We start from the raw sequence: 57,671 nt of genomic DNA, 5'->3' as shown, positions 1-57,671 counted from the left end.
TTTGGCTTAAGGCTTTCTGGCAAATCCAAGAACGAAATCAAAGATCATGTTATGCACTATATTAAGATGGTTGGACTTGAAGGCTTTGAGAATAAATATCCGCATCAACTGTCAGGTGGGATGAAGCAACGCGTTGGGATTGCTAGAGCGTTTGCCGTTGAACCAAAGATCCTGTTGATGGATGAACCGTTTTCCGCAATAGATGAACAGACCCGCGAAATTATGCAGGAAGAAGTTCTGAAAATCATGTTGAACGAAAAAAAGACCGTTATTTTTATTACTCATTCTATTGATGAAGCCGTATTTTTGTCCAGTCGAGTATTTCTTATGACTGTCCGTCCTGGAAGAATTATCACTGACTTGAAAATAGATATTCCATACCCAAGAACACTTGAGACGAAGTCTTTACCCGAATTTCAAGAATATAAATCCATTATTTGGAATCACCTGAAGGCTGAGGTCACTAGACAATATAAAAAAGGAGAGGTGTAAATGGCAAATATAGTTTCTGTCAGTAACAAGTCGATGAATGTAAAACGTAAAAGTTTTGCAATTCCGCCGGCAGTTTCATATCCCGTTTATTTAATTGGAGCTATTTTAATTATTTGGGAAATCATTGGTCAAGCTGGAGTTATTGATCCGTTCATGTTCAGTTGGCCAAGCAAAATTTTAATTCAAGTATGGGCGTTTTTGATGAATGGCACACTATTTCAACATTTATATGTAAGCGCTATCGAAGTAGGATTAGGTTTTGCAATGGCTTTAATTGGAATACCTCTTGGACTCATATTAGGATATTGGAAAAAATTGGAATATGCATGCGATCCGATTATTACGGCATTATACACGACCCCTACCGTAGCTTTGACACCGCTGTTTGTATTATGGTTTGGTCTTGATACTTTATCCAAAGTCATGATGGTATTCATGATGTCGATTTTCCCTATTCTAATCAATACGATGGCAGGTGTTAAAACGACGGATAGCTCCCTGATTAAGGCCGCTCGTTCTTACGGAGCTACAGAGTTTCAACTGTTCAAAGAGGTCATATTCCCGTCGACGCTTTCTTACATCATTACCGGTATACGTTTGGCGATCGGAAGGGCATTAATTGCCGTTGTCGTCGCAGAAATGCTTGCCGCTAATAAGGGGATAGGTTACGCCATTCGCCATGCGTCCGAACTTTTCCGTACATCCGAATATTTGGGCTATGTCGGTGTTCTCATGGTTTGTTCAATTGTGCTTACCATACTGCTTAAAATGATGGAACGTAAGATAGCACCATGGCGTCAGCATTAAGCAGCATTACAGGAAAATTGGATCGGGTTGTTCTTTAAGTTGTACAAGTGGGGGGAAGAAATATTGCATAATCGACGGATTATTAATAGGAGTAAGCTTCCATTAGTAATGCTGCTAGTCTGCTTATTAGCAGTCGGTTGCAGCAGCACGAAAACGACAAAATCAAACGAGTCTGCCGGTCAAACGAAACAAAAGCCGGATACCTTAACGACGGTGAAAGTATCAACCGTTTCCAATACGTTTGATTTTATACCTTGGTATGTTGCGCAATCTAAAGGTATATTCGAAAAATATAATCTCAAGGTTGAGTTTGTATCCGTCGATGGCGGTGTTGTTGCGCTGCGAGGCTTGCAAACGGGGGATTTCCAGTTTATTGCGAGCCTTCCTGAGTCCATTGTTACCGCTGTGTCCGGGGGGGCAAATATCAAAATCATTGGCTCTCTAAGCAGCAAAACGTTATTCTCCGTATTTGTATCACCGGAAATCAATAAGCCGGAAGATCTAAAAGGCAAGGCTGCGGGCATCTTGCAGCCAGGGAATGGCGTTGATATTCTTATGCGCTGGTGGTTGAAAAAACATGGTCTAGAGCCGGATAAGGATGTAAGAATCGTTTCATCCGGCGCAACCCCGGCACGATTAGCTGCTTTGAAAAACGGACAGGTTCAGGTTACATTGCTCCAGCCTCCCAACGATTTGAATGGGGAGAAGGCCGGTATGAAACGTTTAGCAAATCTTAGTGATGAGTTAAAAGACTATAATCAAGATGTCATTGCTACAAACGGAAATCTACTGAAAAAACCTGAGGTGGCACGGGCATTTATGGCAGCAACAGCTGAAGCGATTCAATTTGTTAAGGATCCAGCTAACTATAAAGAAGTGGTAGAGATTGGGATGAAATCAATCGGAACCGATGAGGAGATAACGACGAAATCTTTTATTTATACCGCTAAAGCTATTCCGGATAAAGGGAAGCTTAATATCGAAGGGATCAAATGGGCCATCGATGCGGTAAAAGAAGTCGGCGGCATTAAAGAGGATTTGCCGCTTAACAAGCTTGTTGATGAAAGTTTTTATGCAAAGTAATCAATAAATCCCCAACCAAAGAAGCCGGTTCTACACAGACCGTGCTTCTTTTTGGTATGGGCATTAATGGAATGACCTGTTCCGCATGGAGGCATAGCCCCGTATTATTGCTGCGATCCTATTTGTAGAATAAGTATTAAAGACATGATGACAAGGGTGAATTCGAATGAGCGTCCCGCCGATAGAAATCGATTTGTTGATAACGTTTCAACGGGTTGTCACATTAGGGAGCATCAGCAAAACTGCTGATGACATGTATTTGTCGGTATCTGCCGTCACCGGAAGAATCAGAACCTTGGAGCAAGAGATCGGCGCCCGATTGTTTGTCCGAACGGGCCGGCGGATTGAGCTCACGGCTGCGGGAGCCGCTTTCGTCAAACATGTGGAGCGGTTTATGGAACTGATTGAAGAAGGCCGAAGCCGAATTCATACCAAGGACAGAACGGATTCGGGGCAGCTGCACATCGCGGCGACGCCGTTCTTCACCAGTTACCTTCTGCCTGACATGATCAAGCGGTTCCGCGAGAAATACCCGATGGTGAGGTTGAAGTTGTCCGCTTGCTCTAATTCTCAGGTATTGAATTTAGTCTCGCAAGGGAAGGCAGACATTGGCATGGTTCAGGAGGAGCCGAAGGAGGAAGGCCTAATTGGTTATCCTTTGTATCACGACTTGTTATTTTCTGTGGTGTCGAAGGGACATCCGTTAACACGGCTTGAGGCTCTCAGCTCGGAAGACGCCCGGGCGTACCCCGTACTTGGTTTCCAAACGAGCTCGGAGCCATGGGCTTTTCTGGAGCAATGGTTCTCCCGACAGAAGCTTTTCCCTAGGGTACTTATGAATTTTGACCATCCGGAAACGTTGAAACGATATCTGGAGCCGTTTGACGCTATCGCGTTTCTACCGGGGCTTACCATTGCCGATGAACTGAAGGAGGGAGAGCTTGTCAGCTTGCGAATGACACCTGAACCCAATATCGGATTCCCTTTGTTTATGGTTTTCCAGAGCGGGATTTCTAATAGCCCGAATGCGCATGCCTCTCAAGCCTTTAGTGAGTTTGCTTCTCAGGCCATGGCCGGGGGTGCAGTATGAATGTATTCCACTTGGATATGCTCGCATGCTTGATGGAACATGGCAGCTTAAGCCGGGCGGCCAAAGAGCTTGGCGTATCGCAGCCCGCTTTAACGATGCGTATGAAGACGCTGGAGAACGAGCTTGGCGTACCTTTGGTTAGCCGATCGGGTAATCAGCTGACCGTAACCGCCGCCGGTATAGCGTTTAACGAGCGTGCTCAACGATCGCTGCGAGTGCTTAAGGAAGGGCTTGACCTGCTCTTGGAGACTCAGGGCTGCACGAAAGTACGACTGTCCGTGGCAGGAACGCCGACCCTAATGACCTACTTTTTGCCACCGCTGATAGGTGGATTTATCCGCAATCGGCCGAATTGGGATATGCCGTTGCATACCGTAAGCACGCGCGAAGTGCTGGAAATGCTTTTTGACGAGGTGGCTCAGGTCGGATTTATCAGCGGACATCTAGAACACCCGGACATGATTTGCCTCCCGATCTGCACATATCCGTTTTGGCTCGTTGCGCCGCCGGAACATCCGCTGGCCAAGTGTACAAGGATCCATATTTTTGACCTGACACATGAACCTCTGCTTATCAACGTTAACGAATCCTACTCGTCTTATATGATCCGTTATTTGTTTCGGGAACACGGCGTGCTTATGAACGTTGTCATGGAATTAAATCATTCTGATGCGGTGAAGCGGATGGTGATGGCCGGTAACGGGATTGCTTTTCTTCCATCCAGTGTCGTGGAGAAAGAGATTGAGGCCGCTAAGCTCATGGCACTGCCGCTTCAGCTAAATCGGCCTCTAACAAGGGTAATTCATCTAATCTTCCGGAAAGCGATGATGGGACATCCGTCACTCGACGAACTATTGAAGCATTTAGAGTTAACTAGCCTAAATACGCCATGGTCTCAATTTCGAGAAGGGCATCGGGATGAGCCAAGCGGCTGATTTCCAGAAGCGTGCTGGCCGGTGTGTCATGGCCAAAATATTTTTGCCTGACAGGTGAAATAACGGGACGGTCTTCTATATTCGTTAAATAGATGTTCAGTTTCACAATGTCGGAGAAGGAACCTCCCGCTTCAAGCAGGACCGCTTCGATATTTTTGAATACTTGCTCCGCTTGAGCTGCGGCATCGCCCAGACCGACAATTTGCCCATCGCTGTCAGTGGGCAGCATGCCTGAGATCAACAGCACATTTTCGAATAGAACCCCATCGCTGTAAAGGACAGCTTGTTTTTTCGGCAGTTGGATACGTGTAATTGTTTTCATCTTCGTTCACTCTCCTTTATTCATGCATCCATGACCTTGATGATCATGGGTCATCTCTGATCATAAATCATTTTGCTGTAATATGTTAAGCTGTCGTTCCCGTATGTGAAACGTTCGGCTTGTAGGGTGAACAAATTTGGGGATACGATAAAAGTGCCGTCAAATTCTTACAGCTCCACTCAAAGATCCCAAAGCGGAGAGACTTTGAGCTCCACTCAAAGATCCCTATATTAGGAGGTAACTCATGCTAACTCAGGAACAAAATGAAACGCTTATTCGCGTAGGAAAAGGAACCCCTGTAGGGTCTTTGTTACGCAGGTATTGGTTCCCTATTGCAGCTGGCTCCGAGTTAACGAAAGCGGGAACAAAAAAAGTTAAAATATTAGGCGAGGACTTGGTGCTTTACCGTGACAAATCGGGGAAGCTGGGGCTAGTTCAGGAGCGCTGCCCTCACCGTGGGGTATCCCTGGTATACGGAATTCCAGAGGAGGATGGCATCCGCTGTCAATATCACGGATGGTGTTTTAATCATCAAGGAGCTTGTACCGAGCAGCCGAACGAACCTGAACACAGCACGTTCAAGGATCGAATTAATATTTCAGCTTATCATACGGAGGAATTAGGCGGCTTAATATTTGCTTACATGGGACCTGAGCCCGTACCGGTACTGCCCAAGTATGATCTTTTTGTTAAAGAAAACGTCATTCGTACCATTGGTTACGCAGAAATTCCCTGCAACTGGCTGCAAATTATGGAGAATTCCTTAGACCCGATTCACTTGGAATGGCTGCATGGGCGCTATTTCGAGCATGTGTTTGAACAGCAAGGCCGTCCTGTGGAAGAATGGCCGATCAGCAAGCACCATGTCAAAATAGGCTTTGATAAGTTTGATTACGGCATCATCAAGAAAAGGGTATTAGAAGGTCAGACCGAGGAGTGTGAGGATTGGGCGATCGGTCATCCCGTTGTATTCCCTAACATGCTGCGGGTCGGAGATTTGGGGGCGCATACATTCCAAATTCGTGTACCCATGGATGATACACATACCTATCATTTCTGGTACACCTGCTTTATTCCTGTCTCCGGGATTGAAGTTCCCAAGGATTATCCGATCAGCCTGTATGAAGCTCCGTTGAAAGATGAGAACGGCCAATACATTACAGACTATATTGACGGTCAAGATATGATGGCATGGGTGACGCAGGGGGAAATCGCCAACCGGACCATTGAGCGCCTTGGGACTTCAGACAAAGGTATCATTATGTTCCGGCAAATGGTATTGGAAGAACTGGCGAAATTAGAAAAAGGGCTGGATCCGATATGTGTTTTCCGGGATCCTCAAGCAGCCGAACATATCAAGCTTCCTCAGGAAGAAGACAAATTTAGCGTTGGTGACCTGCTGTCTGGTGTAGCGAAGGATTGGAATACCCGCTATGCTCCTAACTTAGATGAGATCATTTCGCTCTGTAAGCATGGCAAACCGCTAACTGGTTCAAGCAGTCACAACACATAATGGAGGCGTCACATGAGGTACTTCAACCAAGCTTCCATCGATACGAATGAAATTCGCAATCCAATCAAGTTCTGTCCATGCTGCGGAGAATCACTGCGTGATCCTAAAAGTTTGCTAAACGTTTTTACAGAAGGCGAAGAGTTGGTTTACTTTTGCTGGTGCAGACATTGTACTTGGCGCGGCGAGATTAAGGCTATTACACGTGTTCTAGCTCCTGAACTCGCATCCGAAAGGGAGGCGTAGAGTCATGAACGAGCATGTACAAGAATGGAGAAGCAAGGTCGCGCAGTCATGCCGCATTTTGGCAATGGAAGGTCTTGTCGAGGGTATTTTAGGTCACGTCAGCGTTAGAATGAATGATCAGGAAATGCTGATCCGATGCAGAGGGGAACAGGAAACCGGAGTTCGTTATACGATGAGCGATGCCATCCGTTTGGTCGATTTCGACGGGAAAGGAAATGACCTGATAGGACGGTATGAAGTCCCTAAAGAGCTTCCGATTCATGGCGAAATTTATAAAAGCCGTCCGGAAGTCGGCTGTGTTATTCATGCACACCCGCCGTCAGCATTGATTTGCGGAATTTCCGAATTGGCGTTTAAGCCGATTTTCGGAGCTTTTAACATCCCTGCGATGCGTATGGCTCTGCGAGGAATTCCGGTCTACCCGCGTTCAGTTCTAGTCACCCGCCCAGATCTGGCTGCACCGATGATCGAAATCATGGGAGATGAGCATATTTGTCTCATGAAGGGGCACGGCATAACCGTAACGGGGAAAACACTGGAAGAGGCAACCATTCGCGCTCTTAACTTTAACATCCTAGCGGAAGTAACGTTAGAAACGGCCAAACTGGGCAAAGGCGCCTCAAGCATTCCGCCTGAGGACATCGAAGAATTACCTGATTTGGGCTCTACTTTTAACGATATTTGGGCTTGGAGGCACTATATAAAGAAATTGGAAAAGGACGATCGGCTTTTGGCCATATCTGATTATTAATGGAGATGAGATCTTATGTATATCAATCCGCATCATTTGCAGCAGCAGGTCCGCCAGTGGCTAGAGGAAGATGTCGGTCCGGGGGATGTGACGTGTGAGGCTACGGTTCCGGCGGAGCTTCAGGGGAAAGCGATTTTGCATTCAAAAGCGGAGGGGATTTTTGCTGGGATTCCAGTATTAACCGCTGTTTTTCACGAAGTGGATCCGACTTTGATGGTGAATTCGTTCATTCAGGATGGGAGCCGGATCAGCAATGGAACGATCATCGCGGAAGTTTTCGGGAACGTACATGCCATTTTAAAAGCGGAAAGGGTTGCGCTTAATATTGTTCAGCGGCTTTCCGGCATCGCATCCAAAACGAACCGTTTAGCAGAAAAAGCGAAGTCTAGGAACCCTCAGGTTAGGTTGGTGGACACACGGAAAACGACGCCGGGTCTACGTATGCTAGAGAAGTATGCGGTTCGTGTGGGAGGTGGCAGCAACCACCGCTACGGTTTGTTCGATGCGGTTTTGATCAAGGATAATCACATTAAGGCTGCCGGAGGACTGTGCGAAGCGGTATGGATGGCGCGGAAGACGGTTCCTCATACGATGATGATCGAGGTAGAGGTAGAGAACCTGGAACAAGTGTCTGAAGCACTGGAATCGAAAGCAGACATCATCATGTTTGACAATATGCCTATTGAAATGATGAGGCAAGCCGTTGCGATGATTGGAAAGGCCGCCGTAACCGAGGCCTCCGGAGGAATAAGTATCGCTAACATCGCCGAGGTTGCGGCGATCGGCGTAGACGTCATCTCCATGGGAAGTCTAACCTACTCTGTGGAAGCGTTGGACATCAGTTTGGACTTATATGCTAAAAAACCAGTATACTCATAACGAGAAGGGCCCCTTGTGGGCTTTTCTTGTTATTGAGGAAAAATTCGAGAAAAAAGGTGACATATGGGTGAGCTATTAGCTTTATTGTCCATGATGCTGTTTGCCATCAACATGATCGTTACAAAGATGGCAACGTCCCGATTGAGTTTAACAATCGGATTTTTTATTTCCGCATCGGTCAATATTATTTTTTCTACATGCTTGTTTGCAGTTGATTACATGCTTAAAGGTGAAGTTCAGCCATTTCATCTGACGGCTTTTATGTTATTTTTAGTGTCCGGAGTATTCACGACTTTCTTGGGGCGATGGTTCTTCTTTGAGACGATTGAAAGGTTAGGGCCGGCTAAAGCGAGCACCTTTCAGACAAGCAATCCCCTATTTACGGTTTTGATTTCGTGGGCTGTATTGGGGGAGTCTTTAAGTGTCAGTAAGTGGTTTGCGGTGATCATTGTTTTATCGGGATTGTTTCTAGTTAATTACGTGAAACCAAGACAGGAGTTGACCGAAGTCACGAACGCTGCTGATTCAGAGATTGCAGTCTCCAGGCAAAAAGGCTGGAATGTGCCCCGGACGTTGTTTCACCCTTATATCGTTTTGGCGCTTCTAAGCTCGTTAAGTTATGCAATCGGAAATATTTTGAGGGGAACAGCCATTCAGCAGTGGAATGAACCCATACTAGGGGCCTTGATCGGAGCCGTTGTTGGACTTCTTCTTCATATGACGTTCAGCATGAAGATAAGTACCATCGCGAATCAAATTCGAAAGGCTGATCGTCGAGGTTTTTGGCTCTATGTGATTAGCGGAACCATCACAATAACTGCGCAAATCTTATATATTGCGTCTATGAAATTGCTGCCCGTATCAATCGCAACGGTGATCAATATGTCTACGCCGATTCTTGTTTTGCCGATTAGCTATTTTATTCTAAAGAATCAAGAAGGGATTACTTGGCGGACTTTACTTGGTGTTCTCATGGTGCTGGCTGGGATCAACGTGATTATTTTAATGTAAAATAATCATTCGGAATCTTTAATAGCAGTATTAATAATTCCGAAAAATACAATTCGTTTCAGCGATTATAATGGAAGCATACCACATTACGAAATGAGTTCCGCATCGTGGAATGATGACTATGAGGGGGAGGCTCATGAACGCTGAGCGTGAGAAAGTCCAATCGTTGGAAAGGGCTTTACGTATTTTGGATTGTTTTACGATGGAAAAACCGGCGTTGTTTCTTGGCGAGATTGCCGAGAAGAGCAATCTCTCCAAAAGCACCGTTCATCGGCTTCTCGCGACGATGGCCCTGTGCGGATACGTCAAACAAGATGAAAACAATCAGAAGTACAGCTTAAGTTTACAAGTGTTCAAATTAGGGTCTATCGTAGGCGCGAATATGTCCCTAAGAAGCGTTGCTTTATCCTTTATGAAGCAACTATGCAGTGAGATTTCCGAAACGATCGTTTTGAACATCGCAGATGGGGATCATCGGGTATGTATTGAAATGGTGGAGAGTTCCGAAGCCGTGAGAAATTTTGTGAAAGTTGGCCAGCGGGTTCCTCTGTGTCAGGGAGCATCCAGTATGGTACTGCTAGCCTACAGACCAGAGGATCAACAGCGACGAACGATCGATCAAGGCGAAATTGACGGGCAGCTTCTAATTTCAAAACCTGAGCTTTTGGATCGACTAGAACAGATCTCACGAATCGGGTATTGTACTTCGGTAAACGATAGAATATTGGGAGCTTTCGCTGTTTCATCACCAATTTTCGATCATCACGGTCGCGTTGTCGCCAGCTTAGGCGCAGTTGGCCCCGTTCAAAGATTAACGGAAAATCGGATGCAGTTCATCATAGAGAAGGTGACACAAAGTGCCGTTCAAATTTCCTCCGCTATGGGTCATTCCGGTGTCAAGGTGGAAACAGGTAAGTAAGACAAGAGATTTTGTAAGCGCTATTTTAAGGTGATTATTTTATTCATTTGGATTGAAGGGGTGTTGTGGTGGATACTCAAGTTGATGAATTGAAATTGCTCGTTGTGAAGGCTGTCAGGATGCTGGAACGTATCGAGCTATTGGATAACAACGGCCATGTCAGTGTACGAATACCCGGAACTGACCGCTTTCTTATCAATTCACGTAAAGCGAGCCGGGCTTCACTTTCCGTTAGAGATATCGTTCTGTGCGACATGGACGGCAAGCTGCTCGAAGGGGATTCGGAGCCCCCAAGCGAGTTCCACATCCATACGGAAATCTATAAGAGAAGAGACGATGTCGGCAGTGTGGTTCATAACCATCCTCATTATCAAACCGTGCTGGGCATTGCCGATGTTCCTTTAAAGCCGGTATTTGGGGTCGGGGCCTTTGTTCAGGACGTTCCGATGTTCGAGGATTCCAGTCTCATCAATACCCGAGAATTAGGCATACAATTGGCTGGAAAGTTAGGGGAGAAAAGCTCCGTGCTGCTTCGCCATCATGGAACAGTTGTTGCTGCAGAAGACATTAAAAGCGCATTTACGATCTCTGTATTCTTGGAAGAAAATGCGAAAAAGCAATATGATGCCTCATTGCTAGCGCCAAGCATAAAGGTATTGGAGGGTGAGAATTTGGAGCGAACCCGAACCTCCAATTGGCAGCCGAGCATTATTCAAAAATTGTGGACCTATCATCAGGAGAAAGCGGAAAAGCAAGGTGCACTCAGCGGAATTACAGAGTAGTCGCAATCTATTAAAAGGAGGACGATCAACATGATTAGTCAGGAACAAAACGATTACATTACTCAAGTCGGTCCAGGGACACCATTAGGTAATTTACTCCGTCGTTACTGGTTCCCGGTGGCTGCCGCTTCTGAGCTGAAGGACCAATATACGAAAAAGGTTCGCCTGCTAGGTGAAGACTTGGTTTTATACCGCGACAAGTCAGGCAATCTAGGGTTGGTCCAGGAACGCTGCCCGCATAGAGGTGTTTCCTTAGTGCACGGAATCCCCGAAAAGGATGGGCTCCGCTGCCAGTATCATGGTTGGTGCTTTAATGCCGAGGGACAGTGCATCGAGCAACCGAACGAGCCGGAGCACAGCACCTTTAAAGATAGGATTAAAATCGCAGCCTATAAAGTCCAAGAAATGGGTGGACTGATTTTTGGCTATATGGGTCCCGAACCTGCTCCGCTCTTACCCTGTTTCGACGGCTTTGTCGTTGACAACGCGATCCGTGTCATAGGTCAAGCGGTACTGCCGGTGAACTGGCTTCAGATTATGGAAAATTCGATGGATCCGGTTCATACGGAATGGCTGCACGGGCACTACCATGAATACATCACGGCCCAGAGTGGTACGAAGCAGGAAGTAGCCTTTCAACGTAAGCACCTGAAAATCGAATTTGACCGATTCCAATATGGCATCGTCAAGCGCAGATTGCTCCATGGTCAAACGGAAGAGAGCGATGATTGGAAGGTTGGCCATCCGGTCGTGTTCCCTTATATGCTGGCAGTCGGCAGCGGCGGGCTAGGAACATACGCATTCCAGATGAGGGTGCCGATTGACGACCATCACACTTGGCACGTTTGGTATAACGCTTATGTGCCCGGACCGAACGTGGAGATTCCAGAGCAGCTTAAAGAAGTATGCTTGTACGATGTACCTTTCAAAGATGCAAACGGAGAATTTATTACCGATTATATTGACGGGCAGGACATCATGTGTTGGATCACACAGGGAGCCGTTGCAGACCGAACCAACGAAAAGCTGGGTACGACGGATAAAGGCATCATTTTGTTCAGACAAATGCTGAAAGAGCAGATCGCGAAGGTCGAGAATGGGGAGGAACCGATTAATGTGTTCCGCGACCCGGCATCCAATCAATTCATTGAGCTCCCGCTTGAGCGGAAAAAACACCATTTCAGCGAAGGCTTCGCAAGTATTACACAGCGCTTTCAGACGAAATATTGCCCGATAGTCAAGGATTTAATTGACTTATTCGATAAGGTAGGAGTCCATTAATAGGAGTGGAGCAGCGATGGAACCGGGAGCGGTCAATTTTTGCAACGGATGCGGCAATTCCATGCACGACCCCAAAAGCATCATCATTGAATACTGGCATTCTCATAACACCGTTTATTTCTGTTGGTGCCACGCCTGCGGCTGGAGGGGAGAAGTGGTGGAGGTCCGGCGTATGATAACGACAGAGACGGAAGAATAAAGGAGGTAATGCCCATGAGTTCCGATCTAGGACTGCAAACCCCGGTGATCCGTATAGGGATCGCCGGACTCGGAACCGCAACGAAAGCGATGCTTCCCGCTTTCCTCAAACATCCAGGGATCGCCATTACAGCTGCCGCTTCCTTGGATGAGGAACAGCTTCGCAATTTTAAAACGGACTTCCCCGTGGAGACCTATCGGAGTGTCGAGCGAATGTGCAGCTCCCACGATGTGGATGCTGTGTACATCGCTACTCCGACACAATTCCATACGGTGCATGTCATGCTTGCCGCCTCTGCGAAGAAGCACATGATTTTGGAAAAGCCGATCGCCGTATCATTGGAAGAAGGACTGCAGATGATCGCAGCTGCAGAAGCGGGAGGTGTGACGATGGTAGTCGGGCACTCTCATAGCTTTGACCCTCCTATTTTAAAGATGAGAGAAGTGCTCGAAAGCGGCACGATCGGGAGGTTTAGAATGGCCCATACCTGGTGCTATACCGACTGGATGTACCGTCCCCGTATGCGAGAGGAACTTCAAACTGAATTGGGCGGAGGGGTCACCTTCCGGCAAGGGTCACATCAGTTCGATATCATCCGTTTAGTGGGTGGGGGCAAGGTTAGAAGTATAAGAGCGTCTACCGGTGTCTGGGATTCCCAAAGACGGACGGAAGGCAGTCATGTTGTGTTCTTCGAATTCGAAGACGGTGCCTCCGCAACCGCCGTTTATAACGGTTATGACCATTTCCATACAACCGAATGGACCAATGGCATCGGTGAATGGGGAGAGCAGGTGAAGCCCGGGGGCTATGCTTCTAATCGAAAGATAATAAGGGCGCTAGACACCGAACAGGAGCAGCACCTAAAAAGCCGCCGTTCCGGTTACAGCGGAAAGCAATCTATGATTCATGCTGATACGGGGCTACAACAGCCTTTCTTTGGTCTCACTGTGGTCAGCGGGGAACGGGGCGACATAAGGCAAACGCCGGAAGGCCTCCTGGTTTATGGAGAAGAGGGTGTAGAACAACTGCAGCTTCCGAATGATGTCAACGGACGTGATATGGTCGTAGAGGAATTTTATCAATCGGTGATCCATGGGAAACGTCCTGTTCATGACGGGAGGTGGGGGCTGGCAAACCTAGAAATATGCTTAGCCGCTTTACAATCCTCAAGGGAAAAGAAAGAGATAGGGTTAAACTATCAGGTAGCGGTGAAATAATTTTTCGAAAAAAGCTAATTGTAAGCGATTTCATTCAAATTGGGGGATGACCACTCATGAAACAAATAAAATGGAAACGATTGATGCTGATGCTGCTCGCATTCGTTCTATCCACCGGGACTATCGCTTGTTCCAATACGCAATCGGAGAAGCCTGCCGCCGCCAAGCCGACTTCCGGAAATTCCGGAACTGCTTCACAAACGGCAGCGGCAGATCTTAAAATTGACAAAAATAATAAGAGTCCGATGACGGTTACGCTTGCAGGCGGATCGGTCGGCGGTTTTTGGTCGGGTTTGGGTCAAGTGATTTCCAAGTCGTTCGCAACTTCCTACCCAGGCTCGGCAGCTACCTATGAACCGGGCAGCGGCGCGGGGAACATTAAATTAATAGACGATGCGCAAGTCGAATTAGGTATTATTCAAGAAATTGAGGTTATTGCAGCAAGAAATGGAATGGCGCCTTTTAACAAAAAATTTGAAAACTTGATGGCTCTGGCCACCCTCTATGACAATGCCGTACTTCATGTAACGGTCCGCAAAGATTTTGCAGACAAATATGGTCTCAAGAGTCTCGCAGATATTGCTTCAAAGAAAGCTCCCGCACGAATTGGAATCAATCAGAAAGGGAACTTGAACTCATTAGGGTCAAATGCGCTGCTTGAGGCTAACGGCATAACTGAAACTACATTGAAGGAGTGGGGAGGTTCCTTGACCTGGGCAGGAAGTCAACAGCGCTATGAGGCCGTGCAAAACAAACGTATGGACATTATTATGGATTTCGTATTTGCACCGGATGCAGGTTTAGAAGAAACGGCAGTCAATACGAATCTTGTCATGTGGAGTCTTGATCAAAAATCCTTAGATGCTTTGAATAAAGCATGGGGCCTAAAGGAAATTAATGTACCGAAGAATACTTATAAATGGCAGAAAGAAGATGTGAAAACGGTTTCGCTCAGCGCTATCATTCTCGTAAGTAAAAAAGCAAGCGAACAGGATCAATATAAGATGGCTAAAGCTCTAGTTGACAATCTCGAAATTATTCGCGCCTCACACCCATCCATGAAAGAGATCTCTGCGCAAAAGTTGGCGAATACCGGCTCTGTTCCGTTGGCGCCCGGAGCAAAGGCACTTTATGAGGAAGTCGGAGCCATCAAAAAATGAAACCCTTAATGCGAGTGGGAATCCATGAGTCCATGGATTCCCAATAAGATCGAAAGGTGGTATTCGACTTGGCGAATGAACAAACGGGATCAACGAGAGTCGGCTATAAAGAGTGGTTTAGAGAAGGTTTTATGCGTTCGCCCTCCGGTATTTTTCGCATGCTCATCATGATATTGGCCATTGGAGTATCCATTTTTGAGATCTGGCTAGGTGCGTTTGGCTCCATGGATTTATACCAATATTCGGCTATATTTTACCCGTTTGTGCTGGGCGTTACGTTTTTGTTATATAGCTCGAGACAAAGCGTAACCAAAGGCCTTCCAACATGGATGGATATCTTCTATTCCTTACTTTCATTTGGCATATGGATTTTCTTTTTGGTAAATTCGTCTGAGTATTTAAAAAGGATTCCTCAATTCGCCGAGTTGACTTCCATGGAAACATTTGTAGGTATTGCTCTTGTGTTGTTAACCTTGGAAGCAACGCGCCGAACATTAGGCTCCTCCTTGACCATTATCGTGCTTATTTTTTTAGCCTATACTTTTTTGGGGCACTTGATACCGGGAGCTTATTCACACCGATTGATTACGCTTAATCATTTTATTGATGATATGGTTTACACGACTAATGGTATATTTGGGACAACAATTGGTGTCGCCGCTACCTACGTGTTTATGTTTGTCTTATTTGGTGCCTTCTACACGCAAGCCGGAGGGGGGGACTTCTTTTTTAAATTCGCTGCCATGATTTCCGGGCGTTCAGCCGGAGGCACGGCGAAGGTAGGCGTTATTTCTTCCGGGATGTTCGGTATGATCTCCGGCAGTCCTACATCCGACGTATTAACTACAGGCTCGGTCAATATTCCGATCATGAAGAAGGTAGGACTAAGTCCGGTATTTGCCGGCGCCGTAGAGTCAGCAGCTTCAGCGGGAGGAAGTATTTGTCCGCCGATTATGGGCTCCGCCGTATTCTTGATGGCCGAGTATGCCGGTATTCCCTATAGCGATATTGTGATTGCGGCGATTATACCGGCAATATTATATTATTTGGGCATATTTCTTCAAGTGCATTTTCGTTCCAAAAAATTAAACTTGCCTACGATGGACGATGTCCCTAAATTCAAGCAGGTGATGAAAGATGGATGGGTACATCTTCTTCCGATTATTTTCCTGATATGGGGAATCGAACATGGATATACCGCGCCTCTGGTCGCGATAATGACCTGCGGTCTCATTATCGTATTGAGCTGGTTCAATCCGCAAAGAAGAATCGGTTTGGGTAAAATCATCGTTGCCTGCGAAGAAGCACTGCTGCGAGTTGTTCCCGTCACATTGGCTTGTGCGGCTGCGGGGATGTTTATTGATGAGATTATGCTTACAGGACTCGCTTCCAAATTCGGAACGCTCATTTTTCAATTTACTTATGGAAGTGTTTTCCTCACACTGGTGGCAACGGCTTTCATGTGTATCATCTTCGGCATGGGGCTGCCCACTTCCACTTCGTACATCTTGACAGCAGCGCTTGCCGCTCCTCTCTTGATCAACCTGGGAGTCAGTACCTTGTCAGCGCATCTATTTATCGTATATTATTCCGTTCTTTCGTGTATTTCTCCGCCTGTAGCGACAGCTTGTATCGCAGCGGGCAGTATTGCCCAAGCTGACCCGAATAAAATCGGCTGGGCATCCTGCAGGCTCGCTTTAGTAGCCTTTATAATGCCTTTTATGTTTGTGTATGAACCTGCCTTATTGATGGATGGCAGCGTGGGTAAGATTGTAGAGTCCTTGTTAACCGCTGGTCTAGGAATAACCTGCTTGGCAGCGGGCTTTGAGGGTTATTACGGGAAAAACCTGAATTTTCTTGAAAGAATATTGATATTAGCAAGCGGTGTATGCATGATTTTTCCTCAGACCATCATGGATATTACAGGTATCACTCTTATGCTGATTGTCATGCTTCCGAAGTATTTGGGCCGACGAAAACCGATCTTAACCAAAAATGAGGGGGATGAGCTCATTTGGAAGCACAAAGCTTAAAGTCCTGGGTTAAGCGGCTCCCTGAGACAGAGAGGGGAACCTATGAAAGGCTCGGTTACCACACCTATCAAGCCATGGGGAGCAGACCGGCCTTGCTGATAATCGACTGTACGTATGGGTTTACGGGTTCTAGTCCTATGACCTTGGACCAGGCGACTCAAGAATACCGGACTTCCTGCGGAGAGGCCGCCTGGGAGGCGATGCCCGCGATTCGTCAGGCAGCCGAGAGATTTCGCGAGCTGCAGCTTCCTATCGTATACACCTTCATGGACTTGGAGCAAGGGATTTATGCAGGAACGGCGACCAAGCCCAAATCGGTATCGTACGAAGTTCAAGATGATTTTAATCAATTTGCGGAATGCATTCGACCGATGGATCAAGAGTGGGTGATGCCCAAGACGAAAGCAAGCGCCTTTTTCCACACACCCTTACTAAGTTATCTCCTAAAGCAAAAAGTGGATTCTCTTGTGTTATGCGGCGGATCAACATCCGGTTGTGTGCGGGCGACGGCAGTCGATGGATTTTCATACGGTTTTCCGACTTTTGTCATGGAGGATGGTTGTTTTGACCGTTCACGTTTTGCACACGAAAATAATTTGTTTGACTTGGATGCCAAGTACGCTTTGGTACAAACATGGGAAGAATTAAAACCATCATTTTCATAAGAAGTAACACAATGAAGGGGATTTCCTGTAAAAGGGAAAGCCCCTTCTTCGTATTTTTCAGTAATGGATAAAATTGTTAGTTTCGGGTTAACCTCCTATAGATGATTGTGCAAACGGAAAGAAGGGACTTTTATGTTTTTTCGTAATTTGTTTAAAAAGCACAAAACCGTAATCTTGGAACAGCAGGCTGCAGAGCAACAAGCTGCTCTTTCTTCCGATTTAAATCAAAATCTCCAGGTCCTCCGTTCCGTCTATACGGATTGTTCGGACGTGCTATTTCGACCTTTTTTAATTGGTGGTGAAATAGATGCCACTCTCATCTATATCGAGGGGATGTCTAACGTCGAGGAGTTAGAATCCAAAGTGCTTTTCCCGCTCATGCAGGAGACGACAGGGATAACCAGAACCTTCAATGAGTTGATGAAAAAGAAACTATCCGTTGCGAATGTGAAAGAAGCCAAAACGATTACCGATTGTATTGAACACATCTCTATTGGCAACCCGGTGATGCTGATTGAAGGGGGAAATCTAGGATTTGCTTTGGGATTGGCAAAATGGGAGAAGCGTTCGGTTGAAGAACCGACAGCTGAAGCAGTCATAAGAGGCCCACGCGATGGGTTTACGGAGACATTAGGTGTCAACACCTCTTTAATAAGAAGAAAGCTCAAAAGTCCTCAACTCAAAATAAAATCAATGAAAGTAGGTCGATATACACAAACTGAAGTCGTATTCGCTTACATCGAAGGAATCGCAGACAAGACCTTGATTGAAGAAGTGAGCGCACGGCTGCAGCGAATTGAGATAGACGGCATATTGGAAAGCGGGTATATCGAGGAAATGATCGAGGACAACCCATTTTCACCATTCCCTCAGGTTCTTAACACGGAACGACCTGATGTGGTTGTTTCCAACTTACTAGAGGGTCGTGTCGCCATTCTCGTGGATGGCACCCCTTTTGCAATGGTTGTCCCGATAACCATTTATTCTTTGCTTCAGTCTAGTGAGGATTACTATCAACGGTTCATGGTTGGCACAGCTGTGCGCTGGTTAAGGTATTTATTCCTTGTGGTGTCTCTGATGCTTCCTTCGCTCTATGTAGCGGCTCTCACCTATCATCAGGAGATGGTTCCAACGAAACTGCTGCTTAGTATGGCATCATCCCGGGAACAAGTACCCTTTCCGGCACTCGTCGAGGCTTTGATTATGGAGATCACCTTCGAGGCGCTTCGTGAAGCAGGGACTAGGCTTCCTAAACAAGTAGGAGCTGCCGTCAGCATTGTCGGCGCCTTGGTCATTGGTCAGGCTGCGGTTCAAGCCGGGATTGTCTCTGCCCCGATGGTGATGGTTGTTGCGATTACGGGAATTGCTTCCTTTACGATCCCTCGCTATACCGCAGGGATGGCCATTCGCATGCTGCGCTTTCCCATGATGATTTTGGCAGGGACCCTTGGGTTCCTTGGTGTTATGCTTGGGTGCCTCATTATCCTTATCCACTTATGCAGCCTACGTTCCTTCGGTATCCCATATCTGTCCCCGATGGCTCCTATGAAAGGGCGAGATTTGAAAGACGTCCTGATCCGGGCACCCTGGTGGATGATGAAAACAAGACCTCATTTGACTGGTTCATATAACAAATATCGACAGGCTCCCGCTCAGGGACCATCTCTCATCCAAGGAGATGACATTGAAGAAAAGAGGTGAACAACATGATCGAGAAAGGAAATATATCTGCCATGCAAATGGGGATTATGATGTATCCTACGATTTTGGCTACTGCAGTTCTCTTGGTTCCCGCCATTACAACGGAACATGCCGAACGTGATATGTGGCTTTCTCCGTTATGGGCGTCCTTGATTGGATTTCTTACGGTCTATATCGCCTGCCAACTGAACCGTCTTTATCCGAAAGACACAATCATTCAATATAGCGGAACTATTATTGGCTGGTTTCCGGGAAAAGTGATTGGATTTATCTTTATATTTTTTTATTTGCAAATAAATGGCATCGTTATTCGAGAGTACGCGGAATTCGTGGTCGGTATTTTTTTACTCCGTACTCCGATCGTTTTAGTGCTGGCAAGTATGACGCTGGTTTGCGCCTTTGCTGTCCGAGCAGGTCTGGAGGTATTGGGAAGATTGGCTGAATTTATTGTTCCCATTTGGATCTTATTATTTTTGTTGATCATCATTCTCCTTCTACCTGATGTTGAAGCCAAGCATATGTTTCCGATCTTAGAAAAGGGAATCATCCCTTCCATGAAGGGAGCCGCCGTCCCGCAGAGTTGGCTTAGCGAGTTTTTCCTCATCTCTTTTCTGCTCCCTTTTTTGAGAGATCGTGAGAAAGGGATGAAATGGGGGATGATTTCTGTCCTGATCGTCACACTGACCATGGTTGCAACCAATATCGTTATACTTATGTTATTCGGACAACTTACGTCCAGTCTAACCTACCCCGTGATGAACGCCGCTAAATACATTAGTATTGCCGATTTTTTGGAACATCTTGAGTCTATTGTGATGGCTATTTGGGTGGCTGGTACGTTTGTGAAAATCTGCGTGTTTTATTATGCCATTTCATTAGGAACTGCTCAGTGGCTGAATCTGTCTGATTATCGCCCTATCGTCTTTCCTCTTGGCCTGCTGTTGGTATTATTTGCGATTTGGTCGGGTCCTAATTTAGCGGAATTATCAGATTATTTCCGAAAAACCTCCCCTTTTAACTTACCATTGCTCCAAACGGTTATCCCTATGTTCCTACTTCTCATTGCTTACATGAAGAAAGGACGTCGTAAGAAAATGGGAGAGCAGCACGAATGAAAAAGATTCTCTTGATTCTTATCTTTTGTACAAACATACTGCTGCTTACCGGCTGTTGGGATCGAAAAGAAACTAACGATATCTCCATTGTGGATGGGGTCAGTTTAGACAAAAAGGGCGAGTTGATTGAACTTAGCGCTCAAATTGCCATACCGAGAGCCATGGGCGGCGGTCAACATGAAGGTGGCGGAGGCGGAATGTTAACCATGGTAAGAACGGGAGAAGGAGAAACCATAACGGATGCATTAGCAAAACTTCAGGAAAAACTGCCTCGGCGCGTGTTTTGGGGCCATACAAAGGTGATTGTAATCGGAGAGAAGTTGGCTAAAGATGGCATTCGCAAAGAACTGGACTTCTTTGTACGGCATCCGCAGCCCAGCTTTAGGTCCTATGCATTTATCAGTAAGGGAAGAGCAAAGGATGTGTTGCAACTATCCCCCCCTCTCGAGAGAAGCTCATCCGAAGTGCTTCGGGAATTAGCCCTATCGCAGAACTTGATGAAAGTTAACCTAAAGGATTTACTTCTCATGCTGATTGGGGATGAAGGTGCAGCCGCTCTGCCTATGATTGACATCTCGCCGCCAGAAAAGGGGCAAAAAGAATTACAAACGATTGCCTACATAAACCGTACCGCTATTTTTAAGAAGGATAAAATGATAGGAGATATCGATGACTATTTAACGAGAGGCGTGCTGTGGCTTAGAAATGAGATCAAAAACGCCAACATCACAGTCAAGCCCAAAGATGCAAACGGGTCGATATCCGTGATGCTGCTGCATTCGAATACGGAATTGATCCCGAAAATCGAGGATGGAAAGTGGAAGATGACCGTTAGAATCATAACGGAAAATGATCTGATTCAAAACGCAAGCCAGTTGAATTCGATGAATCCAACCTTTACAAAACTAATTGAAACAGAATTGGGAGAAGACCTTAAACGCCGGATCCAATTAGCGCTTCAGCAAATACAGAAAAAGAAAAAAGCCGACATTTTGGGTTTTGCCGGGGTCTTTCATGGAAAGTATCCGAAAGAATGGAATAAGGTAAAAGACCATTGGGATGAGATTTTTCCTACAGTGGAAGTGACACTCGATACCAGGATTAATCTACGTAGACCGGGTAAGGCTACAACACCACAAGGGTTACCTGAAACAGAGGTGAAGAACAAATGAAATGGGGAGCGATAGTGGGAATATCGGTTATAGTTGCTCTCATGGTTTTGTATGAATGGCCAAAAATGGATCAAAAACAGATGAAGGAGAAGGCAGCCTTTCTAGCACTGTCGGGAGTAGGATTCATTTTAGCCATCCTGCTTGTTTTCTTCCCTGACATGCCTGGACCGACCGATTTGGTTAATATGATTTACAAGCCTTTTGGTCAAATTCTTGAAAAATAAACGATCTGATTAGACACCTTACGAAGAAAAGACTTTCTTCCCAGCCTGTTCGGCGTAGAAAGAAAGTCTCAGTAAGATAGCAAAGTCATTTTAGCCGTCAAACATTGTTTATTTGTTTATTTTTCCGGATAATAGATATCCGGCATCCGGTACGACAGGATCAAGACCAAGCTGTGTCAAGATTCGGAAAACGGTAGAAGTCGCGGCGGATAATACGGGCTTACCTAAACGATCTTCAACTTTTTGAATCGCAGGCAGGGATGGCATTTGCACGCACGCGGAAAGGACAATGGCATCCGCTTGACTGATATCTAATCGATCCGCATGTTCAATTAAGTTCATTGGATCTAGACGGCCTACGGCAAGGTTATCCGAAACCTCCAAGCTAATGGAATCGGTTACTTTGATCCCGGCGCTCTCTATATACGCAATAACTTGGTTTGTTAGCGGTTTCATATAGGGCGTAATAATCGCTACTTTTTTAAAACCTAACGTGTTAATTCCTTCAATCAATGCCCCCGCTGAACTTAGGATCGGCGCCTGAGCTTGATTATCTTTGACTACTTTGGATAAACGCTCTTCAGAGAGAACATGATAACCCGGTCCTTGACACATAATCGCTACTAAGCAAGCGTATGCAAGAACATCGCATCTGGCATCGCTTAATTCAAGCGCGCAGCGGTCGCTGTCCACATCCATTTTCTTTAACTCTTCAGGAGTCACATGCATCATTCTCATTCGGGCCGAATGAAAGGTAAATCGTTCTTCTGGATAAGGCTCATAACGGGATTGGAGCATAGCTGGAATTTCTGTCTCCATGGTTGTATTGGAACTCGGAACAATGAGTCCTACTCTATAATTTTTCAAGATTTTTCTCCTCGTTTCAATTATTTTAGTTACCGCTGGTTAATTCGGTTCCCTTCGTTTCCTTTAAGGTGAATACCATAATGGCAGCAGCCAAGTAGGATACAGAAGCTAGGGTAATGGTATTGGAAAAACCGATTAACGGGATCAACACAGGGACTAATTTAATTCCCAGAATGGCACCGACACGCCCAAAGTTAAAGCAGAAGCCTGATGCAGTGGAACGAATGCTTGTTGGGAACAGTTCCGAATACCAGGACCCAAATCCGCTAAAATATCCGGTAAAGAAACCAAGCAGAGCAGATAATACACCTAAAATCGTCACGTTTTGAGTCGTAAACTCAAGTTTTCCGGCAGTCAGCGGCATATGGCTCACGGCAAAGGTGAAAATAGGTATCATTAAAGTCATTCCGATGAAGAAAATAGCAAACGATTTACGGCGGCCTATTTTTTCAGCCAGATAGCCAAATACAATATAACCGAGTATCGCTCCGATGCCTGTCCACACTAAAAATACGGGAGCCTGATCGATCCGGACTTTCAAGATATTTTGGAGGAAGGTTGGCGTAAAGGCTGTAATAATCCAATATCCGTACATCCCGAGAATGGAAATGGTTAAAGCAAGCATTGTAGCACGGAGATATTTCGGTTTGAAAATCTCAAACATATTTCCTTTGCTTGCATGCTGTTTCATAAACTCTCGATTGGCCAACCACACCGGCGATTCTTTTACAAAAAACAAAATAAACAGAAAGGTTGCATAGGCGGGAATACTTGAATAAATAAAGAGATTCCGCCAAGATTCAGGATCTGTAGGGCTCAGGATGTTCCAAGCGAAAATCGCGGCTAACACCTGCCCGCCGGACCAACCTGTTTGCATAAACGAAATTGCTTTCGCTCTTCCTTCCGGCTTCCAAATTTCAGATATGAGAGATGCAGCTGCGGACCATAATCCCCCAACGGCAATACCTACAATAAAACGATAAATATTTAATTCCATCAAACTATCGGCATATCCGCAAAGTAAAGTACCGGTTCCGTAGGCAAATACCGAAGCAAGAATGGTTTTCTTTCGGCCAATTTTGTCGGAGATATTACCCAGCAGGTACCCTCCAATGCCGGTTGCCAGAAGAAACCAGGCTATGGTAGAAACTACATCTCCTAATTGGACGGAGAATGTTTTTGCAACCGCTAACATTACAAATCCAAAAACGCCGGCATCCAGGGCATCGAACAGCCAAGCTGTCCATGCCCCTCCTAAGGTTGTATAACGCTGTCTAGCAGAAATATTTGTTGGTTGAGCAACTAAATTTTTTTGAATCATAGCCATTACTCATTCCCCCTCTCCTTTAATTTCTGTAGTATAGCTTCTCCAACCTGAGCTGTATTAGCTGTCCCACCGAGATCAGGTGTAATAATGCCAGCTTCCATGGTATCTTCTATAGAATCTAGAAGGAGCTGGCCGATGTCTTCGTATCCAAAGAAATCTAGCACCATTTTTGCGGACCAGATTTGCCCGACCGGATTAGCAATGCCTTTCCCGAAAATATCCGGGGCTGAGCCGTGAACCGGTTCAAACATCGATGGGAATTTGCGTTCCGGATTGATGTTCGCAGAAGGCGCAATACCGATCGAGCCCATAATCGCCGCACCCAAATCAGTCAGAATATCTCCGAACAAGTTCGACGCGACGACAACGTCTAATGTATGAGGCTTGGTTACAAAGAAAGCACTTAATGCATCAATATGCGTAGAGGTTTGTTTGATTTCCGGATATTCCTGTCCAACGCCTTGGAAGACTTCGTCCCAAAACGGCATGGAATGGATGATCCCGTTTGACTTCGTCGCACTCGTTACAAATTTCTTTTCCCGTTTGTTGGCGAGTTCAAATGCATAACGCACGGCACGCTCCGTTCCGCTGCGTGTGAAAACAGCATTTTGGACGACGATTTCGTCATTGCCTGCAGCCATACGCCCGCCAATTGGGGAATATTCGCCTTCGGCATTTTCACGGACTACGAGAATGTCAAAGTCATTTGGAGCCGCTAATGGAGAGCGAACGCCACGCATTTGTCTAACAGGACGTAAATTGATGTATTGCTTCATTTCGCGGCGGATTGCGATCAGCAGCCCCCAAAGAGATACATGGTCAGGAACCGTTTGAGGAAGTCCTACCGCGCCTAGAAAAATCGCCTCAAAGTTTTTGAGGATATCGATCCCATTTTCAGGCATCATTCGGCCATGTTTCACATAGTATTCGCAACTCCACGGAAATTCTTCAAAGCGAAATGAAAATCCTCCATGTATATCTGCTGCCAATTGCAGCGCTTTCACACCAAAAGGAACGACTTCTTTTCCAATTCCATCTCCAGGAATGACGGCGATTTCATATTTGTTCATCTTGCTCTCCCTTCTTAGACAACCAATTCATATTTTCGATATAACAAAAGGATACAGTATTCTGTATACAAAATAACAGACTAGTATTATAGTTTTATTTAGTGTATACTCTTTAAGTTAAAACGACGTTTGCTGACGAGGTGAATTTCATGCAGTCCATTAAAAAAGTGGAGCCTGCTTATCAACAAGCTTATGAGATTATAAGAGAAATGATTATTATGGGTTCATTAACGGCTGGGCAGAAGCTAACCGAAGAATCTCTGGCAGCTACACTTAAAGTCAGCCGAACGCCTATACGCGAGTCTTTGCGTCGGCTTGAACAAGATGGGCTTGTTGTTGATAAACGTGTCATCAAACCAACGGATAAAACGCTGCGGGATATTTATAGTATGCGGATTTTGATCGAAGGATATGGGGCTTTTCAAGCGGCATCGGGGCTGCCGGAAGAAAAAATGGCGGTTCTTCTCGAATGCATAGAAAAAGCGAAAACAGGGTCGAAGGAAGAAGCTATGCAGTGTAACACCGTCTTTCACGACACGATCATGGAAGCAAGCGGAAACCCATATATGCTCGGTACATACGAAAAGATGAGATCGATTATTCTTCTCTTCAGGCATGATGTTGTTTTCTACAATCGTCCCCATCTGCAGGAAGAGCATGAGAACATTTACCAGGCGATTGTCAAAAGATATAGCGAAACCGCCGAAAGGCTAATGAAAGAACATTTACAGCATGATCTGGACTTTTGTTTATCGTGTATGTTCAACAGAGATCGTGTACATATGGATGAGAATAAAATTGAGCACTAGATGATGTCTAGGGCTCTTTTTTATTTTCATGGACACAATAAAAATTTCATATAGAGGAACAAGGGGATAGTTAGTTAACTCCAATCGCTTTATCCTATATAACATAATATATAAATATAGTGTGTTATATTAGGAGGAAATCATGAAGAGCATTCGACAATTCAAGAAAGTACTGGTTGCCAACCGTGGGGAAATAGCAATCCGTATTTTTCGGGCATGTACAGAGTTAGGGATTCGTACGGTTGCTGTCTACTCCGAGCAGGACAGTGTATCCCTCCACCGTTTTAAAGCGGATGAAGCTTATTTGATCGGTGAAGGGAAAGGACCCATTGAAGCTTACCTGGATATCGAAAATATGATTGAGGTAGCTAAGCGATATGAAGTCGATGCCATTCATCCTGGGTATGGGTTCTTGTCAGAGAATGCGGAGTTTGCCAAAAGATGTACGGATGAAGGGATCGTATTTATCGGACCGGCACCTGAGCATATCCAAATGTTTGGCGATAAAGTAGACGCAAGAGCTATGGCTGTAAAGGCCGGTATTCCCATAATTCCCGGAACGCCAGAACCAGTAAACACGTTGCAAGAAGCTCTTCGATTCGGCAAAGACAATGGCTATCCGGTTATTATCAAAGCTGCTTCCGGTGGGGGCGGGCGAGGTATGCGCATCGTACGGAAGCATGAGGAAATGGCGGAGGCGTTTGATAGAGCACGTTCGGAAGCCAAATCCGCTTTTGGTAATATGGAAGTGTATATCGAAAAATATTTAGAACGACCTAAACATATCGAAGTACAAATTTTAGCTGATCGTTATGGTCATGCGGTCCATTTGTTCGAACGGGATTGTTCCATTCAACGCCGTCACCAAAAAGTTGTGGAAGTGGCGCCGAGCGTTTCGCTGCCGCTTGAGCTAAGAAATGAAATATGCGAGACGGGGCTTCGACTCATGCAAACTGTCGGTTATTACAATGCCGGAACAGTGGAGTTCTTGGTTACGCCCGACAATCAATTTTATTTTATTGAAGTGAACCCACGGGTCCAAGTGGAGCATACGATTACGGAGATGATTACAGGCATCGATATCGTTCAATCGCAAATTAGAATTGCCGAAGGATTCGCCTTGGATGATCCGGAAATCGGTATTCCCGCACAAAGTGAAATCAAGTCGAGCGGTTTTGCGATTCAATGCCGGGTAACGACAGAAGACCCGGAACGAGGATTTATGCCTGAAACGGGGAGAATATTGGCTTATCGGTCGGGGGGAGGCTTTGGCATTCGTTTGGATGCCGGAAACGACTATACCGGAGCAGTCATAACGCCACATTACGACTCTTTGCTTGTGAAAGTGTCCGCATGGGCCATTACCTACGACCAATCGGCTCAAAAAATGTTCCGAACATTAAAAGAATTCCGCATACGCGGTGTAAAAACGAATATACCGTTTTTGGAAAAAGTTGTGCAGCACAAAGATTTTTTGAACGGTATTTATGATACTTCCTTTATCGAGACGACTCCTGAGCTGTTTGAATTTCCGGTTCGTAAAGACCGCGGGACAAAGCTGCTATCCTATATAGGGCAAACGATTGTCAACGGTCATCCTGGATTGCCTGCGGATAAAAAGCCTTCATTCGACTCCCCACGCATTCCTTCATTATCCAGTTACCGGGAATATCCGGCAGGAACGAAACAAATTTTGGAACAATTTGGTGTAGAGGGGCTTCTCCAGTGGATACGTTCGAGCGAAAGGCTGCTAGTTACCGATACAACCTTCCGTGACGCTCATCAATCTTTGTTCGCTACTAGGGTTAGAACTTACGATTTGTTAAATATTTCGGAAGCGACAGGGAAGCTGGCGTCCGATTTGTTTTCCATAGAGATGTGGGGCGGAGCTACCTTTGACACGAGTATGCGTTATTTGAACGAGGATCCATGGGAAAGACTCCGCTTACTTCGCGAACGCATTCCCAACGTTTTATTTCAAATGTTGTTTAGGGGGGCTAATGGCGTTGGATATACGAATTATCCAGATAATGTTATTCGTAAGTTTGTCCAATTGGCTTCAGAAGCGGGTATCGATATCTTCCGTATCTTCGATAGCTTGAACTGGATTGAAGGAATGCGCATTGCGATCGATTCGGTTCGTGATTCCGGCAAGATCGCGGAAGCTGCGATCTGTTATACAGGCGATATTTTAGATGAGAGAAGGGATAAATACTCGCTTAGCTATTATGTTGAATTGGCCAAACAATTGGAAAAAGCAGGCGCACACATTCTTGCAATTAAGGATATGGCAGGATTGCTTAAGCCTTTTGCCGCTTATAAGCTAATCAGTGTCTTAAAGCAGGAAATCGGCATTCCGATCCATTTGCATTCCCATGATTCGAGTGGGAACCAGATGGCAACGCTAATCAAAGCTTATGAAGCCGGTGTCGATATCGTAGATACGGCTGTGAGCTCGATGTCTGGGTTAACTTCCCAGCCAAGCTTAAACGGTTTGGCTGCAGCTGTAAAGGGTCAGCCTCGAGAGACGAAATTCGATTTATCAAACCTGCAAAAGCTAAGTGATTACTGGGAGGACGTACGCGCATACTATGCTAACTTCGAGAGTGGGATGAAGTCACCAAGCACGGAAATTTATACGCACGAAATGCCTGGCGGCCAATACACCAATCTTCATCAACAGGCAAAAGGGGTAGGATTGGAACATCGTTGGGAAGAGGTGAAGATGGCCTACTCCACTGTGAATCAAATGTTCGGCGATATTGTCAAGGTGACCCCTTCCTCCAAAGTCGTTGGGGATATGGCGCTGTTTATGGTTCAAAACAATATGACTGAACAAGAAGTATATGAAAAAGGGAAATACTTCGATTTCCCGGACTCGGTTGTGCAGTTTTTCCAAGGCTATCTCGGACAACCTCCCGGTGGATTTCCAGCAAAGCTGCGCGATGTTGTATTAAAGGGGCGTGAATATTTCACCTGCCGTCCGGGGGAACTGCTAGAACCGGTTGATTTTGAAAAAGTAAAATCAGAGCTGCAAGTAAAGCTGGCTCGCCCGATTAATGATTATGAATTAATGAGCTATCTGATGTATCCGAAAGTATTCTTAGATAAAGAAAAGATAACGGGCGAGTTTGGTGACATTTCTGTTCTTGATACGCCCACATTTTTCTACGGACTTCGTCTTGGAGAAGAGATCGCGATAAATATTGAGCAGGGGAAAACTTTGTTTGTGAAGCTGATCGCAGTAGGTCCGACAACTTCTGACGGAACGAAGAGCATTTACTATGAACTTAATGGACAGCCTCGTGAAATTTCTATTCGCGACCTTTCGGCCAAAGTCATTAAGGAAGTGCGTCGCAAAGCGAATGCTGAAGTAATGGGTCAGATTGGAGCATCTATGCCGGGTAATGTCGTGAAAGTCATGGTTGAACCTGGTGATAAGATCAAGAAAGGGGTACACCTTTTTGTGACCGAAGCCATGAAAATGGAAATGACCATTCAAGCACCAATGAATGGAACCGTCATAGCTGTACACGTGAAGACAGGCGATCTGATTGAAACGGGAGATTTGTTGATTGAGCTGCAACCTCTAAATTCTTAGATAGGGGGCATCTCAAATGATTGGAGGAAACCGTCTGCCAGAAGGATTAATGGAAGAAGTCGTTTCTGCGATTAGAGATTTCGAGCTGCTCAGAGCTCAAGGGTTTGGTGATTCGGAATCGCCTTTGCTCGTTTCCGTTTGTTCCGGATCGATGTCATCGACGCCTGAGATGATGGATACGATTTTATATATTGGATTGAACGATGAGACGGTACGGGAACTGTCTGTAATCAACGGCAACCAGCGTTTAGCCTATGATTGCTACCGACAGCTGCTGCAGATGTTCGGCCGTATTGTTTGTAATATTGATAACAATTATTTTGAGTGGGAGCTACAAACTCTCAAGAAGAAACTTCGCTGCAAAACGGACAGTGAACTTTCTGAGTCTGCGCTCATTGAGCTCTGTATCACTTACAAAAAGATTATACGGAAAATGATGGGAACTCCGTTTCCAGAAAACGTATACGACCAGCTTGGTATGGCCATCGAAGCGGTATTCCGCTCATGGAAAAGGAATTTCGTATATAGCAGCATGCACCGACTTTCTGCTGACCGGGTTGGTGCCGTTAAAATTCAACCCATAGTGCTCGATGACTCAGGGTCTACAGGCGGTAACGGGGTATTAATAACCCGTGATTCCTTCACGGGAGAAAAGTGTTATAAACTTGCCGAAACAGCTCCTTAATAGTTAAGGTTACCCCCTGATATTATTTAGTCATGAAATTTATAGTTTTTAGGGTGGAGAACATTATGACGCAATTATTAGAAAGCATCATGAGTAACTTTATGTTCATATGTGTTCCATCGATTGTGTATTTTCTAGTTTGGACAAAATACGGCAAACAAAGCGGCTGTACATCCAAGATTGTTTTATTCCTTTTTTTGAGCATCTCAATTATCTTATGTTTGTCTTTCCCGTATCATTATCTGGACAATTTCATTTTCGATTTTAGACAAGTACCTCTAGTGATCGGTGTTTTATACGGTGGGCCACTGGTGGGAGGGGCGCTTCTTGCTATTCTGATGGCCTTCCGTTACATTATCGGCGGCGATGGGACTTACCTTGGTTTACTCATTTCTTTGTGTATGTACATAAGTCTGGTAGCTATGACAACAAAGCGTCGTTTGAGCAACCATTCAAAATTAATTGTTAGAGCGCTGGTTGTATCTACCGCAATAATCCCGTTCCTCATAATGTTGCTGTGGTGTTGGTTTTTCAAGTTTAGTTACCAAGAAACAATAATCATCGCTTTATTTAGGATTATTCAATTCGTCGCGATATGTATAACAGTATATCTTGTTGAGTTTATAATTGGTTACTTTAAAATGCAAAAGGAACTTTACGAAATTGAAAAAATGAGAGTTGTCAGTCAAATCGCAGCCAGCGTTTCACATGAGATCCGAAATCCATTAACTACAGTAAAAGGTTTGCTACAGGTTTTTAGAGAGAAGGATATATCGTTAGAAAAGAGGCGAAATTTAACCGAAGTTGCATTACATGAATTAAATACAGCCATAAATGTAATCTCTGACTATTTAACATTTGCAAAACCACAGATTGAGAAAGTGACATTTCTCAATTTATCTGAAGAATTTCAACAAGTTGTCAGTGTATTAACACCTTATGCAAATATGCAGCAAGTTACACTGACGTGCGTCGTGGACACAGTACAACAGGTCCTTGGAGATAGCCAGCAGTTTCGACAGAGGGTTGTGGTGCAAGAATTAAAAAAGATAGCAAGTACCTAATAAATTGTAATTAACTATGCCACAACACCAAATATTTTATTGAGCCATTCAACAATAGAGAGAACAGACGAATTATTTTCGGCCTGCCCTTTCCTAATCATATGAATGGCCTCGATTCCTTTTAACGTCTGTTCTGCAGTTAGAAATGATTTGAAACCAAGCATCGGTTTTGTGATTTTTTTTATGAATCGATGATCTTGCTCCACAATGTTGTTTAGATACTTTGTCTGTCTAATCAAGGTTTCTTTTGGTAAGGCTTTTTCATTTATTAATTCTTGTATGGCTGGTGGATATGCCGGGTTTTTATCCAAAGTGATCACGCGAGGTATTTGATTATGTGGCGAGGACAAAGCCTTTGTAAAGAAACGCTTAGCTGCCGTCATATCACGATTTTGAGATAACATGAAATCAATGGTTTTCCCCATTGAATCAACTGCCCGATATAAATACTTCCATTGACCTTTGACTTTGATGTAGGTTTCGTCCGTACGCCACGAATCGTTTGAGGGTTTCAAATAGCTGCGGATTCGTTTATCTATTTCGGGTCCAAACTCATGGACCCATCTCATGATCGTTGTATGGGATATCTTTAAACCCCGCTCGCTCATCATTTCTACTATGTCTCGATAGCTTAAACTATATTTTAAATACCATCTCACGGTTAGTAAAATGATTGCTGATTCATATTGCTTCCATTTAAATAAATCCAATTTGGTTTCCAAAGTAAGTTGCTCCATCCCATGACTTCATTATCAATTACGTTATCATGAATTAGAGCTTTGCACCACAACCAATATCTCTATTTAGCTACGATGGACGTCACTCGAAAGTGGACAGGCCGTGTCCAAAACTGGGGGCAAATGCTGCTCCAACTGTCCGTATTCTACCCAGATCGCATATGCCAACATCTGTGTTGAAACAAAAGATTTGAAAAACCCTTCTTTCTCAGGAAACGAAATAACTGACAGCGATATAGTTCAGCATCCGAAATGATTTTTAGACATTTCATATTGTCAATCTCTCTAGTTTGCGCTAAACTTACATCGTTCAATCTTGAACTTTCCAAGGGCGACGGCAGTACCGATTGACATGGTGGTGCCATTTGTTCATATTTTAAACCACAATTGGAGATCATGAATGACATTATATTTTTATTTTCACAGAAAAGGTGATTCATATGAAGCTAATTCTTATAGAGGATGAACCAGAGTCCTTAATGGGTATGAAACATGCAATAAAATCCATTGATTTGGAATTTATCTTATACACGGCCAATCATGCGGAAAAAGCATTGAGTATGATAATAGAGGAACGTCCTGATTTGATTGTAACGGATATCATGCTTCCTTATATGACCGGTTTGGAATTGGTGGAGCAGGTGACTAGCGAGGAGTACAAGCCGTTAATCATTGTGGTAAGCGGTTACAATGATTTTGAGTATGCACGAAAAAGCATTCAGGTTGGAGCGGTCGATTATTTACTTAAACCGTTTCGAACGGAAGAATTTACGGACAAGATCCGGAAGGCTTTACTTTCTATACAAGAAAAAAACTTGTATCTTCTTGAAACAAATAAGCAAAAAGCTTATGCAGAAATCGGAAATCGTTCGATGCGGGATGATTACCTTACTGATTTTTGTTTAAAGCGCACTCCTTTAGAAGAGCATGTGTACCAAAGGCTGCGTGTATGGGAAATCGAGTGGCTGGTTAACCAATCATTTTCCCTGATTATACTTGATACAAAAGGTTATCCTGAAGGGAAGTCGCTCGGACACGAATATTCACTCCAAACATTTGCAATAGGAAATATCGCCCAAGAATTGCTGGGCTCCTTTTCTCCATCCATTCTTTTTAAAGATACGCAAAATCGTTGGGTTCTTCTTACCGGTGTGGAGGATGTGGAGGGCTTATCTGCTCATATCTTTGCGGAAGTAAGGCATTATCAAAAACTGTCACTAGCGATCGGCATAAGCTCAAGAAAGTCTAATTTTGAACACATTCATACCGCGTATAACGAAGCGTTAAAGGCATTTCGCCTGAATTCTTTATCGGATAGTGAAGCCTATGTATATCAAGGGGAGCAAGCCATTTATCCTGATGATGAAGATAGCTTGTCTCCGTCTGTCATGTCCTCACTCATGATTGAAAGAGACGAGGTATTGATTCGAAGAGGGGTGCACCGATTTATTCGTCATGTCATGATGACGGAAGGCACACTAAGCAGAGAGGACATGGTTCGGGGCATTTTGAACTATCTTTCTCAAGTTCATATTCGTTTAAGCGAAACAACTTCAAAGGAATTACAAGAGATTCCGATGAAGGTATGGGAAATGTTTGATGAGTGCAAAACACTGGAAGATTGTGAACTTACGCTGAATAATTATCTGATTGCAGTAAGCAGGGAATTGTCCCCTCAGAAGTCAAATGCGTTAGTGGAACGTGCGATGCAGTTGATATCCACCCGGTTTAAAGAGGACTTAACGCTGCAAATTGTTGCGGATGAATTGTCTTTGCATCCTGTCTGGTTAAGCCAGCTCATCAAGAAAGAGACTGGACAAACTTACCTGGATCATCTAACCGAGAGAAGAATTGAACAGGCAAGAGGGTTACTAAGAGAAACGAATTTGAAAATATATGAAATCGCTGAGCAAGTTGGTTACCATGATTTACAGCACTTTGGACAAATATTTAAGAGACGATCAGGCCAAACTCCCAAGGAGTACCGCTACGGAAAATGAGAAAATTATTTGCTTTCAAAAATAAATTATTCAGTAAAATCTTCCTTCTGATGTCAATATCCGTATTTGTTCCTCTCGGACTCCTGGGTCTTCTGTCGTATGACAAATCCAAGAACCAACTGGAGAGCGTTACTTCTCAGCTTCTTCAAGATAATCTTCAGTTAAATGCCAAGCAAATCAACTCCTTCTTCAAGAACGTGGAGAACGAAGCGGATAAAATGGTCGCATCTCGGGAACTGCGAAATTTGTTAGGAGAGGACATTCCAAGCTCTTATAGTCATGAGGTGGAATTTATTAACCGAATGGTTGATGTGGTGATCCAACTCAAAGGAACATACGAACTGTACATCTTTCCTAAAAACATAGCATCCTATCCGAACTATTGGAACTTAATCAAATTAAGTAAGGTAGGCCCTGATTCGGAATACTTTCAGCGGGCCTATCAATTGCAGCGCAAGGGTATTTGGATTCATGTTTGGGATGATCATCTTAATAAACCTATCTTTATTTATATTCGAGCGATCTTTACAAACAATCAAAAGCCGTTAGGCATCATTGCACTTCAAATACCTGATTCAATCATACGGAAAGAACTGGCATCACCATCATCTTTTAAAAATTATATGTTTGTGATGGTAGATGACCAAAACCTTGTTATTTCTCATCCTTCTGCGGCTGCTTACATGAAAACGTATGTGCCCGAAGAAAGCTGGTACAAAGCTGAAATGCCGCTTAGTGAGGTAGGTTGGAAGTTAATTGCGGCTGTTCCGCAGAAAGATGTATCGGGAAGTATAGACAAAATCAAAACATTCACGGTATGGATTGTAGCGGGGAGTCTATGCCTTATCGTCGCTTTTCTTACGTTAATTGTTCGGAGCTTTACAATTCCTGTAAAAAATCTCGTTCGGCAGATGGCTGGGGTCCGGATCGGTCGATTAACTCCTTATCATCTGGTCAAATCCCGCGAGGATGAAGTAGGACAATTAATCCGCGGATACAATCAAATGATCTTAGGCATGCTTGAACTACTGCATACAACCAAAGAGATGGAATCGGAAAAACGCCAGCTGGAACTTCAAACATTGAACCATCAGATCAACCCACACTTTTTCTATAACACTCTGGATTCGATCAAATGGAGAGCGGAATCCGTTCAAGAAAACAAAATTGCCGCAATGGTTACCAAATTGGCGAATTTGCTGCGATTTAGCTTAAATAACGGCGAGGAGTGGACAACCGTAGAAAGGGAAATCGAACATGCTCGTAATTATTTGGATATTGAACATTTGAGGAGCAATCGGACCTTTCAAGTTTATGTTCAAGTTGATCCTGAAATTTTAAAGATGAAGGTTATGAAATTAATGCTGCAGCCGCTGGTAGAGAATGCTATAAAGCATGGGGTAAGTCATCTTTCAGATGGGAAAGGAAAGATTCGATTAACAGCTAAGCGTAGGGAACAAGACATTATTTTCATTGTGGAAGATAACGGCCCAGGAATTCATGTTCCATTAGCGTTAAATCCGAACGAAACAACAGATAACGATTCTCCTAGGGGGATTGGGTTAAGTAATGTTCACAAGCGTTTGCAGCTCCACTTTGGCAATGACTACGGTCTTCTAATTGACTCCACGCAAACATCAGGCTTCAGGGTAGTGGTCCGTCACCCCTTATCTCATCCTTATTCGGATTAGTGTTATATTCATAGTTTATAATCTATCTTGGTTGGGACTTAACCCATCCAGGATTTTTTTCTATTCCTTAAGAATACAGGGGGAAACATTAAGTCTCCCATGTTCAATACATGTGGATCCCCGTGTATGATTAGTACATGAAACACAATCTTCATATAGGGGGTCCTTATCGTGAGTAATGGCATCAAATTCTCATACAATACGTTGGTCTATGCGGGTGAAAACATCGAACAGGGAATCAAAAGAATAGCCGGCTTTGGATACGATGCTGCGGAGTTCGTAGGAGAACCCGAGACTAATGATCCTAAACACATTCGGAATTTGCTGGATACGTATCATATTGAAGCATCCTCCATATGTGCAATCTATACACCAGAGAGAGATTTGGTATCAAGCAACCTAGAGATTCGCAAGAATGCGATTCATTACCTGAAGCAGTGTGTGGACTTCGCGAAAGTAATCGGAGCTAAAGGTATCTCAGTAACGCCAACGTCAAACATGAAAATTCATGCTGAGGCTGATAGAAGCACAGAGTTAACTTGGGCAGCTCAAGGAATTAAGGAAGCCGGTCTCTATGCAGGAGAACATGGCATTCGGTTGACGATTGAACCGTGGAACCGATATGAGACTTATTTGATCAATCGTTTGGAGCAGTCGCTCGAACTGGTCAATGAAATTAATTTGCCTAATGTAGGATGTATGGGTGATACGTATCACATGAACATTGAGGAAACGGATATAGCCGAGGCTATCCGCAAAGTCGGGAACAAGCTCTATTACGTTCACTTTGCGGATAGCAACCGAGCTGCGCCAGGTCAAGGGCATATTGATTTTAGGCCTATTGCTCAAGCCTTGCTTGACATCCAATATGAAGGCTACATTTCGATGGAGCTCTTGCCACCGTTTGCCGATCCGTTTAGCGGTGTTCGCTGTGAAGAATTTTATGATCTTTACACCAAAGAATCGATAACTTACTTGAAAGCGCTGTTTGCTTCTCTACTTGAAAGGAGTGTCTAATCAGATGAAAAAGATGTTAGCTGCCGTTTTGTACGGGGCCGAGGATATGCGAGTTGAGGAAGTGCCTGTTCCAGAAATCGCAGAGAATGAGGTGCTCATTGCGGTGAAGAGCTGCGGAATTTGTGGCACAGACCCGCATATTTACAGGGGGCACTTCCCAGTACCATTTCCATTAATTCAAGGTCACGAGTTTTCCGGTGAGGTCGTCAGTACAGGTGCCGCTGTTACGACAGTTGGTATAGGTGATAAAGTTACTGCTGATATTACTATCAGTTGTGGAAAATGCTTCTATTGCAGAATGGGACAAAAATTATTCTGTGAGGAAATCGTTCAGATCGGTGTCCATACGAACGGCGCATTTGCGCAATATGTAAAGGTGCCAGAGACTAATATTTACAAGCTGCCCGAAGAGATGAGCTGGGAAGAAGCAGCGTACATTGAACCGCTGGCATGCGTGATCCGCGGACAGGAGCGGGCGAATATTACGATGGGAAGTACGGTGGCCATTATCGGAGCAGGACCGATGGGACTCGTTCATGCACAGCTGGCGAAGATGAATGGTGCCGCGACAGTCATTATGAGTGAAATGAATGCAGTCCGAATTGAGAAAGCTAAAAATTTAGGTGTGGACCATGTGATCGATGCTTCGGCGCAAGATCCTGTACAGGCTGTTTTGGATTTGACGGAAGGAAGAGGTGCAGATTTTGTTATTGAGGCCGTAGGTGCTATACCAACCTATCAGCAAGCGTTCCAAATGGTAAGACGAGGTGGCGTACTCGTTACTTACGGAGCGGCTCCGGCTCATGCGATCATGGAAATCAAGCCATTTGAAATCTATAGCAAAGAACTGACCATTGTCGGTTCCTATGCAGGGACTTATGATACTTGGCTGAAAGCGATCCATCTCATCTCAAGTAAGCGGTTTAAACCAACGGATATTATTAGTAAATCAATTCCACTTACAAACATCGTGGATGGCATTAAAGAAGCGATGACTAATAAAGATATCATTAAAATCATCGTAGATTGTACGGTCGTCAGACAATAACCTATAGGGGGAAAAGAAAATATGAAATGGATAAAAGCACCACTCACCATCGTATTGGGTCTTAGTCTCATTTTGAGCGCATGTTCTTCAAATACGGATAGTAGTAAGTTAGCGGAACCTAAAAAGGATGGGGCCGCATCCACCCCTGGCGCGCAAGTCACATTAAATGCGGTAATGCTAGGAGCAACATGGGGGACGGCAACCCAAGAGTTAGCTAAACAGTACGAGAAAGAGACCGGTGTGAAAGTAAACGTTGAGCTCGTCGGGCGTGATGTTATTTACCAAAAGCTTGCCTTATCGATTGCAGGTCAAGCCAACTATGATCTGTTTAACGTGGATTATAACTGGGTGCCGGAGTTCGCATCTACCGAGAGCTTGTATCCTCTGAATGACTTGATTAAAAAATACAATGTGGACACATCTAAATATTTGCCAAGAGCGCTAGCGCTGACGCAATGGAATGGTAAAAATGGATCCTTCGGCGAGGGTGGCACGATCTACGGGTTGCCTCAAACCATCCATCCGCACGTACTCTGGTATCGCTCAGATCTATTTAAGGATGAGAACATAAAAAAAGAATTCAAAGCAGCATACTCCTATGATTTAGCTCCGCCAAAAACAATGAAGCAATTCAAAGACGCTGCTGAGTTCTTCAATGGAAAAGTTGTAAACGGACAAAAGATGTATGGCTGGGCTGCACAGGCAAGTAAAGGCTTCGGTAACGTCCATACGTGGCTAACTTTTATGTACTCCAATGGCGCCGATGTCATTAACTGGGACAAAATGACTTCTTCCTTATCAACACCAGAAGCGGTTGAAGCTACCAAAACGTGGGTAGATCTATTGAAATATTCTCCACCGGGGATTAACGATTATACCTTTGCGGAAGTGTCGTCTGATGCGGCACAAGGAAAACTGGCAATGGCGATACACTGGTCATGGTCCGCATTTGAAGTGGACGATGCGACGAAGTCCAAAACCGTTGGAAAATGGGATTTTGTGCAAGTACCTGAAATGAAAACATCTGTTCCCCATTTGGCAGGTTGGGCGAATGTCATTCCGAAAACATCGAAGAACTCCGAAGAGGCATTTAAATTCATGGCATGGCTGGAGAATAAGCAAAATGACGTCAATCAAGCCAAGATGGGTGGAGGCGATCCGGTACGTGAAGAGTCGTATGCAGATAGCTCATTAACCGATCTTAAGATCGAGGGCACAGATGTGAAGAAATTCCGCCGATATGATGCGCTTGGAGAAGCGATGAAAAAGGCAAAAGCCCGTCCGTTCTTCCCTCAGGAAGAAAAGTGGGAAAGTACGGTTTCTGAATATTTAAGCGCGGCTCAGTATAAACAAATTTCCGTCGAGGAAGCACTGAAGAAAGCCGATGACGCTGTGAATAAAATGCTGAAATAACGTATATTAGTTGGATTTGAGGGGGGGATATAAGCCCCCCTTTATCTTTCATTGGGAGAGTTGAGCATGAAGAATCTGAGATTGCAAAGAGGCGGGCCTTACTTAGTCATGCTGCCGGGACTATTGCTGCTTGCCTTGTTTTCGATTTATCCATTTCTATTTTTGGTAAAAGTCAGTTTCCAGAAATACAGTCCAGTAGGAGAGAACAATCCCTACGTAGGATTGAAAAATTATATACAGCTTTTTCAAGACCATAACTTTTGGAATGCACTGAAAGTAACCGGAATATTTGTTACGAGCTCCGTTGTTTTGGAATTTGTTATCGGCCTTGGACTTGCCATCATTCTTAACCGAATCGGGATCGGGCAGAAATGGTTTCAGTCCTTGATGCTGCTTCCGATTGCTATGGCTCCTACCGTCGTGGGCTTGATGTTTCGATTTATGATGAACGATCAATACGGAGTTTTTAACTATTTTGTTGAAATGCTTGGCTTAGACAGAACCGCTTGGCTTTCCAACCCACATTTGGCATTACCTGCACTCATCCTAACCGATATTTGGCAATGGACGCCGTTTATGATGATTATATTGCTGGCAGGATTAAAGGGAATACCGGATGAGCCCTACGAAGCGGCAAGAATCGACGGGGCCTCTGCTTGGCAGACCTTCCGTTATGTGACCATCCCGCAGCTATCGAGAATGATAGTGATTGCACTGCTTTTAAGAACGATTGATGCCTTTCGAATTTACGACACCATTTATATGATGACCAAGGGTGGTCCGATTAATGTAACTTCGACGTTAAGCTGGATTGTTTATGATAAAGGGTTTAAGTTTTTGGATTTCGGCTACGGAGCGGCCATTTGTGTCGTACTGCTGATTTTAGTCGTGAGTTTGTTAACCTTCTTGTTGAATAAAATTGATGTGTTTGAGGTGAAGGTAAAACCATGAATGAATCCAAACATTATTCCGTTGTTGTCCTGCAATATGTAGTGGTCTTGGCTGCGATGATCGTGTTTATATTTCCGATTTTTTGGATGATTATGACTTCATTAAAAAACCAGACAGATGCGTTTACAAGCGTACCGAAATGGACGTTTGCAGTAACGTATGAGAATTATAAAATCGTGCTGTTCGAAAGAAGCTTCATGAAATATTTAGGAAACAGTTTATATGTATCCTTGTTTTCCACCGTATTGGCCGTCACGCTTGGCAGCGGAATCGCCTATCCGTTCGCAAGGTACAAACTGGCTGGCGCCAAAAATGTATTATCTTGGGTATTGACGCTAAGAATCGTTCCTCCCATTGTCTCCATCCTGCCCATTTATCTTGTATTCTCAAAGCTGAATATGCTGGATACGTATACCGCTCTTATATTGATGTACACGTTTATGAATCTTCCGCTGACGACTTGGTTGCTATACGGTTTTTTTAAGGATATACCTGGAGAAATTGAAGAATCTGCCCTTGTTGACGGCTGCAATCGCTTCACCGCATTCTTTCGGGTGATTTTCCCGATCGTTGGACCGGGGCTCGTATCTGCTGCCTTGCTTTCTTTCATCTTCGCATGGAATGAATTTTTATTTGCGAACATCTTGTCTGGACCGCACGTACGAACAGCTCCGGTCGGACTTAACGAATACGCAACCCCGGTTAGTGTTTTGTGGGGTCAAATTGCGGCAGCGGGAACGATGATTATTGTCCCAATTGCTGTCATTACAGTTGCCCTGCAGAGAAAGATGGTAAGCGGACTCACTATGGGCGCAGTGAAGGGCTAATGAGGAGGAATATGAGATGTATAAGTATAGTGTAACCCAGTGGATCTATGGGCAAGAGGAACTTGAAACGAGTTTGAAGAGACTTCAAAAGTATGGTTATGACGGTGTGGAGCTTGCAGGTGAACCCGAATTGCTCGACATCGAGGAGATCCAGTCCTTGTTAAGTGAATATAAACTGGAATGCACTTCCATATGCGGCATCTATACGGCGGAACGCGACCTGACCAGCGCAAATTCGGATATCCGGAGGAGGGCTGTCCAATACGTGAAGGACTGCGTCGATATGGCTGTGCAATTGGGCGCTCGCGTGGTCATCGTCGTTCCGACACCTGTCGGGAAAAGCGGTCCCGAAACGTCCATTCAGGAAGAGTGGAGGCTCGCCGTAGAGAGTTTGAAGGAAGCTGGAGCCTATGCGGAAAGTAAACATGTTGTTCTCGCGATCGAAGCGTTAAATCGTTTCGAAACCTATCTGGTCAATACATTGACAACGGCAAAAAAATTGGTTGAAGAAGTAGATTGTCCAAGCGTTCGAATCATGGCGGATTTATTTCATATGAATATTGAGGAGAGAAGCCATATCTCCGCTCTTACCGATATTTCACCGTATTTAGCGCATGTCCATATTGCCGACAATACCCGGGAAGCGGCAGGTTTAGGACAGACCAATTTTGAGCATGTGATGCGAACGCTGTTAGAACTTCAGTATACTGGAGCGATTACCATGGAGTTTATGCCATCTGTATCGAACCCCTACTTGGTTGCTGCGCAGAATAATGAATCCGGCGAAGCGCTGCTCGATCACTATACGGAGCAATCTATCGATCATATTAAGGGAATTATGAACGCATTGACAAACGAATAAACGGATGAACAACTTGGGAGAGGTACCATATATGCAAAAAATAAAGGTAGGCATTGTTGGAACCGGCTTTATCGGTCCGACTCATATTGAAGCGATCCGCAGACTTGGGTTTGTGGATGTTATCGGGCTTGTAGAAAGCAATGCGGATGCGGCTGTGAAAAAAGCGAGCGAGCTCAGCATTCCTAAATCTTATGGAAATCTGAGTGAGATGCTTAAAGACCCGGAGATTGAAGTTATTCATAACTGCACGCCGAACCATCTGCATTTTCAGATCAATAAAGAAATTATTCTAGCGGGTAAGCATATCATTTCGGAGAAACCGTTGGCGTTGTCGAGTGAAGAATCGAGAGAGTTATTGGAGCTTACCAGGGAACATAAGGTTGTTCACGGCGTCAATTTCAATTATCGGCAATTCCCGATTGTCCGGCAGTTAAAATCGATGGTGGATCATCAAGAGCTGGGCAGCATCAATATCGTTCACGGAAGTTATTTGCAGGATTGGCTGCTCTTTGATACGGATTATAACTGGCGGCTTTCACCGGAAGCGGGGGGCAGGTCCAGAGCGGTTGCAGACATCGGCTCCCATTGGTGCGACACCGTTCAATATGTGACTGGCAAGAAAATCGTCGAAGTTCTTGCAGATCTTGCTACTATTGTACCGATAAGAAGAAAGCCGAAGGGCAGCGGCTCCACATTTGGTCTCTCCTCAAATCAAGAGGATCTTTACGAGCCTGTTCCTATAGCGACGGAAGATTATGCAACGGTCATTATCAAGTTCGAGGACGGGTCGCGGGGCACCTTTACAGTGTCTCAAGTTAGTGCAGGTCGAAAAAACCGACTAAGCTTTGAGATCAATGGCAGCAAAAGCTCAGCTGCTTGGAACCAAGAAGAGCCCGAAAAGTTGTGGATTGGGCATCGAGGCAGACCTAACGAAATCCTTATGGCAGATCCGTCTTTGTTTTCGGAGGAGGCAAGGTCTCAAATTCATCACCCAGGTGGGCATAATGAGGGATGGCCGGATGCCTTGAAAAATATGATGTTAAACTATTATACGTATATTTTGGAAGGAAAGAACCCCTTGACGGACCCGGCCCCATTTGCCACGTTTGAGGATGGACACATCTCCATGTGCATCACAGATGCAATTCTAGAAAGTCACGAAAACGGTCGGTGGGTGAAGGTAAAGGTTTGACCGATTGGTCTTAATGCATAAAAAAACGAGGTTGCCCCTAAGAGATGGACTTAGGGGCAATCTTTATCGAACAACGGATTTCCTTACGATTTACTCAACTTCAAAACTAGCAGCCTTCAAATTTGCTTCAATTTCTCCATAAGTGGTTGCAATACCTTGATGTCTGCCGTATCATTAGGAAAAATAATCTGTTGAAAATATATACACAGTGTACTGTGGGGGGCCGAACATGTTAAAAAAAATTGCATGCACGATCATCTCAATCCTTTTTGTAACCGATTTCATAGCAGGATTTATGAGCTCTTCCAAGTATCAAACCGTATATATGAATACCGTTAAAGAAGATCGGATCAAACAAAAACAACAAGATGTTCAAAGCAAGGAATACACGATTGCTATCGTTTCAAAGCTGGAGAGCATCCCCTACTTCAAAAGCGCCGAGGAGGGCACCAAGGAAGCAGCCAAAGATTTGGGAGTCAAAGTGATCTTTACAGGGCCGTCGATCGAAGATCCCGATAAGCAGGCGAACGTGATCCTGGAATTAATCTCACGCCAAGTGGATGCGATTGTTGTTTCAGCCAATGATCCTTTTAAATTGCTGCCGGTCTTGCAAGAAGCCAGGGAGCATAACATAAAGGTCATCACATGGGATTCAGATTTGGACCCGACGGGAAGAGAATTTCTCGTAAATATTGTAGATCCGCAAATAGTAGGGCGCCATTTAATGGATGCGCTTGCATCGAATTCGCACGAAACGGGCGAATTTGCGATTATTGCGGGATCGTTAGCAGCAGCAAATTCAAATGAGTGGATCAAGTGGATCAAAAAACAAATGATCGAAAACTACCCCCATATGAAATTGGTCGACATTGTGCCAAGTAACGATAATTTTGAGACGGCTTATGCGGCTACGAAACATATTTTAGAAAAAGATCCAAACTTATCGGGGATCATCGGCCTGAGTGTTGTTGCTCCTCCCGCAGCTGCTCAGGCTGTTGCTGAATTGGGGAAAAAGGGGAAGGTCAAGGTCGTTGGTTTGTCGACACCCAATCTCATGCGAACTTATATTAAAGAAGATGTATCGCCGGTCATTACGCTTTGGAGTCCCCAAAAATTAGGATACTTAACTGTCGTGTTAGCGAAAAATTTGCTCGATGGAAAATATCCGTATGACCGGCAAGTTATTGCGAATGTAGGCAATATAGGCGTAAAAAACGATATCGTCCATATAGGAGAGCCCATCGATTTTACAAAGGAAAATGTGGATCAATATGATTTCTAAAACGAGAATGATCGAATGGTTTAAACTGAAAAATTATCGGCTGAGATCGAAGCTGATCATCACATACATGCTTTTGACGGTAGTACCCATGTCGCTGCTAGGATACATTTCTTATAATCAATACACGAAGTCCATCGAGGAGCAGGTTGGGGAATACGTGCCGAGAATTTTGGACCAAGCGAACGAGAATATTGATAAACGGATGGCCGAATTCGAGAGTTTATCGGAGCTTTTATATAATTCAAGTCAAGTCGTATCGATCTTGAGAAAGGATTCAAATACCAATCCATTAGATTTACTGAATGACCGTTTTACGGTCAACAGCTTCCTCTCGAAAACCTATACGGGCGGAAACAGCGATCCTATTTTAGGGGTTTTTGTTTGGTCCAAAAAACGATTATTTTACAGTACGAAGGTCCCTTATTCAGGCTTTGAGCAGGAGCTTGATTTGTCCGGGAAGTCAAAAATTATTTTACCGAATGAAACCGATCTCCAATTTAAAGGCAATCCGCCTTATATATTGATCAAAAAACAAATCTGGGATTTCGAAAACCGGAAAAGTATCGGCTCCATTTTCATCGCTGTCCGATTGTCGTTCATCGAAAAAGTGCTTCATGATATGGATAAACAAGATAAAGCTGAAATCTGGATAGCTAATCAGGAGGGGCAGGTCATCTATCATACAGTCCCCAGTCAGATTGGTAAAGTCTTGGACGCCTCGAATTATCCTTTAAAGAATGGGAGCTTCCGATCCTATCGCAATGGTGAACGCAAATTGATAAGCGTAAGTCAATCTATGCAAACGGATTGGATGATTGTAAACAGCATTTCATTTAAATATATAACAAAAAATACGGACTTGGTTTTAAAGGTCATGATTTTTTTGTTTTTTGTTGTCGTTTTGATCACGAGCTTGATTTCAATTTTCATGGCCTGGAGCGTAAGCCTTCCGCTTCATAAGCTGAGCCGCTTAATGAAAAATGTGGAAGACGGGAACTTCCAGGTTGATCTCCATATCAATTCCAGGGATGAAGTGGGTGCGTTAGCGAGCAGCTTTAATTCGATGGTTTACAGAATCAGAAATCTCATTCAACAAAACTATCATATCGAGCTTCGGCAAAAGAAAGCTGAGCTGTATGCGCTGCAATCTCAAATTAATCCGCACTTTATGTACAATACATTAGAAACGATAAGTATGGCTGTAGAGGAGGATGAGAAGGAAACAGTCGTCGAAATGGTAACTTTGCTGGGCAGAATGCTGAGATTCTCGTTAAGCAATAAAGACCGATTCGTTAAGATCGATAAGGAAGTTGAGCATGTAAAAAATTATTTGACTATTCAGAAATACAGGTTTGAGCAGCGTTTAAATTTCAAGATTCAGTCGGTTATCGATGTAAACCAATATTTTTCACCTAAATTCATTTTGCAGCCGATTATCGAGAATTGCATCAAGCATGGTTTTGAAACCCGAAAAGGAGCTACGATCCGCATTCATGTGGAGAAAGTTCGGGGACTTGCTGCCGGCAGTGAGGACATTATTTTCAAAATTCAAGACGACGGGACGGGCATTGATCAAAAAACGCTCGCGGAAATTCATGAATTGATGCATTCGGATCCGATTGCCAAGAGGGATTCTGGTTTTGGCCTAATCAATGTACATGCCAGAATTATCATGATGTTCGGCATGGATTACGGGCTTACGATCGAAAGTGAATTGACCAAGGGGACTGTAGTCATGATCCGAATTCCTGTCATCGAAGATCACTTAGCGGTTGAAAAATACGTTGAATAAGAGGATGATCCATTCAATGAATAAGATAAAGACCATTATCGTAGACGACGAGACGCGAATTCATAGAGGCATTGAAAGAATGGTGCGGGCGAGCGGAGATGATTGGAAAATTGTAGGGATATTTTCGGATGGGATCGAAGTCATCGAATTTCTGCAAACGAACCAGATCCGGATAGACGTATTGATTACAGATGTGAAAATGCCGGAGATTGACGGTCTTACACTGATTAAAAAGATTAAAGAAATGCTTGGGGATCATACGTTTTACTCCATTATTGTCAGCGGGTACGATGATTTCCAATATGTACAGACGGCCATTCGGGAAGGTGCCTTTGATTATATTTTGAAACCGATCGACCGGACGCAATTTTATGAGCTACTGCAAAGAGTGAAACATAAAATTATTGAAGAAGCGCATACCAGGCATAAATGGAACGATATGCAGAAAAAAGCCGAGAGGCTTACAACCGCCAAACAAACGCAGCTTTTAAGCGAGGCCGTATCATCAGAGCCCGAAGACATTTCAACCATGTATTGGACTAAAGATTTTCCGGACGGATTATACCAGCTCATGTACGTCAATACGGATGAATTTCCAATGAAGACTCGCGAGTATTCGCCGGATGATTGGGGGATCATGGCGTACGCCATTGAAAATATCATCAATGAAGTTGTTACGCAAGGCGTCGGTACCCAGGAATGCCATATGGGTTGGTGGTGGAGAGGAAGGCGATTTCACTTCTGGGTACTCCTGGTACGTTCGAATCAAGAAGCCGATTGTTGTTCGGCAGCCGGAGAGAAATTTGCGAACGATCTTAGGAGAAGCATCAACCAATATTCCCCGTTCAGCGTGTCGATTGCGATAAGCGACCCTTTCCATGATTTGTCCATCCTGCCTATTATGAAAAAACAATTGTTGTCATTGATGCGCTTCAGAATGCTTTATGGCGGAAATCAAGTGTTTTCGTCGCGATTAACTTCCGAATCGGGATTTAAGAACGAAAAGCCGTTTATTTCTCCGGGGCTGAAAGAGTTGGCCGGTCAGCTCACATCAACGCTTGGCCGATGTGCGATAACGGAAGTCGACAAGCTTTTAAGTTCGTTTTTCAAAGAAATGACAAAGCTGAGTTCTCCTTCGGGGATGCTCTCCGTGATTCATTATTTAATTTTTGAAATGTACGGTGTGTGTATGGAAAATATGGAATCCGGCATTTTTTTGGGTGAATTGGATGATGTCTTTGAGGCGATTAAGGCCGAATCTAATCTGAATCGCTTGAAAGAGCAAGTGAAACAAATCGTTTTTCAAGTTCATCAAAAGCTGCTGAATTATAAGGTAGACAATGTTCAAGTTCCTGTCGTCAAAGCGAAGGCATGGATCCACGAAAATTTAGACCAAAAAATTTCCGTTAAGCTCATATCCGATCAAGTTTATATGAATCCGACTTATTTTTGTGAGTATTTCAAAAATCAAACGTCAGAAACCGTGCTGGATTATGTGACAAGGATCAGACTGGAAAAAGCAAAGGAGCTTTTATTAAATACGGATTTAAAAATAGGCGAAATATCGGAACGGGTAGGCTATCAGGATACAAAATATTTTAGCCGGTTGTTTAAACAAAAATGGGGAATATTGCCATCTAAATATAAGGCCACCTGATATAAAAACGTTGAAAAAAGGGGCGACTCCTGTGAGCCGATTACGAATCATATGGCTGCTGAAGGCTTTCACAGTCATTTGTGCATTACTTTTCATTACGGCATGTAGAAACGAATCTGGCAGCAACTCAGCTCCGGAAACGAAAAATGCCAATACAAGCAGCGCCTCGACGCAATCCGCTGAAATTGATTACGGCCTCTTTTGCCGAGTGGAGTGCAAGGATATATTGACGCTTCAGGCGTCGCCGATTTCCATAAAAGGTAAAGTAGGCGTCATTGTCTCCGGAAACTTTCCTTATGGCTTAGGTACGAAAAGACTAGCCGAACAATCGGCGAAGGCCTATTTCCCGAATATCGAATTGGTTGTTGGGAATGGGAACAGCGATCCGGTTATCCAAACGAGTGTTGTGGATGATTTTATAGCTATGAAAGTTGATGTTTTAGTTGTCGATCTCGTTGAAAAGGACACGGTTAATCCTGCGTTAGAACGCGCTAAGGCCGCAGGAATCAAGGTGATCTTGATTGATCGGCGGACGAATACGGAAGTATTGACGACCATCAAGGCAGAAGATGTGGAGGTAGGGAGAAAAGCGGGTCAGATGCTGGTCACCCTTTTGAATGGAAAGGGTAATATCATTGAAATGGGAGGGACATCCGCTTCTTCCACTTCCATCGATAGAAACAAAGGAATCATGGAGGCTTTCTCAGGTTATTCCGATATTAAAGTAATTGCCAGTCAGAATGCACACTTCGACCAATCCACGGGTTATAAAGTAATGGAAGATCTTCTTCGGCGCTTTCCGAAGGGGCAAATCAACGGACTGATCTCCCATGCCGATGTTATGACAATGGGGGCCATTCAAGCGATCAAGGAGGCTGGCAGGGAAAAAGAAATAAAGGTGGTCAGTGTAGATGCTCAAGAAACAGGGTTGGCTGCTATTGAGACCGGTGCAATCGATGCCATCGTCGCTTATCCGATTGTTATGCCGATGGGAATTATTGCTGCAGCAAAAACGCTGGCAGGAGAACCTTTGCCGAAATCAATCGAGTTGGAAGCTCCTATAGTAACCAAAGAGAACGTTGAACGGTATAAAGGCAAAACGGGGTACTAGTTCAAATAAGGAGCATAATGAAAACGGTAAGGGATATCTCATTTTATAGTGAGATATCCCTTTCTTTGTGTTCTCAACTCATGTACTGAGGATTCTCCCCCTCATCCGAAGATTATGAACTTATGAGGAAGTCCGAAATAAGTTAATTTATATATATACCCCAATACTACTAAACATAAGCAGAGTCAGGGGGAGGGAGTAGGAGACCATCTCTCAAAAGGAAGTTCAGCGCAACATGTGTAGGATAGTCCAATAAAACTGAAATGGCGAAAGGGGAAAACAACGATGATTTCAAACGCAGCATTGAAATGGATTCCTGAAAAATTTGGACATTGGGTACGTTATGGTGAGTTCCAAGGACCCGGTGAAACGATTACGAATGAGGACTACAAGGCCCGTGTTGAAATAGCAAAACAAAAAATGGTGGATGAGGGTCTGGATGCATTGATCGTCTTCGGCGACTGCTACCGAATGTCCAACATCCGCTGGCTAGTAAACTACCGCACTATTGACGGTGTGTATCCGCAGCCGATGCTGCTGTACCTGGTGCCTGACAGCAATCCTGTGTTCTTCTTGCCGATGAGTGAGATCCCGTCCGCTCACTCCGTATCCGCTATGGATGACATGGGCGGTGACATTCGCGAAATCCGTAAAGATTGGGCTCCATTCCTGAAGGAGCGCGCAGCTCTAGACAAGCCGAAAAAGGTCGGCATCTGCGGTTATACGTACATGGATCTGGAGTTCTGGTTCCCGATCAATGAGGCGTTCAAAGAATCCGAAGTGAAACGGTCCATGATCATCGAGCAGCTGAAGTCCAAGAAAAACGAGGCGGAGATCGCTTCCATGAAGCGTGCGGCCCGCGTGTGCGACGCCGGTATCGAAATGCTGCTCGAGCTGCTGCGGGACAGCGAAGGGATTACCGAGCAGGAAGCTACCTCGCTTGTCTACGCAGCAATGTTCGCAAACGGTGGACACGCGATCGCTTATGACATCATGATCCAATCCGGTGAGAATACAGACGTCCTCTTCAAACGCCCAACTAACCGTCAAATGCGTCGTGGTGATCTTGTCATGATGGATTACGGTATTCGCGTAAATGACTACTCTTCTGACAATGCCCGCACGATCTGTTACGGCAACGTGTCTCCAGAGGCAAAACGATTGATGGAAGCCTGCTCCCTCGGATACGAAGAGTGCTTGCAAAAAATTAAAGCCGGCATGACCGGTATCGAGGCTGACCGTGTCATCCGTGAGGCATTCCGTAAATACGAAGTTGAGCAATATCTGGTAGAAGTGAGCGAAGGCCGTACCGGCGCGCATGCAACAGGCATGGATCCAGAGGAAGATATTCCGGAAATCGGACCGGCTTGCGACAATGTGCTTGAAGAAGGTCAAACCTTTGCCTATGAACTTTCTCTGATCGTTCCAGGTATTGGTGGTGTGCGGACAGAGGATCAAGTGGTTGTGCGCAAGAATGGTTTGGAACCTTTCCACACCTTCAATCGTTTTCTTTACGTTGAATAATCGGATAACAAAAACAGTTTAAGTAGCCTACAGAAGACCCAGTACCTATCACTAATGGGTCTTCTGTAGGCTACCCCAGCACTACGTAAAGTCCAGCGGTATTCGAGCCTACAAGACCTTCCAGGATGCGCTCAATAGCTTTATCAAGTTCCTTGAGTTGAGCTTGAATACTGCGGATGGACTGGATCGATGTTCCCAGAACTAAATCAATCGAGTCCTCAATGCACTTGGATAAGCGGTATGAAGCTCTGGCCGCTTTCTGAATGCAGTTCGCTACATTCTCAGGATCAGGGAACCGGTTTCGGCCTTTGTCCTTTAAGTAGTCGGCCAAATCAGCTACATCCATGGAACCAATCTCGTCAAGGCTATACTTTTCGAAGAGAAGCTCCATAATGGCATGTCCGAAGACGGAGCTATCTACTTCTGTGCGAAAGGCGCTGCACTTGTAGAACAGATTTTGAAGAAAGTACTGTTTTTCACGAGTTAGACTATTAACAAGATGAAATCGCATGCGAGTCACTCGCTGTAAGGCAATGTATTGCTCCTGACAGGGCCTTGTCCTCGTGAAGATACATAGCTGGGTGCCAGCTGCAAACAGCGGTTGCTTCAAGGCTAATATGAATCTCGGTCGATTTCATTTTGTCTGAGAAAGCAACGATTTGATCACGTAAATAAGAAGCGCCAACCAGATTATTGTCCACAGTGAACGAGTGAAGGGAATCACCATCACTGCCCATGAAACAGACTTTCATATCTTGCGAACTTACGTCAATCCCGACAAACAGCTTCAAGGGGATGACCTCCTTTCTTTATGGATCCAAAGGGAATATGGACTTTTCGGATTGCCCCCAGCGCGCTCGCAGATCAATCACCCTCGCATATTAGAACTCACTCCGGTCCATGAGCTGCCCCGATGCTGCTAGCTAGTCGGGCATGGGCTGCCGAAGGGAATAGTCAGCGGGTAAGAAGTGCCAAACGAGTGCAAGGAAAACAGACTTTAAAAGTAGACTATGCTACGGGAGAAAAGAGAATTTTCCCGAATGAATCCTTAAGATTCATTGTTTGGAAGCAATCCGAAAAGTCTATACCTTATTATTAAAATTCATAAAATTTTCAAAGAACAAAAATGGAAATTTTGAAGGCGGCCGCCAGTACCCTAGGGTACTGGAAATTGGTTGAAAACAACCTTTAAGAAATACTATACGAGGAGAATGATATACGGAACTTGAACTTAAAGACAAAGTGGTTGTTGTAACGGGAGCAAATGCGGGAATAGGACTATCCGTTACGAAAGTGTTTTTGTCGGAAGCGCTAAGGTAGTAGGTGGAAACCGTAGAATTGATGCGCTTGTGGCATTAAATTCGGATCGGTTGATGCCGGTTTCTGCGGATTTTAGTACGACTGATGATTCCACTCTGATCATTGAAAAGGCGATTGAAGCATTTGGAAGAGGATTCAGTTCTTGAGACTAATTTCATGAGTATGGTACGGACTTCACGTGTGGCCATTCCGTATATGATAAAACAGAACGCAGGAGTAATTATAAATATCTCGTCCGAGGTCGGACGCCAGCCCGATTCGCTCATACCTGATTATAGTATGTTTAAAACAGCCATGATCAGCCTCTCCAAAGCTTAATCGAATGAATTCGGCTCAATGGGGATTCGAGTTAATGTCGTAACTCCCGGTTCAATCAGAACGCCGCTTTGGGAAAGTCCCGGCGGCTTTGCAGAATCCCTTGCCTCCAAATTGAAGATGGACAGGGAGGAAGCAATCGTTTATTATACGCGAAACATTCGCAAAATGCCGATCGAACGTCTCGGAAATCCCGAAGAAGTGGCGTCCTATGGTAAATGGCGGATCCTTAAAAGAAATTTAACGATTGTCACAATTTTGATCCGGTTCAAGCATCATAATCTAGGTTGATGAGCGAGAAAATTGCTCAGAATAAGGCTTACTCGGCAGTTGGATTCAGAATTTCGACTTCACGGACTTGTGCAAATTGATAAAATGGTAATACTTGGCGGCGGGTTACCTATTTATCGCGATTCACATTTGATAGGGGCATCGGTGGTGTTTCAGGCGGAACTTCAGAAGAAGACATCATTTGTGTACAGGCGGCTCTGGCTTCTATTTTGCCAATTTGAAGAATGGGGTGTTTTATGAAAACGAGGCACTTAGGAAAAACGGGATTGCAAGTACCTGTACTAGGCTTTGGAACATCGCCGCTTGGCTCGATGTTTAGTGAGGTAGACGAACAAGATGGTATCCGAACTGTGCATGAGGTTTTGGATTTAAGCATTAATTTTATTGATACTGCGCCTTTATACGGACCTTTAAAAGCGGAAATCATTTTAGGAAAGGCGCTGAAAGACGTACCTCGCGACTCCTATTTGTTGTCTACCAAGGCCGGACGTTACAAATGGACGGAATACGATTTTACATCGGAAGGTATTGTTCTCAGCTTGGAAGAAAGCCTACAGAGATTGAATACCGACTATGTAGATATTTTCCAGCTGCATGATATTGAATATACCTCACTTGAGGAGGTAGCAGAGATTTGCATACCTACATTGCAACGCTTGAAGCAACAGGGCAAATTCGTTTTTACGGGGTTACAGGTTTTCCGATGAAAACCTTCCGGTATATTTTGGAAAATGCTGAGATTGATACTATGTTATCGTACTGCCATTATTCATTAAACAACACAACATTACTCGATCTACTTCCGCTTGTTAAAGAGAAAAACGTCGGTTTGATGAGTGCATCTCCGCTTTCTATGGGACTTTTAAGTAAAAAGGGAGTCCCTTTTTGGCATCCGGCTGATGAGGAGATAAAAGAACTCGCCTCAAAAGCGATACGATTCTGTGAAGAACGGGGAGAAAACTTAGAAAAACTGGCCTTACAGTTCTCTGTTCAAAATGAGCAAATACCGGTTACACTGGTTGGATCCACAAATCCGAAAAACATACGCCGTAACATCGCTTGGATCGAGGAGCCAATCAACGATGACCTGCTTAAGCAAGTGCAGGAGATTCTGAAGCCGATTCATAATCGTTGTTGGAGCAGCGGAAGACCGGAGAATGATGATATCTAGCAAAGTTAAATATAATTAATTTCTAAAAATGTGAAATATATTGAATTTAAAATCGAAGCTGAGTCAATATTTGGGTTTAAGCAAACTTTTTAACAATGCTCATATTCTCAATGATATAGAGCTTAAACTTCAAGATTAGAAATTTTTTAAATATATAAATAAAAACGTTTTCAATTTTACATCGATAAATTTGGAGGATGTTTATGCATGAAAAGAAAGGCGGTCTCTGATACGTATTACTGTATCCAATGTAAAATGCTACATGAAGCACATCAATCTTATAACCAAGGAGTGACATTCCGTACTGGATTTTTTTATATAGGAAGAGAAATTTATCCATCTGGTTTTTGTCAAAATGATATAAACCATCCGAATAACCGGTTAACGACGGAAAACGATGTTTCTGATGCTTGAGTGGATCACGAAATTTGTTGTGATTTTTTATTGGATCATTTGAAACTCGTCGTTGGAATGGTTGAGCAGGTGCGTCATATTTCCAATATGGAGATGAAGTGACTAGTTCAGCGGTTGAAACGAAGGAAACGTCAGAAAGAGAGAATGCTGCGCTACTTACAGTCATTGAATAATGAACTCGATTAGAGACATCGTAATACATTGGCACTGATATTTCTGCCCTTGGTAACCAATCTTCGCAAATTGTTACGTTTACGTTTACTGAGCTCATTACCGGAATAACTCTCAGACCAATCAGCTTGCACTGAATGCTTCTATTGAAACGTCACGCGCGGGAGAACATGGCAAAGGCTTAACTGTTGTAGCTGCGGAAATTAGGAAGTTAGCCAGGAATTGAAAGAAACGACAATTAAATTTGTTGTTTGATCAAATCTACTAGTAGTACAAGTATTCCTTAGGGGGTGCTGGTTTTTTGTTTTTGTTGCAAAAGGGTTTCTTGTTATCATGACGAAATTTTGAGATTTATCTGTCCGCCACGGAGGTTGAGTTTGCAATAAATTTCAAACAAACGAATAACAAGAGTTAAATAAACAAGACATTAAGGCTTCAGTAATTTGAACCTTTTCAACGGAGAACGAAAGTTTTATTATATAATTCAAGGCCGCCAGGTCGTTTGGCAGCCTTGCTAAGTTAACGGACAGATTTGTTAAGTAAGGAATTTTACGTTGCTTCGTGTCCACAACCTCAAAAAATTCGACAACACAGGGGAAGATCTCGAGGATTATTCTCGATCGGGACGATCGGATTGATCAAAGCGATCGAGTTGTTCTCGCCGAACAAAGGGACCAAGCTCGCGACTTTTGCGGCTCGCTGTATCGAGAACGAAATACTTATGCATCTTCGCTCATTGAAGAAAACGCGTAAAGATGTGTCCTTGCATGATCCCATCGGAACGGACAAAGAGGGGAATGAAATTACATTGATCGACATCCTCGGGACAGAAGCAGATGATGTCGTGGATAAGGTGCAGTTGAAGATAGAGAAGAGTAAAATTTACCGCAATCTGGAAATTTTAGATGATCGCGAGAAGGAAGTCATCGTTGGCCGGTTTGGTCTGGAACTTGGCGGGGAAGAGCGGACGCAGCGGGAGATTGCGAAGGAATTAGGGATTTCGCGCTCGTATGTGTCGCGAATTGAGAAAAGGGCGCTCATGAAGCTTTATCATGAGTTTTATAAGGCGAAAAGGTAAGGGATATGAATCAGATACTTCATTTATTTGGACTTAGTGCAAGTAATGGAGGTGTAGGTTATGACGTTAATTCATATCGAAAATGCCAGTAAATACTATACGATGGGCGAGGAAACGATTAAAGCATTAGATGATATCTCATTAGATATTGATCATGGAGAGGAGTTCGTGGCCATCATGGGGCCGTCAGGTTCCGGCAAATCAACGCTGATGAACATCATCGGGTGTTTGGATGTTGTAGATAAAGGTATCTATGACCTGGATGGTCAAGCAATAAACTTGCTTAAGGATTCTGGGCTCGCTGAGATTCGTAATCGGAAGATTGGCTTTGTTTTTCAGAGTTTTAACTTGCTGCCGAGGTTAAGTGCTTATGAGAATGTGGAATTGCCTTTGATCTATCGGGGTATGAGCAAAAGGGAAAGAGTGCCGCTTGTTCTACAGGCGTTGGAAGCGGTGGATTTACTGGATCGCAGGAAGCACTTTCCATCGGAGCTATCTGGCGGACAGCAGCAGCGTGTTGCTATTGCGCGAACGTTGGCAGGAGATCCGTCGATCATTTTGGCGGATGAACCTACGGGAGCATTAGATTCGAAGACTGGTGTAGAGATTTTAAACATTTTAAAGAGATTAAATGCACAAGGTCGGACGATTATTTTGATTACGCATGACTTATTGATTGCGCAGCAGGCGAAGCGGATTGTGAGGTTTCGGGATGGGCAGTTATTTAAAGATGTTTAACAGGTGATTTATAAGACCGGGACTCCTTGGAAATAAGGGGTTCCGGTTTGTTATTTTTAATAAATTGTTTGATTTTTGAATGAAAATGGTACGACATTAAACTAACGGACAGACTTGTGGCAGCCCTTCGCTCAGGGAAGGGCAGTTATTTATAGCTTTAATTACATTAAACGCACAGCAGATGAGCAAGTTGAAGTTATTATGGATATTGATAAAAACGGGACCTAGATATTTGAAGGAACAGATAGAGAATCATATCAATGTTTATATGAAATGGCAGATAAAATTATTTTTCTTGATACACCTTTATGGAAACGTAGAATAAGGATTTTAACTCGGTACCTAAAGCAAAAACTTGGTATTGAAAAATGTCATTATAAATCGGATTTGATAATGTTAAAAATGATGTATGAATGGACACGGGACTTTGAAAAATAGAAGCTATTTTGAAACCAAGTTAAAACTATATAATAAGAAACTGATTAGATTACATGATAATAACTATCTGAATTTTGTTAGTTAAAAAATAATTCTTGTTACTCAGTACATGACCTGCATATTGAGGGACGGAGAACGATACTTCAATGAGACTGTAGGGAATGACGGAACCTGTATTATAATGAAACCATCCATCCCGCCAATACTCCTGCACGCTTCGTGCTGATTAAGTGAGCTAATTGTCCGGCTTGTTTTACCTCATCCTTAGTAACGTTAACAAAGGACTCTCCTTGTACAGTGATGTACAGGAGGGTCCTTTGTGCGCTTGGCAGCGCAACCGACTTAGGAGTGAAAGTCTCCAGTATACCGCGAGGTGGCGGAAGTACATAGCTAACGCATAGTGCTTAGTCCGTGAGGGTAGGTGCGGAGGATGCGAAGGCAAAACCCGGAACAGGCGGCATACCATGTTGGCTGACGAAGTCGGATCACCCTGCAAGGGAAGGGGATGTCCAATACCACCGATGGCTTCGGAAGTTAGGAGGACTGGATTCGGGGGAAAGTCGGATGATGTGACCCAAGGAGATCTCATCGTTTCCGCTCAGAGCGGTAACCTTTTAACAAGACCGTGATGGTTAAGAAAGGGCTATAAATGGTGAGAAGTCAGACGTAGGGATAGTAGCGAAAAAGCTTGCCAGAAAGGCCGTAAAGGCAAGTGAATCGGCGTGAGAAAAAAATCGCCGGTGCAAGCTGCGACTCAAAAGGCGGAGACTTGTGTGAAGCCCGAAACCAGAGAAGAAGAGTTATTGAGGGAAGCCATGTGCCAGACAGAAGCCGGGGAGCCATGAAGTGCGAAGAACCGGGGAATGAACATAAGGAGAAGCCGTCCGGGGCGAGTACCGACAGAGAAGCGGAGATTGCCGAGAGGCTACAAACCGTGAAACTGGAAGGGAAGGAGAACGAGCATGGGGGAACAAGTGCAGGACAATGACTCACGTGAAGGAGTAAAGAAGCAAGAAGAACGAAAATGGTACAGTCTAATCAGTAAGATATGGGCAAAACCAAACTTGGAGGATGCGTTTAAAGAGGTTAAGCGAAACCGGGGAGCGGCAGGGATCGATCAGGTGACCGTAAAGGCATTTTGAATCCAAGTTGGAGCACCATCTAGAAGTGCTTCAGCATGCGCTGAGAAGTAAGACGTATCGGCCAAAGCCGGTCAGACGCGTATATATTCCGAAAGCAGACGGTACACAAAGACCTCTGGGCATACCGAAGGTAAGTTCATACTGCACGCCTCCCAATTTGGTTTTGGACTTTATAGCATAGTAACCCTATTTCAGCAATTTGACTGGTTCAAGATGCCCAGAATCCTGAATACGTTGTCGTAGTGCAATCTCTTTTTGCTCGTCTAGCGGGATATCCCAAGGAAATCCCGGTCCTATCTTCTGACCCTGCAATATCCCATGATCAAGCCAATAATAGACAACATGAGTAGATACCTCCAAGCGCTGCGCCACCTCCTTTACCGTGAAGCCTTGTCGTGGTAGTGAAAAGGCAGGTATTTTGTTCAAGTAGCGGATCCACTTGATCGAGGGGACTGTGAAAATTCTACCTTCT

53 protein-coding genes and 3 pseudogenes (1 of these 56 running past the window's edge) are annotated in these 57,671 nt (G+C 44.3%); 49 read left to right on the top strand and 7 right to left on the bottom strand.

The features are described 5' to 3' along the window. The 5 genes from G519_RS0111055 to G519_RS0111035 form a co-directional block, all read left to right on the top strand. A protein-coding gene (locus G519_RS0111055) for an ABC transporter ATP-binding protein (protein ID WP_029194735.1) crosses the window boundary here: on the top strand, positions 1-492 show its 3' portion. Its footprint begins 300 nt before the window's first position; 492 of the gene's 792 nt are visible here — the last part of the coding sequence; its start codon lies beyond the left edge, outside the window; it ends in the stop codon at positions 490-492. Beyond that, positions 493-1,299 (top strand): ABC transporter permease, encoded by an 807-nt coding sequence (locus G519_RS42650; RefSeq protein ID WP_051253323.1) that lies wholly within the window; start codon positions 493-495, stop codon positions 1,297-1,299. Positions 1,300-1,362: 63 nt separating this feature from the next. Continuing rightward, positions 1,363-2,382: an ABC transporter substrate-binding protein gene (locus G519_RS0111045; RefSeq protein ID WP_127527963.1), complete on the top strand. Its 1,020-nt coding sequence runs from the start codon at positions 1,363-1,365 to the stop codon at positions 2,380-2,382. A 166-nt stretch (positions 2,383-2,548) separates the two neighbouring features. Continuing rightward, positions 2,549-3,472 carry a LysR family transcriptional regulator gene (locus G519_RS0111040; RefSeq protein WP_029194733.1) on the top strand — a complete coding sequence of 308 codons (924 nt, stop codon included), beginning with the start codon at positions 2,549-2,551 and terminating at the stop codon, positions 3,470-3,472. After that, complete coding sequence (locus G519_RS0111035; RefSeq protein ID WP_029194732.1) at positions 3,469-4,407, top strand: LysR family transcriptional regulator; 939 nt, start codon at positions 3,469-3,471, stop codon at positions 4,405-4,407. Before G519_RS0111040 ends, G519_RS0111035 begins: the two co-directional genes overlap by 4 nt. On the opposite strand, the gene G519_RS0111030 is transcribed toward G519_RS0111035, so the two are convergent. Further along, positions 4,346-4,729 (bottom strand): RidA family protein, encoded by a 384-nt coding sequence (locus G519_RS0111030; RefSeq protein WP_036632656.1) that lies wholly within the window; start codon positions 4,727-4,729, stop codon positions 4,346-4,348. The two genes, G519_RS0111035 and G519_RS0111030, sit on opposite strands and share 62 nt — an antisense overlap. Before the next feature lie 244 nt (positions 4,730-4,973). On the opposite strand from G519_RS0111030, the gene G519_RS0111025 reads away from it, so the two are divergent. The 17 genes from G519_RS0111025 to G519_RS0110950 all read left to right on the top strand — a co-directional run bounded on the left by G519_RS0111025 (position 4,974) and on the right by G519_RS0110950 (position 21,594). Continuing rightward, entirely contained in the window at positions 4,974-6,242 is a 1,269-nt protein-coding gene (locus G519_RS0111025; protein WP_029194730.1) for an aromatic ring-hydroxylating dioxygenase subunit alpha, read from the top strand. A 12-nt stretch (positions 6,243-6,254) separates the two neighbouring features. Further along, positions 6,255-6,485, top strand: a complete 231-nt coding sequence (locus G519_RS0111020; protein WP_029194729.1) for a hypothetical protein — start codon at positions 6,255-6,257, stop codon at positions 6,483-6,485. A gap of 4 nt (positions 6,486-6,489) precedes the next feature. Then, positions 6,490-7,236: a class II aldolase/adducin family protein gene (locus G519_RS0111015; RefSeq protein ID WP_029194728.1), complete on the top strand. Its 747-nt coding sequence runs from the start codon at positions 6,490-6,492 to the stop codon at positions 7,234-7,236. A gap of 15 nt (positions 7,237-7,251) precedes the next feature. Then, complete coding sequence (gene nadC / locus G519_RS0111010; protein WP_029194727.1) at positions 7,252-8,115, top strand: carboxylating nicotinate-nucleotide diphosphorylase; 864 nt, start codon at positions 7,252-7,254, stop codon at positions 8,113-8,115. A 63-nt stretch (positions 8,116-8,178) separates the two neighbouring features. After that, a complete protein-coding gene (locus tag G519_RS0111005; protein WP_029194726.1) occupies positions 8,179-9,126 on the top strand; it encodes a DMT family transporter in 948 nt (315 codons plus the stop codon). A gap of 136 nt (positions 9,127-9,262) precedes the next feature. Beyond that, the gene (locus G519_RS0111000) at positions 9,263-10,045 is read left to right on the top strand and encodes an IclR family transcriptional regulator (protein WP_029194725.1); all 783 of its coding nucleotides are present in this window, start codon (positions 9,263-9,265) and stop codon (positions 10,043-10,045) included. A gap of 68 nt (positions 10,046-10,113) precedes the next feature. Next, positions 10,114-10,827: a class II aldolase/adducin family protein gene (locus tag G519_RS42645; protein ID WP_051253322.1), complete on the top strand. Its 714-nt coding sequence runs from the start codon at positions 10,114-10,116 to the stop codon at positions 10,825-10,827. Between the two features lie 30 nt (positions 10,828-10,857). Beyond that, a complete protein-coding gene (locus tag G519_RS0110990) occupies positions 10,858-12,108 on the top strand; it encodes an aromatic ring-hydroxylating dioxygenase subunit alpha (RefSeq protein ID WP_029194724.1) in 1,251 nt (416 codons plus the stop codon). Positions 12,109-12,113: 5 nt separating this feature from the next. Beyond that, a complete protein-coding gene (locus G519_RS50120) occupies positions 12,114-12,284 on the top strand; it encodes a hypothetical protein (protein ID WP_154669563.1) in 171 nt (56 codons plus the stop codon). 37 nt (positions 12,285-12,321) lie between these two features. Next, positions 12,322-13,524, top strand: coding sequence for a Gfo/Idh/MocA family protein (locus tag G519_RS0110985; protein ID WP_029194723.1), 1,203 nt, complete (start codon positions 12,322-12,324; stop codon positions 13,522-13,524). A 56-nt stretch (positions 13,525-13,580) separates the two neighbouring features. Then, on the top strand, positions 13,581-14,684 hold the full coding sequence (locus tag G519_RS0110980) for a TAXI family TRAP transporter solute-binding subunit (RefSeq protein WP_029194722.1): 1,104 nt from the start codon (positions 13,581-13,583) through the stop codon (positions 14,682-14,684). Between the two features lie 68 nt (positions 14,685-14,752). Next, entirely contained in the window at positions 14,753-16,717 is a 1,965-nt protein-coding gene (locus G519_RS0110975; protein ID WP_029194721.1) for a TRAP transporter permease, read from the top strand. Next, positions 16,699-17,382 carry a cysteine hydrolase family protein gene (locus tag G519_RS0110970; RefSeq protein WP_029194720.1) on the top strand — a complete coding sequence of 228 codons (684 nt, stop codon included), beginning with the start codon at positions 16,699-16,701 and terminating at the stop codon, positions 17,380-17,382. The genes G519_RS0110975 and G519_RS0110970 overlap by 19 nt, the downstream gene beginning before the upstream one ends. Positions 17,383-17,514: 132 nt before the next feature. After that, complete coding sequence (locus G519_RS0110965) at positions 17,515-19,083, top strand: spore germination protein (protein WP_029194719.1); 1,569 nt, start codon at positions 17,515-17,517, stop codon at positions 19,081-19,083. 5 nt (positions 19,084-19,088) lie between these two features. Then, positions 19,089-20,198 carry a GerAB/ArcD/ProY family transporter gene (locus tag G519_RS0110960; protein WP_029194718.1) on the top strand — a complete coding sequence of 370 codons (1,110 nt, stop codon included), beginning with the start codon at positions 19,089-19,091 and terminating at the stop codon, positions 20,196-20,198. After that, the gene (locus G519_RS0110955; protein WP_051253321.1) at positions 20,195-21,370 is read left to right on the top strand and encodes a Ger(x)C family spore germination protein; all 1,176 of its coding nucleotides are present in this window, start codon (positions 20,195-20,197) and stop codon (positions 21,368-21,370) included. Before G519_RS0110960 ends, G519_RS0110955 begins: the two co-directional genes overlap by 4 nt. Further along, complete coding sequence (locus G519_RS0110950; RefSeq protein ID WP_029194716.1) at positions 21,367-21,594, top strand: hypothetical protein; 228 nt, start codon at positions 21,367-21,369, stop codon at positions 21,592-21,594. The genes G519_RS0110955 and G519_RS0110950 overlap by 4 nt, the downstream gene beginning before the upstream one ends. 108 nt (positions 21,595-21,702) lie before the next feature. Here G519_RS0110950 and G519_RS0110945 read toward each other — a convergent pair whose 3' ends face one another. From G519_RS0110945 to G519_RS0110935, 3 genes are read right to left on the bottom strand one after another with little or no spacing between them, the layout of a single operon-like run. Beyond that, positions 21,703-22,461 (bottom strand): maleate cis-trans isomerase family protein, encoded by a 759-nt coding sequence (locus G519_RS0110945; RefSeq protein ID WP_029194715.1) that lies wholly within the window; start codon positions 22,459-22,461, stop codon positions 21,703-21,705. Positions 22,462-22,486: 25 nt separating this feature from the next. After that, positions 22,487-23,788, bottom strand: a complete 1,302-nt coding sequence (locus G519_RS0110940; RefSeq protein ID WP_208860885.1) for an MFS transporter — start codon at positions 23,786-23,788, stop codon at positions 22,487-22,489. Continuing rightward, complete coding sequence (locus G519_RS0110935) at positions 23,788-24,858, bottom strand: tartrate dehydrogenase (protein ID WP_029194713.1); 1,071 nt, start codon at positions 24,856-24,858, stop codon at positions 23,788-23,790. Before G519_RS0110935 ends, G519_RS0110940 begins: the two co-directional genes overlap by 1 nt. A gap of 149 nt (positions 24,859-25,007) precedes the next feature. On the opposite strand from G519_RS0110935, the gene G519_RS42640 reads away from it, so the two are divergent. From G519_RS42640 to G519_RS0110915, 4 genes are all read left to right on the top strand, one after another. Next, a complete protein-coding gene (locus G519_RS42640) occupies positions 25,008-25,667 on the top strand; it encodes a GntR family transcriptional regulator (RefSeq protein ID WP_051253320.1) in 660 nt (219 codons plus the stop codon). A 142-nt stretch (positions 25,668-25,809) separates the two neighbouring features. Next, on the top strand, positions 25,810-29,268 hold the full coding sequence (pyc, locus tag G519_RS0110925) for a pyruvate carboxylase (RefSeq protein ID WP_029194712.1): 3,459 nt from the start codon (positions 25,810-25,812) through the stop codon (positions 29,266-29,268). A gap of 16 nt (positions 29,269-29,284) precedes the next feature. Then, entirely contained in the window at positions 29,285-29,953 is a 669-nt protein-coding gene (locus G519_RS0110920; protein WP_029194711.1) for a PEP/pyruvate-binding domain-containing protein, read from the top strand. A gap of 65 nt (positions 29,954-30,018) precedes the next feature. After that, positions 30,019-31,017: an ATP-binding protein gene (locus G519_RS0110915; RefSeq protein ID WP_029194710.1), complete on the top strand. Its 999-nt coding sequence runs from the start codon at positions 30,019-30,021 to the stop codon at positions 31,015-31,017. A gap of 14 nt (positions 31,018-31,031) precedes the next feature. Here G519_RS0110915 and G519_RS0110910 read toward each other — a convergent pair whose 3' ends face one another. Next, positions 31,032-31,739, bottom strand: a complete 708-nt coding sequence (locus G519_RS0110910; RefSeq protein ID WP_409372008.1) for an IS6 family transposase — start codon at positions 31,737-31,739, stop codon at positions 31,032-31,034. 455 nt (positions 31,740-32,194) lie between these two features. Between G519_RS0110910 and G519_RS0110905 the strand changes: the two genes are divergently transcribed. The 14 genes from G519_RS0110905 (at position 32,195) to G519_RS0110840 (ending at position 50,121) form a co-directional block, all read left to right on the top strand. Continuing rightward, a complete protein-coding gene (locus G519_RS0110905; RefSeq protein WP_029194708.1) occupies positions 32,195-33,754 on the top strand; it encodes a response regulator in 1,560 nt (519 codons plus the stop codon). Beyond that, a complete protein-coding gene (locus G519_RS0110900) occupies positions 33,751-35,445 on the top strand; it encodes a cache domain-containing sensor histidine kinase (RefSeq protein ID WP_029194707.1) in 1,695 nt (564 codons plus the stop codon). The genes G519_RS0110905 and G519_RS0110900 overlap by 4 nt, the downstream gene beginning before the upstream one ends. 171 nt (positions 35,446-35,616) lie before the next feature. Then, complete coding sequence (locus tag G519_RS0110895) at positions 35,617-36,462, top strand: sugar phosphate isomerase/epimerase family protein (protein WP_208860884.1); 846 nt, start codon at positions 35,617-35,619, stop codon at positions 36,460-36,462. A 4-nt stretch (positions 36,463-36,466) separates the two neighbouring features. Then, a complete protein-coding gene (locus tag G519_RS0110890) occupies positions 36,467-37,510 on the top strand; it encodes a zinc-dependent alcohol dehydrogenase family protein (RefSeq protein WP_051253319.1) in 1,044 nt (347 codons plus the stop codon). Between the two features lie 21 nt (positions 37,511-37,531). Further along, the gene (locus G519_RS0110885) at positions 37,532-38,923 is read left to right on the top strand and encodes an ABC transporter substrate-binding protein (RefSeq protein ID WP_029194704.1); all 1,392 of its coding nucleotides are present in this window, start codon (positions 37,532-37,534) and stop codon (positions 38,921-38,923) included. Between the two features lie 66 nt (positions 38,924-38,989). Continuing rightward, positions 38,990-39,874, top strand: coding sequence for a carbohydrate ABC transporter permease (locus G519_RS42635; RefSeq protein ID WP_036632649.1), 885 nt, complete (start codon positions 38,990-38,992; stop codon positions 39,872-39,874). After that, positions 39,871-40,701 carry a carbohydrate ABC transporter permease gene (locus G519_RS0110875; RefSeq protein ID WP_029194703.1) on the top strand — a complete coding sequence of 277 codons (831 nt, stop codon included), beginning with the start codon at positions 39,871-39,873 and terminating at the stop codon, positions 40,699-40,701. Before G519_RS42635 ends, G519_RS0110875 begins: the two co-directional genes overlap by 4 nt. Positions 40,702-40,717: 16 nt before the next feature. Continuing rightward, positions 40,718-41,563 (top strand): sugar phosphate isomerase/epimerase family protein, encoded by an 846-nt coding sequence (locus G519_RS0110870; protein WP_029194702.1) that lies wholly within the window; start codon positions 40,718-40,720, stop codon positions 41,561-41,563. Between the two features lie 31 nt (positions 41,564-41,594). Further along, positions 41,595-42,755, top strand: coding sequence for a Gfo/Idh/MocA family protein (locus tag G519_RS0110865; protein ID WP_029194701.1), 1,161 nt, complete (start codon positions 41,595-41,597; stop codon positions 42,753-42,755). 229 nt (positions 42,756-42,984) lie between these two features. Beyond that, positions 42,985-44,037: an autoinducer 2 ABC transporter substrate-binding protein gene (locus G519_RS0110860; protein WP_029194700.1), complete on the top strand. Its 1,053-nt coding sequence runs from the start codon at positions 42,985-42,987 to the stop codon at positions 44,035-44,037. Continuing rightward, positions 44,027-45,829: a sensor histidine kinase gene (locus G519_RS42630; RefSeq protein ID WP_036632671.1), complete on the top strand. Its 1,803-nt coding sequence runs from the start codon at positions 44,027-44,029 to the stop codon at positions 45,827-45,829. Before G519_RS0110860 ends, G519_RS42630 begins: the two co-directional genes overlap by 11 nt. A 16-nt stretch (positions 45,830-45,845) precedes the next feature. Beyond that, positions 45,846-47,486, top strand: coding sequence for a response regulator transcription factor (locus tag G519_RS0110850; protein ID WP_029194699.1), 1,641 nt, complete (start codon positions 45,846-45,848; stop codon positions 47,484-47,486). A 31-nt stretch (positions 47,487-47,517) separates the two neighbouring features. Then, complete coding sequence (locus G519_RS0110845; RefSeq protein ID WP_029194698.1) at positions 47,518-48,597, top strand: substrate-binding domain-containing protein; 1,080 nt, start codon at positions 47,518-47,520, stop codon at positions 48,595-48,597. Between the two features lie 285 nt (positions 48,598-48,882). Beyond that, entirely contained in the window at positions 48,883-50,121 is a 1,239-nt protein-coding gene (locus G519_RS0110840; RefSeq protein WP_029194697.1) for a M24 family metallopeptidase, read from the top strand. 112 nt (positions 50,122-50,233) lie between these two features. Here G519_RS0110840 and G519_RS53895 read toward each other — a convergent pair. Continuing rightward, positions 50,234-50,912 (bottom strand): annotated as a pseudogene (locus G519_RS53895) (IS110 family transposase); the annotation flags it as partial. A gap of 631 nt (positions 50,913-51,543) precedes the next feature. On the opposite strand from G519_RS53895, the gene G519_RS53505 reads away from it, so the two are divergent. From G519_RS53505 to G519_RS0110785, 9 genes and pseudogenes are all read left to right on the top strand, one after another. Then, positions 51,544-51,759 (top strand): SDR family NAD(P)-dependent oxidoreductase, encoded by a 216-nt coding sequence (locus G519_RS53505; RefSeq protein WP_307720155.1) that lies wholly within the window; start codon positions 51,544-51,546, stop codon positions 51,757-51,759. Positions 51,760-51,777: 18 nt separating this feature from the next. Further along, the gene (locus G519_RS47375) at positions 51,778-52,047 is read left to right on the top strand and encodes a hypothetical protein (protein ID WP_029194693.1); all 270 of its coding nucleotides are present in this window, start codon (positions 51,778-51,780) and stop codon (positions 52,045-52,047) included. 224 nt (positions 52,048-52,271) lie between these two features. Further along, positions 52,272-53,218 (top strand): annotated as a pseudogene (locus tag G519_RS53500) (aldo/keto reductase). Positions 53,219-53,425: 207 nt separating this feature from the next. Next, on the top strand, positions 53,426-53,632 hold the full coding sequence (locus G519_RS50110; RefSeq protein WP_127528324.1) for a DUF3973 domain-containing protein: 207 nt from the start codon (positions 53,426-53,428) through the stop codon (positions 53,630-53,632). Between the two features lie 304 nt (positions 53,633-53,936). Then, positions 53,937-54,029: a methyl-accepting chemotaxis protein gene (locus G519_RS52950; protein WP_307720156.1), complete on the top strand. Its 93-nt coding sequence runs from the start codon at positions 53,937-53,939 to the stop codon at positions 54,027-54,029. Between the two features lie 331 nt (positions 54,030-54,360). After that, positions 54,361-54,881, top strand: a pseudogene (gene sigK, locus G519_RS42610) (RNA polymerase sporulation sigma factor SigK); the annotation flags it as partial. Between the two features lie 60 nt (positions 54,882-54,941). Then, a complete protein-coding gene (locus G519_RS0110795; protein ID WP_029194690.1) occupies positions 54,942-55,619 on the top strand; it encodes an ABC transporter ATP-binding protein in 678 nt (225 codons plus the stop codon). Between the two features lie 1,255 nt (positions 55,620-56,874). Beyond that, the gene (locus G519_RS51040; protein ID WP_161632917.1) at positions 56,875-57,045 is read left to right on the top strand and encodes a hypothetical protein; all 171 of its coding nucleotides are present in this window, start codon (positions 56,875-56,877) and stop codon (positions 57,043-57,045) included. Further along, positions 57,020-57,199: a hypothetical protein gene (locus G519_RS0110785; protein ID WP_029194688.1), complete on the top strand. Its 180-nt coding sequence runs from the start codon at positions 57,020-57,022 to the stop codon at positions 57,197-57,199. The genes G519_RS51040 and G519_RS0110785 overlap by 26 nt, the downstream gene beginning before the upstream one ends. A 186-nt stretch (positions 57,200-57,385) precedes the next feature. Here G519_RS0110785 and G519_RS42605 read toward each other — a convergent pair. Beyond that, a partial coding sequence (locus G519_RS42605) for a hypothetical protein (protein WP_029194357.1) occupies positions 57,386-57,671 on the bottom strand: 286 nt, incomplete at its 5' end.

It is taken from the genome of Paenibacillus alginolyticus DSM 5050 = NBRC 15375, assembly GCF_000422905.1.
GTDB lineage: Bacteria > Bacillota > Bacilli > Paenibacillales > NBRC-103111 > Paenibacillus_E > Paenibacillus_E alginolyticus.
Note: the sequence above shows the minus strand (reverse complement) of the source record. Positions and strands in the feature narration are given on the sequence as shown.

What these genes read in the sequence shown, in the direction of transcription:
- G519_RS42630 (WP_036632671.1), top strand. Translation starts at nt 44,027, where the DNA reads ATGATTTCTAAAACGAGAATGATCGAATGGTTTAAACTGAAAAATTAT.
- G519_RS0110920 (WP_029194711.1), top strand. Translation starts at nt 29,285, where the DNA reads ATGATTGGAGGAAACCGTCTGCCAGAAGGATTAATGGAAGAAGTCGTT.
- G519_RS50110 (WP_127528324.1), top strand. Translation starts at nt 53,426, where the DNA reads ATGAAAAGAAAGGCGGTCTCTGATACGTATTACTGTATCCAATGTAAA.
- G519_RS0110890 (WP_051253319.1), top strand. Translation starts at nt 36,467, where the DNA reads ATGAAAAAGATGTTAGCTGCCGTTTTGTACGGGGCCGAGGATATGCGA.
- G519_RS0110905 (WP_029194708.1), top strand. Translation starts at nt 32,195, where the DNA reads ATGAAGCTAATTCTTATAGAGGATGAACCAGAGTCCTTAATGGGTATG.
- G519_RS0110980 (WP_029194722.1), top strand. Translation starts at nt 13,581, where the DNA reads ATGAAACAAATAAAATGGAAACGATTGATGCTGATGCTGCTCGCATTC.
- G519_RS0110900 (WP_029194707.1), top strand. Translation starts at nt 33,751, where the DNA reads ATGAGAAAATTATTTGCTTTCAAAAATAAATTATTCAGTAAAATCTTC.
- G519_RS0110965 (WP_029194719.1), top strand. Translation starts at nt 17,515, where the DNA reads ATGTTTTTTCGTAATTTGTTTAAAAAGCACAAAACCGTAATCTTGGAA.
- G519_RS0110875 (WP_029194703.1), top strand. Translation starts at nt 39,871, where the DNA reads ATGAATGAATCCAAACATTATTCCGTTGTTGTCCTGCAATATGTAGTG.
- nadC (WP_029194727.1), top strand. Translation starts at nt 7,252, where the DNA reads ATGTATATCAATCCGCATCATTTGCAGCAGCAGGTCCGCCAGTGGCTA.
- G519_RS0110950 (WP_029194716.1), top strand. Translation starts at nt 21,367, where the DNA reads ATGAAATGGGGAGCGATAGTGGGAATATCGGTTATAGTTGCTCTCATG.
- G519_RS0110985 (WP_029194723.1), top strand. Translation starts at nt 12,322, where the DNA reads ATGAGTTCCGATCTAGGACTGCAAACCCCGGTGATCCGTATAGGGATC.
- G519_RS0111005 (WP_029194726.1), top strand. Translation starts at nt 8,179, where the DNA reads ATGGGTGAGCTATTAGCTTTATTGTCCATGATGCTGTTTGCCATCAAC.
- G519_RS0111035 (WP_029194732.1), top strand. Translation starts at nt 3,469, where the DNA reads ATGAATGTATTCCACTTGGATATGCTCGCATGCTTGATGGAACATGGC.
- G519_RS0111000 (WP_029194725.1), top strand. Translation starts at nt 9,263, where the DNA reads ATGAACGCTGAGCGTGAGAAAGTCCAATCGTTGGAAAGGGCTTTACGT.
- G519_RS42635 (WP_036632649.1), top strand. Translation starts at nt 38,990, where the DNA reads ATGAAGAATCTGAGATTGCAAAGAGGCGGGCCTTACTTAGTCATGCTG.
- G519_RS0110955 (WP_051253321.1), top strand. Translation starts at nt 20,195, where the DNA reads ATGAAAAAGATTCTCTTGATTCTTATCTTTTGTACAAACATACTGCTG.
- G519_RS47375 (WP_029194693.1), top strand. Translation starts at nt 51,778, where the DNA reads ATGGGGATTCGAGTTAATGTCGTAACTCCCGGTTCAATCAGAACGCCG.
- G519_RS0111020 (WP_029194729.1), top strand. Translation starts at nt 6,255, where the DNA reads ATGAGGTACTTCAACCAAGCTTCCATCGATACGAATGAAATTCGCAAT.
- G519_RS0110885 (WP_029194704.1), top strand. Translation starts at nt 37,532, where the DNA reads ATGAAATGGATAAAAGCACCACTCACCATCGTATTGGGTCTTAGTCTC.
- G519_RS0110990 (WP_029194724.1), top strand. Translation starts at nt 10,858, where the DNA reads ATGATTAGTCAGGAACAAAACGATTACATTACTCAAGTCGGTCCAGGG.
- G519_RS0110915 (WP_029194710.1), top strand. Translation starts at nt 30,019, where the DNA reads ATGACGCAATTATTAGAAAGCATCATGAGTAACTTTATGTTCATATGT.
- G519_RS42650 (WP_051253323.1), top strand. Translation starts at nt 493, where the DNA reads ATGGCAAATATAGTTTCTGTCAGTAACAAGTCGATGAATGTAAAACGT.
- G519_RS0110870 (WP_029194702.1), top strand. Translation starts at nt 40,718, where the DNA reads ATGTATAAGTATAGTGTAACCCAGTGGATCTATGGGCAAGAGGAACTT.
- G519_RS0110795 (WP_029194690.1), top strand. Translation starts at nt 54,942, where the DNA reads ATGACGTTAATTCATATCGAAAATGCCAGTAAATACTATACGATGGGC.
- G519_RS0110785 (WP_029194688.1), top strand. Translation starts at nt 57,020, where the DNA reads ATGGGGGAACAAGTGCAGGACAATGACTCACGTGAAGGAGTAAAGAAG.
- G519_RS0110860 (WP_029194700.1), top strand. Translation starts at nt 42,985, where the DNA reads ATGTTAAAAAAAATTGCATGCACGATCATCTCAATCCTTTTTGTAACC.
- G519_RS42640 (WP_051253320.1), top strand. Translation starts at nt 25,008, where the DNA reads ATGCAGTCCATTAAAAAAGTGGAGCCTGCTTATCAACAAGCTTATGAG.
- G519_RS0111015 (WP_029194728.1), top strand. Translation starts at nt 6,490, where the DNA reads ATGAACGAGCATGTACAAGAATGGAGAAGCAAGGTCGCGCAGTCATGC.
- G519_RS0110935 (WP_029194713.1), bottom strand. Translation starts at nt 24,858, where the DNA reads ATGAACAAATATGAAATCGCCGTCATTCCTGGAGATGGAATTGGAAAA.
- G519_RS0111030 (WP_036632656.1), bottom strand. Translation starts at nt 4,729, where the DNA reads ATGAAAACAATTACACGTATCCAACTGCCGAAAAAACAAGCTGTCCTT.
- G519_RS0110960 (WP_029194718.1), top strand. Translation starts at nt 19,089, where the DNA reads ATGATCGAGAAAGGAAATATATCTGCCATGCAAATGGGGATTATGATG.
- G519_RS0111025 (WP_029194730.1), top strand. Translation starts at nt 4,974, where the DNA reads ATGCTAACTCAGGAACAAAATGAAACGCTTATTCGCGTAGGAAAAGGA.
- G519_RS0110865 (WP_029194701.1), top strand. Translation starts at nt 41,595, where the DNA reads ATGCAAAAAATAAAGGTAGGCATTGTTGGAACCGGCTTTATCGGTCCG.
- G519_RS0111040 (WP_029194733.1), top strand. Translation starts at nt 2,549, where the DNA reads ATGAGCGTCCCGCCGATAGAAATCGATTTGTTGATAACGTTTCAACGG.
- G519_RS0110840 (WP_029194697.1), top strand. Translation starts at nt 48,883, where the DNA reads ATGATTTCAAACGCAGCATTGAAATGGATTCCTGAAAAATTTGGACAT.
- G519_RS0110940 (WP_208860885.1), bottom strand. Translation starts at nt 23,788, where the DNA reads ATGGCTATGATTCAAAAAAATTTAGTTGCTCAACCAACAAATATTTCT.
- G519_RS0110850 (WP_029194699.1), top strand. Translation starts at nt 45,846, where the DNA reads ATGAATAAGATAAAGACCATTATCGTAGACGACGAGACGCGAATTCAT.
- pyc (WP_029194712.1), top strand. Translation starts at nt 25,810, where the DNA reads ATGAAGAGCATTCGACAATTCAAGAAAGTACTGGTTGCCAACCGTGGG.